Origin of the sequence: Streptomyces sp. NPDC051909 (assembly GCF_040681095.1) — a bacterium.
Classification (GTDB): Bacteria; Actinomycetota; Actinomycetes; order Streptomycetales; family Streptomycetaceae; genus Streptomyces.
On sequence record NZ_JBFAYA010000001.1, the window covers coordinates 108,667 to 164,218 of the forward strand.

Sequence of the window (55,552 nt, forward strand, 5' to 3'; positions counted from 1 at the left end):
GGCAACGCCTCCGGCTTCTACGGCGACCGCTTCGACGCGGTGAAGGAGATGCTCACCGGGGGAGGGGACGGCCCGGACGGCTCGCTCGACGTCCTCACCGGGGACTACCTCGCCGAGCTGACCATGCTCATCCTCGGCCGCGACCTCCTGAAGGACCCCTCCGCCGGTTACGCCAAGACCTTTCTGCGCCAGATGGAGGAGGGCCTCGGGCTCGCCCACGAGCGCGGCACCCGGATCGTCGCCAACGCGGGCGGCCTCAACCCGGCCGGACTCGCCGACGCCCTGCGCGCCCTGGCCGGCCGGCTCGGTCTGCCGGTCCGGATCGCGCACGTCGAGGGCGACCGGCTGCCCGCCGGAAAGGACGGGATCCTGGCCGCCAACGCCTACCTCGGCGGCGCCGGGATCGCGGAATGTCTGGCCGCCGGCGCGGACGTCGTCGTCACCGGCCGGGTCACGGACGCGGCGCTCGTCACCGGGCCCGCCCAGTGGTTCTTCGGCTGGGGCCCGGAGGACGCCGACTGGTACGACAGGCTCGCGGGCGCGGTCGTCGCCGGGCACGTCCTGGAGTGCGGCACCCAGGCCACCGGCGGCAACTACGCGTTCTTCACCGGACACGACATACGCCGCCCGGGCTTCCCCCTCGCCGAACTCCACGCCGACGGCAGCGCCGTCATCACCAAGCACCCCGGCACCGGCGGCCTCGTCGACACCGGCACGGTCACCGCCCAGCTCCTCTACGAGACGGGCGGCGCCCGCTACGCCGGCCCCGACGTGACCGCCCGTCTCGACACCGTCCGGCTCACCCAGGAGGGCCCCGACCGCGTCCGTGTCGAGGGTGTACGGGGCGAGGCCCCGCCCCCGACGCTCAAGGCCGGGCTCTGCAGGCTCGGCGGCTTCCGCAACGAGGTCGTCTTCGTCCTCACCGGCCTCGACATCGAGGCGAAGGCGGAGCTGGTGCGGGAGCAGCTCGGCGACGCCCTGGCGAAGAACCCGCCCGCCGAGGTCCGCTGGGACCTCGTCCGCACCGACCGCGCCGACGCGCCCACCGAGGAGACCGCGAGCGCCCTGCTCCGGCTCGTCGTCCGCGACCCCGACCCCGAGAAGGTCGGCCGCACCCTGACAGGGGCCGCGATCGAACTGGCCCTCGCCTCCTACCCCGGCTTCCATGTGACCGCCCCGCCGGGCGGGGGTGCCCCCTACGGGGTCTTCGAGAGCGCGTACGTCCCCGTCGGGGAGGTCCCGCACACGGCGGTGCTGCCCGACGGGACCCGCGTCCCCGTACCCGTACCGGCGCGGACCCGCGCCCTGGAACCCGTACCGGATCCGCAGCTTCCGCCGCCGCTCCCCGAGACGACGCCGACCCGGCGCGCCCCCCTCGGCCTCGTCGCCGGCGCCCGCAGCGGCGACAAGGGCGGGGACGCCAACGTCGGCGTCTGGGTCGGGACGGAGGCGGAATGGCGCTGGCTCGCGCACGCCCTCACCGTGGACAGGTTCAGGGAACTCGTCCCGGAGGCCGCCGACTTGACGGTCACCCGGCACGTGCTGCCGAACCTCCGCGCCCTCAACTTCACCGTCGCCGGAATCCTCGGCGAGGGCGTCGCCTCCCAGGCCCGCTTCGACCCCCAGGCCAAGGCCCTCGGCGAGTGGCTGCGCTCGCGCCACCTCGACATCCCGGAGGAACTGTTGTGACCGTGCTCGCCTCCGCCCTCGACACCGGCGGACCCGACCACGCGGCCCACCGCGCCGCCATGCTGGAGAAACTGGCCGCGCTCGACGCCGAGCACGCCAAGGCGCTCGCGGGCGGCGGCGAGAAGTACACGGCCCGGCACCACACGCGCGGCAAGCTGCTCGCCCGCGAACGGATCGAGCTCCTTGTCGACCCCGACTCGCCCTTCCTGGAGCTGTCGCCGCTCGCCGCCTGGGGCAGCGACTACCCCGTAGGGGCGTCCCTGGTGACCGGCATCGGGGTCGTCGAGGGCGTCGAGTGCCTGATCACCGCCAACGACCCCACCGTGCGCGGCGGCGCCTCCAACCCGTGGACCCTGAAGAAGGCACTGCGGGCGAACGAGATCGCCTTCGCCAACCGCCTCCCCGTCATCTCCCTCGTCGAGTCCGGCGGCGCCGACCTGCCCTCCCAGAAGGAGATCTTCATCCCCGGCGGGGCGCTCTTCCGCGACCTCACCCGGCTCTCCGCCGCCGGCATCCCCACCGTCGCCGTCGTCTTCGGCAACTCGACGGCCGGCGGCGCGTACGTCCCCGGCATGTCCGACCACACCGTGATGATCAAGGAGCGGTCGAAGGTCTTCCTCGGCGGCCCGCCGCTGGTGAAGATGGCGACCGGCGAGGAGAGCGACGACGAGTCGCTCGGCGGCGCCGAGATGCACGCCCGCACCAGCGGCCTCGCCGACCACTACGCCGTCGACGAGCCCGACGCGCTGCGCCAGGCCCGCCGGATCGTCGCCCGCCTCAACCACCGCAAGGCGCACCCCGATCCGGACCGCTGGTCGGTCGAGCCGCCGAAGTACGACCAGGAGGAGCTTCTGGGGATCGTCCCCGGTGATCTCAAGACCCCGTTCGACCCGCGCGAGGTGATCGCCCGGATCGTGGACGGCTCCGACTTCGACGAGTTCAAGCCGCTGTACGGGACGAGCCTGGTGACCGGCTGGGCACGGCTGCACGGCTACCCGGTCGGCATCCTCGCCAACGCACAGGGCGTGCTCTTCTCCGCCGAGTCCCAGAAAGCCGCGCAGTTCATCCAGTTGGCGAACCAGCGCGACATCCCGCTGCTCTTCCTGCACAACACCACCGGCTACATGGTCGGCAAGGAGTACGAGCAGGGCGGCATCATCAAGCACGGCGCGATGATGATCAACGCGGTGTCGAACTCGAAGGTCCCCCACCTGTCCGTGCTGATGGGCGCGTCGTACGGCGCCGGGCACTACGGGATGTGCGGCCGGGCGTACGACCCGCGCTTCCTCTTCGCCTGGCCGAGCGCCAAGTCGGCCGTCATGGGGCCGCAGCAGCTCGCGGGCGTGCTGTCGATCGTGGCGCGCGCGAGTGCGGAGGCGAAGGGGCAGCCGTACGACGAGGAGCAGGACGCCGGGATGCGGGCGTTCGTCGAGGCGCAGATCGAGAGCGAGTCGCTGCCGATGTTCCTGTCCGGGCGGCTGTACGACGACGGGGTCATCGACCCGCGCGACACGCGCACGGTCCTCGGGCTCTGCCTGTCCGCCATCTACACGGCACCGGTCGAGGGCGCGCGCGGCGGCTTCGGCGTCTTCCGAATGTGAGGCCACTCGTGATCAGCACCGTGATCAGCACCGTTCTCGTGGCGAACCGGGGCGAGATCGCCTGCCGGGTCTTCCGCACCTGCCGTGACCTGGGCATCGCCACCGTCGCCGTGTACTCCGACGCGGACGCCGGCGCCCTGCACGTACGGGAGGCCGACGCGGCCGTACGGCTGCCGGGTGCGACGCCCGCGGAGACGTATCTGCGCGGCGACCTGATCGTGGCCGCCGCGCTCGCGGCGGGCGCGGACGCCGTGCACCCCGGCTACGGCTTCCTCTCCGAGAACGCCGACTTCGCGCGGGCCGTCACCGAGGCGGGCCTGGTGTGGATCGGGCCGCCGCCGACCGCGATCGAGGCGATGGCGTCCAAGACCCGGGCCAAGGAACTCCTCGGCGTCGCGCCGCTCACCGAGGTGACGGAGGCCGACCTGCCGGTCCTGGTGAAGGCGGCGGCCGGCGGCGGCGGCCGCGGCATGCGCGTCGTCCGCGAACTGGGCGACCTGGACGCCGAGTCGAAGGCGGCGTCGGCGGAGGCGCTGAGCGCCTTCGGGGACGGCGAGGTGTTCGTCGAGCCGTACGTGGAGGACGGCCGGCACGTCGAGGTGCAGGTCCTCGCCGACACCCACGGCACCGTCTGGACCCTCGGCACCCGCGACTGCTCCCTCCAGCGCCGCCACCAGAAGGTCATCGAGGAGGCCCCGGCGCCCGGACTGCCGGACGCGCTCGTCGAGGACCTGTACGCGCGGTCGGCGGTCGCCGCGAAGGCCGTCGGGTACGTCGGCGCGGGCACCGTCGAGTTCCTGGTCGCCGACGGGCGGGCGCACTTCCTGGAGATGAACACCCGTCTCCAGGTGGAGCACCCGGTGACCGAGGAGGTCCACGGCCTGGACCTGGTCGCCCTCCAGTTGTCGGTAGCCGAGGGCCGGCCCCTTCCCCCCGAGCCCCCGGCCCCGCTCGGCCACGCCGTCGAGGCCCGGCTCTACGCCGAGGACCCGGCGGGCGGCTGGACCCCGCAGACGGGACCGCTGCACGCGGTCGAGTTCCCCGCCGGGCCGGGCGTGCGCGTCGACACGGGCTATGTCTCCGGCGACACCGTCGGCGTCCACTACGACGCCATGCTCGCCAAGGTCGTCGCCCACGCGCCGACCCGCGCCGAGGCCCTCCGCAAGCTCGCCCACGCCCTGGAGCGGGCCCGGATCCACGGCCCCGCCACCAACCGGGACCTGCTCGTCGCGTCCCTCCGGCACGCCGACTTCACCGACCCGGAGCGCCTCGGCACCGGCTTCTACGACCGGCACCTGGACGCTCTGACCGCACCGCGCGCCGGGGCGGCGCAGGCCGCGGTGGCGGCGGCGCTCGCGGAGGCGGCCGGCAACGCGGGCCGGTTCGGGGGCGGTTGGCGCAATGTGCGCTCGCAGGACGAGGTGCGGGCGTACGGGGAGTACGAGGTGCGGTACCGGCCGCTGCGTACCGGCGGCTACGAGGTCACCGCCCCCGAGGGCGTCACCGTCGTCTCCGCCGCGCCCGACCTCGTGCGCCTCGAAGTCGGCGGTGTCGTGCGGGACTTCGACGTCACCCGCTATCCCGGCGGAGTCGTCCACGTCGGCCCGCACCGGCTCACCGCCCGCCCCCGCTTCACCGATCCCACCGAGAGCCGGGCGCCGGGCTCCCTGCTCGCGCCCATGCCCGGCACCGTCGTCCGGATCGCCGAGGGCCTGGCCGCCGGCGCCCGGGTCGAGGCCGGGCAGCCCCTGCTCTGGCTGGAGGCCATGAAGATGGAACACCGGGTCGTCGCACCCGCCTCCGGCACGCTCACCGCGCTCCACGCCGCCCCCGGCCGCCAGGTCGAGGTCGGCGCCCTGCTCGCCGTCGTACAGCCCGCAGACGTACCGACCGAAGCACAGGAGGACCAGTCCGCATGAGCACCCTGATCGAGTCCCCGGAACACACCGCCCTCCGCGCCGCCGTCTCCGCCCTCGGCCACCGCCACGGCCCCGGCTTCGACCGGGCCACGCTCTGGGCCGAGGCCGGCAAGCTCGGCTATCTGGGCGTGAACCTGCCCGAGGAGTACGGCGGCGGGGGCGGCGGCATGACCGAGCTGTCCATCGTCCTGGAGGAGGCGGGTGCGGCCGGCGCGCCGCTGCTGATGATGGTGGTCTCCCCGGCGATCTGCGGCACGGTCATCGCGCGCTTCGGCACGCAGGAGCAGAAGGCGGCGTGGCTGCCGGGCCTCGCGGACGGCTCGCGGACGATGGCCTTCGGCATCACCGAGCCCGACGCGGGCTCCAACTCGCACCGCATCACCACCACGGCCACGCGCACCGATGAGGGCTGGGTCCTCAACGGCCGGAAGGTCTTCGTGTCGGGTGTCGACATCGCCGACGCGACCCTGATCGTCGGCCGCACCTCCGACGCCCGCACCGGCAACCTCAAGGCGTGTCTCTTCATCGTGCCGCGCGACACGCCCGGCTTCGGGCGCCGCCACATCGAGATGGAACTCGACGCGGCCGAGAAGCAGTTCGAGCTGACCCTCGACGACGTCCACCTCCCGGCGGACGCTCTCGTGGGCGACGAGGACGCGGGCCTGCTCCAGCTCTTCGCGGGCCTCAACCCGGAGCGGATCATGACGGCCGCCTTCGCGATCGGCATGGGCCGCTACGCGCTCGCGCAGGCCGTGAAGTACGCGAAGGAGCGCCAGGTCTGGAAGGCTCCGATCGGCGCCCATCAGGCCGTCGCCCACCCGCTCGCCCAGGCCCACATCGAACTCGAACTCGCCCGCCTGATGATGCGCAAGGCCGCCGCCCTGTACGACGCGGGCGACGACCTGGGCGCGGGCGAGGCGGCGAACATGGCGAAGTACGCGGCCGCCGAGGCCTGCGTGAAGGCCGTCGACACCTCCGTCCACACCCTCGGCGGCAACGGCCTGACCCGCGAGTTCGGCCTCGCCCGCCTGATCACGGCGGCCCGGGTGGCCCGGATCGCCCCGGTCAGCCGCGAGATGATCCTCAACTTCGTCTCGCACCAGACGCTGGGCCTGCCGAAGTCGTACTGAGCGGTGCCGGGGCTCCGCCGGGTCGGGGCGGTGCGGGTCAGTTGATGCGGACCGTGCGGGCCCAGTCCGGTGGGGTGTCCGGGACGTAGCCGTCGTCGCCCGGGCGGAGGCGGTAGTACGGGCGGGGGAAGAGGCCCACGATCGTGCGGCAGGGCGGGGGTGCGGCGGGCCAGGGGGTCTGGCCGTCGGTGAGGACGACCACGACGTCCGGGCGGGGGCGTTGGCGCAGGGCGGTGGTGAAGCTGGAGCGGAGGTCGGTGCCGCCACCGCCGACCAGGGGGATGCCCTCCGCCGCGCACAGCGGGTGGGCGACGCGGGCGGCGGCGTCGCAGGAGACCACGCGCACCAGGTCGCGGCGGCCGCCGACCGCGCGGGTGATGGCGGCCACCTCCAGGAGCGCGCTGCCCAGCTCCGCGTCACTGACCGAGCCCGAGGTGTCGATGACCACCGACACCCGGGGCGGCTGCCGCCGCAGGCTCGGCAGGATCGTGCCGGGCAGGGCGACCGAGCGGCGGGAGGGGCGCCCGTAACTGTGGTCGTCGCCCGACCCGCTCCCGCCCACCGCCGCGCGGATCGCCGAACCCAGCAACTCACGCCACGGCTGCGGGGGTTGGAACGCCTCCTCCGCCCACCGCCGCCAGCCCGCCGGTTCGCTCCCCGGCCGCCCGGTGAGCCCCTGCGCCACCCGGAAGCGCACCGCGTCCTGCTCCTGCTCGCTCAGCCCGTCCGCGCCGTCCGGGCCGAGGTCCCACTCCCGCTCCAGGCCGTCGGCGCCGCTGCCGCAGTCCAGCCACAGGTGCAGCCCGCCCGGCAGGGACTCCAGGCGGATCCGCCGTACGTAGTCCTCCATCAGCTCGCCCGTGGGCGCGTTCAGCAGCGCCGGGGTGACGATCCCCTCCGGCGCTTCGAGCCCGTCCCCGTAGACGTCGTCGTTGATCTCGCAGTCGGCGGCGATGTTGAGCCGCAGTCGGCCGGCCGGCCCGTCGTAGCCCTCCCGGCGGGCGATCCGGTCGCCGCGCCCGTGGTGGTCGCGGATCAGGTGTGCCACCTCGTGCACCCACACCCCGGCGAGTTCCCCGACCGGAGTGCGCGCGACGAAGTCCGGCGAGGCGTAGCAGCGCCAGTACCGGTCGACCGCCATCGTCGGCACCCGCCGCGACTCGACCACACGCAGCGCGAACAGGGCCGTCGCCAGGTACGGGCGCGCCCGCACCGCCCGCAGCCGCGCCGCGTACAGCTTCTCGCGGTCCAGCGGGACGGCCCCGGGGGACGTGGGCGCGCTCATCGGCCCGCACCCGCCGTCAGGCGGTCGGCACCCGCCGTCACGCGGCCCGCATCCGCCGTCACGCGGTCCGCGCGCCGGGACACGTCGACCACGCCCGCCAGCCGCTCGATCGCCACCGGCACCTCCCACTCCTCCCGCCGCAGCGCGGCGAGCGTCGTGGCCGGCACCACCACCAGGTCCGGCGCGCCCGTCTCCGCCGCCCGTACGAGCAGTTCCCAGGCAGCGTCCCAACGCGCCTGCTCCGGGCGGGCGTTGACCGCCGCCACCACGCCCTCCAGGGCCGCCTGCCGCCGGTCCCCGCGCTCCGGCAGCTCCGCGCCCGCCGGGTCGGCGAGCAGCACCTCGGGGTCCGGCAGGTCCATCCGGTCGATCCAGGCGAGGAGTTCGAGCCCGGGACCGTCGCCGACGGTGCCGCGCACGAGCTGGGCGAGCACGTCCCGGGTCGCCCCGGCGGCGGTCGCGAAGGCGATCAGGGACAGGGTCATGTCCCAGCTGCGCGGCGACGGCCAGGCGCCGCCCTTGCGGGCCTCGGTGCTCGGCAGCCGGTGTACGAGCGTGGGCCGGGTGGTGAGCAGCCCGGTGACCGCGCGTCGCGCGAAGTCCACGGCCTCCGGCAGCAGTTCGGGGTCGAGCCGGGGCAGCGTCGCGCGCGGCCAGACGCCGCCGAGGCCGCGTACCACCACCTCGTGGTCATGGGTCCACTGAAGGTGCACGAAACGGTTGGCGAGCGGTGCGCTCAGCTCCCACCCGTCGGCCGCCGAGGCCCGCGGATTGGCTGCGGCCACGATCCTCACGCCGGGCGGCAGCCGGAGCGAGCCGATGCGCCGCTCCAGGACCAGGCGAAGGAGCGCCGCCTGCACGGCGGGCGTGGCCGTGGACAGCTCGTCCAGGAACAGCAGCCCCCGCCCGGCCCGTACGAGCCGCACCGCCCAGTCCGGCGGTGCGAGCGGCACGCCCTGCTCGGCCGGGTCGTCGCCGACGACCGGGAGGCCGGAGAAGTCGGACGGCTCGTGGACGCTGGCGATCACGGTGGTGAGCGGCAGGTCGAGGGAGTCGGCGAGCTGGTGGAGCGCGGCGGTCTTGCCGATGCCGGGCTCGCCCCACAGCAGGACGGGCAGGTCGGCGGCGACGGCCAGGGTCAGCGCCTCCAGCTGGGGGTTGGGGCGGGGCTCGGTGCGGGTGTCGCGGAGGAGGGTGAGGAGGTCGGCGGCGACGTCCATCTCGGAAGGGACGGCGGGCAGGACAGATATGGTCATAAGGGTCACCGTGGTGTGCGAGGAGGAATGGAGGGAAGGAGGGAAGGAGGGGGGAGCGTGGGTCCGGGTCAGGCCTTGAACGCGTGGCGCGGGCGGTGACGCGAAGGCGGTTCGACGCTCTTCCGGTGCTCGTGGAGCAATCGGGGCGGTGGTGGTTCGGTCAGCCCCGCCCGGTAGAGGCCGTAGGCGAGCCGCTGGGCCTTGGCGCCGTGCAGCGCGCCGCGCAGCGGCCCGTGCCGCAGCACCGCCGCGGGACCGAGCAGCCCCTCGACGACGGCCAGGGCCCCGGCCACGTCGCCGTGGACGATCCGGTCCCGGACCCCGTCGAGGCAGTCCGGGCGCCGGTGCGCCTCGTCGATCGCCCGCAGGCAGGGCAGTGGCGGGCCGGACAGCGCGAAGAGCAGTTCCTCCCGCCGCAGTTGCGCCGGATCGTGGTCGAGCGGTGCGAGGACGCCGTCCACCAGGGCGATGCGGTGCCGGGCGCCCCGGCATTCCACGATGCGCGGCGCGCGCGGGTCGTCCGGGGCCCGTACGGCGGGGGCGGTTCCGGGCGCGAGGGCGGCGGCGACCAGCGGGTGCAGCCGCCCGGGCTCGACCGCCCCGGTCCGGAGCAGTTCCAGGTCGGGCGGCGGCCAGGTCGCCGCGTCGGGCAGCAGCGGAAGGCGCGTACCCGCACCGGCGTCGGAGGCGCAGCCGGGATCGCCGACCTCGACGACCAGACGCCGCTCCCCGGCCCGTACGGCCACGGCACCGGCCGCCCGCCCCTCGGCGGCCAGCAGGATCCGGGCCTCCGCCGCCCACCGCTCGGTCTCCGGCAGTGGCGGAAGGTCCGGGCCGAGCTCGGCCCCGGAGCGTTCCCGCAGCTCACCGGCCCGGCGCGCGTCCCACAGATGCCGGTGCAGGTCGAGCCGGAAGCGCCGGCTGGGCCGGGGATGCGGATGGACGGCGGGGTGGACGGCCGGGTCGTCCCAGGTCGGATCCACCCCGTCCCACAGGGCGAGCCCGACCCGCTGCCCGCCCCCGGCCCAGGCCGGTGGCGTGCGCACCACGAGGTGCAGGGGCGGTTGGTCTGTGGAGTCCTCGTAGCGCGCGAGCGCGATCGTGAGGCCGGGCCGCACCAGCCCGTCCGGCGCGATCCGGGGCAGATGCCAGCGCAGCAGATCCGGTGCCAGGTGCCGCAGGTCCGCCCGTACGCGGGCGGCCAGTTCACGGCCTCGGGCCCGTACGAGCCGCTTGAGGTCCAGGTCGACGTCGAAGCCCGCGGCGGCGCACGCTCCGGCCCAGTCGCCGCGCAGGCGCCGGGCGGTCGCGGTCTCGATCATGGCGGCCGGAACGGCGAACGCGCGCACGCGCGACCAGAAGTCGGGAAGGGGAGAAGCGGGGAAACGGGTGTCACCGTTCGCGATGTGAGTGGTCATCAGCACTCACCTTGCGCGGACGGGACCCCCAATCTGAGAGCAGAATGAGTCGTCATCGCGCCGATCGTAACCACAGGCCGTTCGGACCCGCCAGGGTAAATCCACCCGCCAGGGTAGATCCCGAATCATGCATGCACGCTTGCTTGTTTCCTCGACTGCTGCCAAGGTCTGCCCAGGTCTCCCCAAAACGCACGCGCACCGGCCATCCTGTCGCCACGCCACCACCCACCCAGAGTCAGGGGGCATGCACGCATGGTGTTCCGCAGTGAATACGCCGACGTCCCGGTCGTCTCCCGTCCCATCCACGACGCCGTCCTCGGCCGCGCCGCAGAGTTCGGCGAGCTGCCGGCGCTCATCGACGGCACCGGCGGGGAGGGAGCACTCACCCTCACGTACGCGCAGGTGGACGCCTTCCACCGGCGGGTGGCCGCGGGCCTGGCCGAGGCCGGGGTGCGCAAGGGCGACGTCCTCGCCCTGCACAGCCCCAACACCGTGCTGTTCCCGGTCGCGTTCTACGCGGCGACCCGGGCCGGCGCGTCCGTCACCACCGTGCACCCGCTCGCCACGCCCGAGGAGTTCGCCAAGCAGCTCCGCGACTCCGCCGCGCGCTGGATCGTGACCGTCTCGCCGCTGCTCGCGACGGCCCGCGCCGCCGCCGAACTCGCGGGCGGCGTCGAGGAGATCCTCCTCTGCGACGCGACGCCGGAGGGGGACGGAACCCGCTCGCTCCAGTCCTTCCTCGCCTCCACCGCCCCCGAGCCGGACCTCGCGATCGACCCGGACTCGGACGTCGCCGCCCTGCCGTACTCCTCCGGCACCACCGGCGTCCCCAAGGGCGTCATGCTCACCCACACGTCCATCGCCACCAACCTCGCCCAGCTCGAACCGCTGCTGCCGATGGGCCCCGGCGAACGCATCCTCGCCGTGCTGCCGTTCTTCCACGTGTACGGCCTGACGGCGCTGATGAACGCCCCGCTGCGGCTCGGCGCCACCGTCGTCGTACTGCCCCGCTTCGAGCTCGACGGCTTCCTCGCCGCCATCGAGAAGCACCGCATCGACGCCCTGTTCGTGGCGCCGCCGATCGTCCTCGCGCTCGCCAAGCACCCGGCGGTCGCCGACTACGACCTGTCGTCCCTGAAGTACATCGTCTGCTCCGCCGCCCCGCTCGACGCGGCGCTCGCCCAGGCCTGTTCGGAGCGGCTGGGGCTGCCGCCGATCCTCCAGGCGTACGGCATGACCGAGCTGTCCCCGGGCACCCATCTGGTCCCGGTCGCCGCCGAGAACCCGCCGCCGGGCACGGTCGGCAAGCTGCTGCCGTCGAGCGAGATGCGGCTCGTCGCGCTCGACGACCCGGCGAAGGACGTGGCGGCGGGCGAGGAGGGCGAGATCGCCATCCGCGGCCCGCAGGTCATGAAGGGCTATCTGGGCCGGCCGGAGGCCACCGCCGCCATGATCGACGCCGACGGCTGGCTGCGCACCGGCGACATCGGGCGGGTCGACGAGGACGGCTGGCTGTACGTCGTCGACCGGGTGAAGGAACTCATCAAGTACAAGGGCTTCCAGGTGGCCCCGGCCGAGCTGGAGGCGCTGCTGCTCACCCACGAGGGCATCGCCGACGCGGCCGTCGTCGGGGTCGTGGACGGCGACGGCACGGAGGTCCCGAAGGCCTTCGTGGTGCGGCAGCCGACGGCGTCCGCCGCGCCCGGCCTCACCCCTGAGGACGTCATGGCGTACGTCGCCGAGCGGGTCGCCCCGTACAAGAAGATCCGGCTGGTGGAGTTCATCGACACCGTGCCCCGAGCGGTGTCGGGCAAGATCCTGCGCCGGGAACTGAGGAATCGCGCATGAGCCAGAGCCAGAGCCAGAGCCAGAGCCTGATCCGGACCGCGTCCGACCGGGGGATCACCACACTCACCCTGGACTCCCCGGCCAACCGCAACGCGCTCTCGGCGCCCCTGGTGACCGAGCTCGCGGACGCGCTGGCCGCCTGCGGCAAGGACCCCGGCGTACGGGCGGTGGTCCTCACCCACACCGGCGGTACGTTCAGCGCGGGCGCGGACCTGAAGGCGCCGCCCGGGCCGTACGCCTTCGTCGACCTGCTCCGGCAGATCGTGGAGCTGCCGAAGCCGGTGGTCGGCGTCGTCGACGGGCACACCCGGGCGGGCGGGCTCGGGCTCCTCGGCGCGTGCGACGTCGTCCTGGCGTCGGAGGGCTCGGACTTCGCGCTCACGGAGGTACGGATCGGGGTCGCGCCCGCGGTCATCTCCCTCACCCTCCTCCCGAAGCTGGAGCCGCGGGCGGCGGCCCGCTACTACCTGACGGGGGAGCGCTTCGGTACGGCCGAGGCGCGGGCGATGGGCCTGGTGACGGCCGGCACGGACGCTCTGGACGCGGTCCTGGACGGGCTGCGGCGCGGCTCCGCGCAGGGCCTGCGGGAGGCGAAGCGCCTGGTCACGGCTAGAGTCCTGGAGACCTTCGAACGCGACGCGGAGGAGCTGGTCCAGCTGTCCGCGTCGCTGTTCGCCTCCGCCGAGGCGCGCGAAGGGATGACGGCCTTCCTCGAACGACGGGATCCGATGTGGCGGCTCTGACCGGCCCGAAGCCCGGCCCCAAGCAGGACAGGAGCCGCGCCACCCGGCAGCGGCTCCTGGAGGCGGCGGTGGCCTGCCTGGCCGAGCACGGCTGGGCGGGCTCCACCGTCGCGGTGGTCGCCGAGCGGGCCGGCGTCTCCCGGGGCGCCGCCCAGCACCACTTCCCCACCCGCGAGGACCTTTTCACGGCGGCCGTCGAGTACGTGGCCGAGGAACGCTCCCAGGCCCTGCGCACCATCCCCACCCAGGACCGCCGCGCCGTCGTCTCCGCCCTCGTCGACCTCTACACCGGCCCCCTCTTCCGTGCCGCCCTCCACCTCTGGGTCGCCGCCTCCGACGAGGAACAGCTCCGCCCCCGCGTCACCGAACTCGAGGCCCGCGTCGGCCGCGAGTCCCACCGCATCGCCGTCGACCTCCTCGCCGCCGACGAGTCCCGCCCCGGCGTCCGCGAATCCGTCCAGGGCCTCCTCGACATGGCCCGCGGCCTCGGCCTCGCCACCCTCCTCACCGACGACCGCGCCCGCCGCGAACGCGTGGTCGCCCAGTGGGCGCAGCTCCTGGACGAGGCCTTGGGCTGAGCCCGAGCCCCGTCCCCGTGACCGCCGTCACATCGCTCCGCGCGCCCCCGCAGTACGCTGGTGCCATGCTTTCGCTCGTACGTCGCCGCCACGTGGACTTCCTCCGCGTCGCGAGCATGGGCTGTCCCGGTCACCGCTGACCCAGATCCAGGACATCGCCCACCCCTTCGCCCGGAACCGCCGCACACCCCCGCGACGCACCGGGCGCCGTACACCCCACGCGGACGCACACCATGAGTGACCCCTCGAACGCCTCGATCGCCTCGAACGTCTCGATCTCCTCGTATCCCTCGCAGCTCCCGATCGTCGATCTCTCCGCCGCCGACCGCGGCCCGGAGGCCCGGCGGCTGCTGCATGCGCAGCTGCATTCCGCCGCGCATGACGTGGGCTTCTTCCAGCTCGTCGGGCACGGCGTGACGGAGACGGAGACCCGGGCGCTGACCGAGGCGATGCACGCGTTCTTCGCGCTGCCCGAGGTCGACCGGCTGGCCCTCGACACCACGAACTCGCCGCACTTCCGCGGTTACACCCGGGTCGGCGACGAGCGGACCGGCGGGGCCCGGGACTGGCGGGACCAGCTGGACATCGGGGCCGAGCGGGCGGCGCACGCGCCGGGGCCGGGGGAGCCCGCGTACTGGTGGCTGCAGGGGCCGAACCAGTGGCCCGAGGCACTCCCGGAGCTGCGGCTCGCCGCGCTGAACTGGATCGAGCGCCTCTCCGGCGTCGCCGAGCGGCTGCTGCACGAGCTGCTGCTCTCGATCGGCGCGCGGCCCGACTTCTACGACGAGGCGTTCGGCCGCCATGCCCACCCGCACCTGAAGCTGGTCCGCTACCCGGGCAGCAGCGGCGACGCGGGCGACGAGCAGGGCGTCGGGGCGCACAAGGACTACGGGTTCCTGACCCTGCTCCTGCAGGACCAGGTGGGCGGGCTGCAGGTGCAGCGGGAGGACGGTCTCTTCCACGACGTGCCGCCGCTGCCGGGCGCGTTCGTCGTGAACCTCGGCGAGCTCCTGGAGGTGGCGACGAACGGCTATCTCGTCGCCACCAACCACCGCGTGGTGTCGCCGCCCGGCGCGACGGAACGATTTTCCGTCCCGTTCTTCTACAACCCGCGGCTCGACGCCCGGATCACCCCGCTGGAGTTCCCGCACGCCTCCGCCGCGCCCGGCGTGACGGCCGACCCGGCGAACCCGCTGTTCGCCGAGTACGGCCGCAATGAGCTGAAGGGCAAGCTCCGCGCCCACCCCCTCGCCGCGGCCCGCCACCACGCGGACCTGCTGACCTCCTCCGGTCAGCCGGCGGCGATGTCGGCGATGTCGGAGTAGCCCTCGATCTCGCGCGGGTCCCGCTGGCCGGGGCCCGTGTAACGGGCCGACGGGCGCACGAGGCGGCCGGTGCGCTTCTGCTCCAGGATGTGCGCCGACCAGCCCGCCGTACGGGCACAGGTGAACATCGACGTGAACATGTGCGCCGGAACCTCGGCGAAGTCGAGGACGATGGCCGCCCAGAACTCGACGTTGGTGGCCAGGACGCGGTCGGGGCGGCGGTTGTGCAGCTCCTCCAGGGCGGCCTTCTCCAGCGCCTCCGCCACCTCGAAGCGCGGCGCGGCCAGCTCGCGCGCCGTACGGCGCAGCACGCGGGCGCGCGGGTCCTCGGCGCGGTAGACGCGGTGGCCGAAGCCCATCAGGCGCTCGCCGCTGTCGAGGACGCGCTTCACGTACGCCGTCGCGTCACCCGTACGCTCGATCTCCTCGATCATGCCGAGGACGCGGGACGGCGCTCCGCCGTGCAGCGGCCCGGACATCGCGCCGACGGCACCCGACAGGGCGGCCGCGACGTCGGCGCCCGTCGACGCGATGACGCGGGCGGTGAAGGTGGAGGCGTTCATGCCGTGCTCGGCGGCCGAGGTCCAGTAGGCGTCGACGGCCTTGACGTGCTTCGGGTCCGGCTCGCCGCGCCAGCGGATCATGAAGCGCTCGACGATGGACTGCGCCTTGTCGATCTCGCTCTGCGGCACCATCGGCAGGCCCTGGCCGCGCGCGGACTGCGCGACGTACGAGAGGGCCATGACAGCGGCGCGCGCGAGGTCGTCGCGCGCCTGCTCGGCGGAGATGTCGAGGAGCGGTTTCAGGCCCCAGACCGGCGCGAGCATGGCGAGCGCGGACTGCACGTCGACCCGGATGTCACCGGAGTGCACGGGGATCGGGAACGGCTCGGCGGCCGGCAGACCGGGGTTGAAGGCACCGTCGACCAGCAGGCCCCAGACGTTGCCGAAAGAGACGTGACCGACCAGGTCCTCGATGTCGACCCCGCGGTAGCGCAGCGCGCCGCCTTCCTTGTCGGGTTCGGCGATCTCCGTCTCGAACGCGACGACTCCTTCGAGCCCGGGTACGAAGTCGGACATGAGGCGGCTCCTCAATCGTAGGGATCGGTCGTTCAGAGGGAACGACTGATCGATGATCAATCATTCGGCCGTTGGTTGGCAGGACGCAACAGGGATCCAGCGCATGAGTCTGTACGGTTCCGATGATGCGGGGAAGCGTGACATCCGGCACACTGCGCCGTTCCGGCGAGGAAGGATTAACGGCACGCGGTGCCGGGCAAACTCCGGCACTGCGGCAGGATGGAGCCCGTGACCGACGCCCGCGACTCAGACGCTCTCGATCCCGACAGTTTCGATCCTGACGCTCTCGATCCTGACGCTCTCGATCCCGCCGACATGCGCGAGGTGTACCGGACCATGGAGCTCACCGTGGCCGACCTCGCCCCAGAACCGGTCGAACAGTTCGCGCACTGGTTCAAGGAGACCGCCGCCAACCCGGCGATCCACGAGCCGAACGCGATGGTCGTCTCCACCGCCACCCCCGACGGACGCCCGTCCTCCCGCACGGTGCTGCTCAAGCACTACGACCACGCCGGCTTCGTCTTCTTCACCAACTACGGCTCGCGCAAGGGCCGGGAGCTGGCGGCCAATCCGTACGTCTCGCTGCTCTTCCCGTGGCACCCGCTGGCCCGCCAGGTGATCGTCACCGGCCGCGCCGCCCGGGTCGGCCGGGACGAGACGGTGGCCTACTTCCGCACCCGCCCGCACGGCTCCCAGCTGGGCGCCTGGGCCAGCCACCAGTCCACGGTGATCGAGTCGCGGGCCGAACTGCTCGCCCGCTACGAGGAACTGCACACCCGCTACCCGGAGGGCGAGCAGGTCCCGGTGCCGCCGGAGTGGGGCGGCTTCCGGGTGGTCCCGGACGCGGTGGAGTTCTGGCAGGGCCACGAGAACCGCCTCCACGACCGCCTCCGCTACGTCCGGGACACGCCGGACGGGCCGTGGCGGGTCGAGCGCCTCTCGCCCTGACGGTCGCGGGACTCACGGTCCCGGGAAACGCGCGGCCAGACGGAAACGCAGACGACCCGTGGGCCTTGGTCCCGTCCGCCCAGGCGCCTGGGTCGGGACGGGAGCCGGCCGGACTGACCGGCGGCCCACGGGTCGGGTGACTGCGATGGTGTCGGCAGAAGGCCTGCCGAGGTGCACAAGAGTGCGACGGCAGGCCTTAGCCCGCAGTCACCTCACGAGTCCGAAAAGAAACCATTTTTTCGGATCACCTCCTTTCGCGTGTGACCACACACTAAGAAGCCTCTCCCGCTCACTCAACCCATTTTCGGGAACCGATTTTTTCGGGAACGGGCTGTGTCCTGGGTCACGTTTCCAGTTGAATGAAGCGGGGGTGTCGATGACTGCTTCGACGGCGAGTGTTCCCGGTGCGGAGGTGCCCGGCGCGGACCTGCTGGCCGCCCTGCTCGACGGGATGGACGCGGCGCTGTGCGCGCTCGACGCCACGGGGAAGGTGACCCACTGGAACCGGGAGGCCGAGCGGATCCTCGGCTGGAGCGCCGGTGAGGCGGTGGGACGGCAGGGGTTCGACGGCTGGGCGGCGCGCAGCGCGGACGCCGAGGACATCGCGGCGCGGCTGCGGCGCGCGATGACCGCGCCGGGCCGCCAGGTGCACGAGTTCGCGCTGCTGCGGAAGGACGGCGGGCGGGTCCTGGTCCGTACGCAGACGGCGGGGGTACGGGGCGCGGACGGCGGCCCGGCGGGGGTGTACTGCGCGTTCAGCGAGGTGCACGTGCAGATCGACCTGGAGCGCTCGCTCGGTCTGAGCGAGGCGCTGTTCGCGGACGCCGCCTGGGGCGTGGTCCTGGTCGACGTGGACCTGCGGCCCGCCGTCGTGAACGGTCACGCGGCCCGGGCGCTCGGCGCGGCGCGCGGCTCGCTGCTCGGGCGGCCGCTCGGCGAGCTGGTCACCCAGGGCGTGGAGGAGCTGGAGGGCGCCCTCCAGCACGTCCTGGCCGAGGGCTCCCCGGCCGCGCCCGCCGACGTGTGGGTCACCCTGCGCGGCGCGCGCGGCGAACGCCGCCGCTGCTGGCGCTGCGGTTTCGTCCGGCTCGCCTCCCCGCTGGCCGAGGGGCCGGAGCCGGTGCCGCTGGGGGTGGCCTGGCTGTTCCAGGACGTCACGGAGGACCGGCTCGCCGCGCAGGACGCCGACCGGCTGCGCTTCCGCTGGAGCCAGCTGCACCGGGCGGGCGTGGCCGCCGCCGAGGTCGAGGACCCGGTGCGGGCCGCCGCCGTGCTCCTCGACTTCGCGCTCGCGGGCTTCGCCGACCACGTCCTGGTGGACCGCGCGACCCCGGACGGACGCCTGGTCCGCGCCCTCGCCACCCCCTCCGGCGCGCCGGGCCCGGTCGCCCCGCTCGCCACCGCGGGCGTCCCGCTGCGCTACGGCCCGGCCCACCCCGCCGTCCAGGCCCTGGCCCGCCCCGGGACCACCCGTACGAGCACGACTCCCGGCTCCGACCGCCTCTGGCCGCCCGACGCGGCGCACGCCCTGTGCGTCCCGCTCCGCTCCCGTGCCCGCACCCTCGGCGTCGCGACCTTCCTCCGCTCTCCGTCCCGTCCCGCCTTCGGGCGCGAGGACACGGTGTACGCGGAGACGGTCGCGGCGCGGGTGGCGGCGGCGCTCGACGCGGCGGCGCTCGACGGGGCGGACCCGAGCTGGCGGACCTGACGGAGACCCGCCCTAGTGGCGGTAGAAGATCCGGTCGCCGTACTCCGTCATCACGCGGCCGTTCCACTCGTGCCCGCCGTCCACGTTGCCGGAGCGCAGCAGCGGGGGCTCGATGCCGAGGCGGACCATCTCCTCGGCCGCCGCGGCCATGGTGGCCTGCATCAGGGCGCTGGTGACGACGGTCGAGGCGGGGGCGAAGGGGGCCGCGACGGCCTCGTGGGTGAGTTCGGCGTCGCCGACCGCGATCCTGGAGTCGAGGACGATGTCGCAGTGGTCCTTGAGGTACGTGCCGGAGACATGCCGGGACTTCGTCTCCGTGGCGTACGCGACCGAGGTCACGCCGATCACGGTGAGGCCGAGGGCGCGCGCGTTCATCGCCATCTCGACCGGCAGGGCGTTGCGGCCGGACAGGGAGATGATGATCAGGACGTCGCCGGCCCGGGCCGGGGAGGAGTCCAGGACCGCGCCGGCCAGGCCGTCGACCCGCTCCAGGGCGGAGCCGAGGGTCGCGGGCATCACGTCGACGCCGACGACGCCGGGGACGGCGAGCAGGTTCATCAGGGCCAGGCCGCCGGCCCGGTAGACCACGTCCTGGGCGGCGAGCGAGGAGTGACCGGCGCCGAACGCGAACAGCCGGCCGCCCGCCGCGACGGCCTCGGCGATCGCCGTGCCGGCGGCCGCGATGTCGTCGGCGTCCTCGTCCCGCACCTGCTGGAGCAGGCCGATCGCGGCGTCGAAGAACTGTCCGGCCAGCTTGCTCTCGCCCATGGTGGAGGCTCCTTCTCGTCGTGGTCGCGGATCACCGTGCGGTCTGGACCATTGCTCTGTCAATAGCACCTCGTCCGGGCGAGCCCCGGTTGTCGGTGCGATGCGTCAGAATTGGTGCAGGGCCAGCGCACGACCTATCGAGGGGCACGTATGTCCGGACTGATCGACACCACGGAGATGTATCTCCGCACCATCCTTGAGCTCGAGGAGGAAGGTGTGGTCCCCATGCGCGCCCGGATCGCCGAACGGCTGGACCAGAGCGGTCCGACCGTGAGCCAGACCGTGGCCCGCATGGAGCGCGACGGCCTGGTGGCCGTGGCGAGCGACCGCCACCTGGAGCTCACGGAGGAGGGCCGCCGCCTGGCCACCCGGGTGATGCGCAAGCACCGCCTCGCGGAGTGCCTGCTCGTCGACGTGATCGGTCTGGAGTGGGAGCAGGTCCACGCCGAGGCCTGCCGCTGGGAGCACGTGATGAGCGAGGCCGTGGAGCGCCGCGTCCTCGAACTGCTCCGCCACCCGACGGAGTCGCCGTACGGCAACCCGATCCCGGGCCTGGAGGAGCTGGGCGAGAAGGCCGAGACGGAGTCCTTCCTCGACGACTCGATGGTCTCGCTCGCCGACCTGGAGGCCGCGGGCGAGAGCAAGACGGTGATCGTCCGCCGCATCGGCGAGCCGATCCAGACGGACGCCCAGCTGATGTACACGCTGCGCCGCGCGGGCGTGCAGCCCGGCTCCGTGGTGTCGGTGACGGAGTCGCCCGGCGGCGTCCTGGTGGGCAGCAGCGGTGAGGCCGCCGAGCTGGACGCCGAGGTCGCGGCGCACGTCTTCGTCGCCAAGCGCTGACGGCGGGTCGCGCGGCAGGTCGTCGTCGGCGGGCCCGACGGCGGTCGCTGCCGCCCGCCGCGCCGCGTACGGCGCTGACGCCCGGCGTACGACGCCCGGCGTGCGGCGCCGGTCCGCGCCCCGGGCGGGTTGACGCGCTCCGTTGACGCGCCCGGTTCACGCCGGGCCCGTTTTACGGCGGAATCGCCACGCCCGCGGGCCTTCCCGTGCCACGCTGGTGCGATGAGGGTCGTCGCCCATGAGACGAGGGACGAGACGAAGAACCCCGGCGCCCGTAGGTGCCGGGGTCCGTCCTCCCCTGTGCTGACCCGGAGCCCCGAGCTCCCAGGGTCAATCCCCTCGGACCGATTTCCCCGAGCGGTCCGCCTCCCGCAAAAGATCTCCCCTCGGCCGCAGCCGTCAATCCTTGAGCGCTGTCACTCGAACGTGGGGTGTTGAGCGGCATCAGCGCATTTTCGAATACAGGTTCGATAGTCTGGCGCAGTTCCACGGGAAAGAGGGGGTGCCGAGCAGCATGGTGCGACGACTCGACGTCACGGGAGCCGACGGCGTACGCCTGGCGGCCTGGGACTTCACGGAACGGACGGCACCGCAGACCGGGCCGGGCGTGTTACTGCTCCACGGGCTGATGGGCCGCGCCTCCCACTGGGCCCCGGCGGCCGCCCGGCTCGCGGCGCGCCACCGCACGATCGCCCTCGACCAGCGCGGCCACGGCGCGAGCGAGAAGCCCGCGTCCGGCCCCTTCACGCGCGAGGCGTACGTCGCGGACGCGCTCGCCGCCGTCGAGCGGCTCGGGCTCGGCCCGGTCACCCTCGTCGGGCACTCCATGGGCGCGCTCACCGCCTGGCAACTGGCCGCCGAGCGCCCCGACCTGGTGCACGCGCTGGTCATCTGCGACATGCGGGCCTCCGCGCTCGGCGCGGCCTCGCAGCGCGAGTGGCAGGACTGGTTCCGCCGCTGGCCGGCGCCGTTCGACTCCCTGGACGCCGTCCGCCGGTGGTTCGGCGAGGACGACCCGTGGGTGGAGCGCCCGAACCCGGCCCGCGGCGCCTTCTTCGCCGAGGTGATGACCGAGCGGCCGGACGGAGGCTGGGGCCCGGTCTTCGACCCCGCCCAGATGCTCACCTCCCGCGAGACCTGGGTCCACGACGCCCACTGGGACTCCCTCGCCCAGGTCCGCTGCCCCACCCTCGTCGTCCGCGGCCTGGACGGCGAACTGGGCCGCGCCGAGGCCCAGGAGATGGTCCGCGTCCTCCCGCACGGCGCCTACGCGGAGATCCCGGACGCCGGTCACCTCCTCCACTACGAGCACGCCGACGCGTGGTGGGAGGCCGTGGCGCCGTTCCTGAACGGCGTGCTCACCTCGTGACGACCATGATCGACACCGCCGTGACCTCCATACGATGATCGCCCCATGACAAGCAGACTCCTGGCGGGTCCGACCCGCCGTACGGTCCTGATCGCGGCGGGTGCGGCGGGCGCCGCGATGGCGTCGGCAACGGGTGCGGCCGCCGCCGGGGACCCCGCACACCTGCCGCCCCGCACCGGCGACAACCCCGTCGTCCGGGAGAACCGGAACCCCGGCTCCGGCCGCTGGATCATCGGCGCCAAGGAGACCCGCGGCGTGGACCTCCGCCGCCCCCAGATCCAGGGCTGCCCCGCCACCGCCTCCGTCGCGCCCGGCGAGACCCTCACCCTCCACCTGTCGGCGGCCACCACCCGTACCGCCCGCACCTGTGAGATCGAGATCCACCGCTTCGGCTTCTACGGCGGCGAGCGCTCCCGCCTCCTCCACACGGCCGCCGAGGTCCCGGTCGGCCGGCTCTGGCGGCTGCCCGTCCCCGGCGCCTGGGTGTCCGGCGTATTCCTCGCGGTCCTCACCGCCGACGGCTACCGCGCCTACGCCCCCTTCGTCGTCCGCGAACCCGCCCGCTCCTCCGACGTCCTCGCCGTCGTCCCCCTCGCCTACCCGGGCCTGCGCCCGTACCCCGGCCTGGGCACGCCCGCGACATTCGGCGCCGACGTCAGCGCGTACCGCTGGCTGGAGGAGGCCGGTTACGACGTCACGTACGCGACCGAGGAGGACGTACGGGCCCGCCGGGTCGACCCGCGCCGCCACCGCGCCGTCGTCCACTCCTCGGCCGCCGCCCGCCCGGCCGCCGTCCCCGGTTCCGTGGCGCTGCGCCGCCCGCTGGCCCTGGCAGAGCCCGGCCACATCGACCCGGAGGCCCGCCGGCAGGCGGCCGCGCTCCTCGACGGGCTGGTACGCCGGCCGTAGACGACGATCTCCGCGAGGCCTGCGATGTGACCACCGTCACGCCGACGGAGTGTCAGATCCGGTGCCGCTGCGCTGTCTTCATCACGGCAGCCGAGAGAAGGGATCGTCAGGATGAAGACCGTCATCGTGTGCGCCTCCGTGTCGCACGGCAATACGCGTCGCGTCGCGGAGAGCATGGCCGAGGTGCTGGACGCCGAGGTCGTCTCCCCCGAGCAGGCCGACCCGGCGGAGCTGGCCGAGGCCGACCTCGTCGGGTTCGGCTCGGGCGTGTTCTATCAGCGGCTCCACCCCCGCCTGACCGACGTCGTCAAGGCACTGCCGGCCGGGCGGCGGGGCCGGGCGTTCGTGTTCGCCACCAGCGGGCTCCCCGAGATTCCACTGGCGCCCTTCACCCGCCCCTTGGCCAAACTCCTGGAAGGCAAGGGCTTCGAGGTGCACGAGAGCTTCACGTGCCGGGCGCTGGACACCATGCTGCCCTTCAAGCTCGTCGGAGGCATCGGCAAGGAGCGGCCGAACGCCGCGGACCTGGCCGCCGCGCGGGCGTTCGCCGAACGGCTCCGGGACATGCCCTAGCGTTCACGGTGCTACCAGACGTCGTCCCGATCGGGGTCTGTTCCACCAGTGCTTGGGCCCGTCGGCGCCGCACGCACCGCCGCCCGGAACGGGAACGGGCGATTGGTGAACTCCTTCAGTTCTCCCTGAAGCTGTTCGTCATAGCGTTCGGGGTCGGCCGCCCTCCGCTGGAGAGTGCCAGCGGCGCCGAGGCCGGCACCGCCAAGGCCGCTGACCGTCGCGAGGATCGTCTCCAACATCGCCATCTCGTGATCGTCCGCTCTGTCCCCCGCGAGCCACAACGTTCGTGCCGGGTATCTGGCCGAGAGCATGCGGCGTGGCGGATTCCGGCCGGGGGCGTCGGTGGCCGCTGGGGATACTCGGCGGACTGACGTTCCCGCTGCAGATCACCCCTACGGGACACCTGTGCGCGGTAGCGTCGACTTCAGTACAGCCCACCCACCCCTGGACGGGACGTAGGACGGACGATGAGCACAGCCCCCGACTACCACGGCATCGACGACCCCGAACGAGCGCTCAAGTACGCCGTCCAGCACATTCGAGGCGACCGCGCCCAGATCATCGAGGGAATCATCGAGCCCGTGTCGCCGACCTGGGACCACGAAACCGCCGCCGAAGCCATCCGTGACCAGATCCGGCCGCGGGCCCGGGAACTTGGCTGCGTGACCGGCTCTGGGAACCTCGATCTGCCCGGCTCGTCGAACTGGTACGTCCCCGACATCGCTGTCGTCCCGGCCGCTCAGGCGAAGGGTGCCGCTGCGCTCCTACCCGAGGACACCCTCCTCATCGTCGAGGTCACCTCCGAGTCGAACCGGGACACCGACCGAGTTGTGAAGCGGAAGCGGTACGCCGAGTACCACGCCCCGCTCTACCTGGTCGTCGACCGGCAGGAGCAGAGCGTCACCCTGTACTCCGAGCCCAGCCGGCTCGGCTACACCCGCGTCGATGGACCTCACCCCTTCGGCGCCCGGATCCGGCTGCCGGAGCCGTTCGACCTCGAGCTCGACACCACCGACCTGGCTTGACGGCGCAGTCGTGCGGACGTGGCGCCTGAACGGCGTCATCGAGGCCGCCCGCACGAAGGCGAAGAACCTCGGCCCGCTGCCCGGCGCCGTTCACCGGAGGAACGTCCCGCTCAGCTCCACCAGACGGCCCTGGGACCGACTGACGAGACAGGCGCTCGGCGCCCCCGGAACTACGAGCGCTTGGTGTCGGGTGCCGTCTGCAGGAGCCGGCTGGCCTGCTTCGTGCACTTCTCCCGCCCAGTCGGCCCGTGCGGACTCGGCCCCGGACGGACTCGCCCGGGTACGGACTAGGCCGGGACCGGCTGGTCGGCCCGTACGGACGCCCAGACGCGGTCCGACAGGACCCGGGCCGCCTGGCCGAGGTCGATGTCCTCTGGAGCGGCCAGCCAGCGGTGCGCGGCCACCGCGACCGGGCCGACGATCAGCACCTCCAGGAGCGGACCGGGGAGCGGCGCGATCTCGCCCGCGTCGACCCAGCGCCTCAGATGGTCGGCGACCCGGGGGAAGTGGTCCGACGGGACGCCGCGCGCCCGGTCGGCGTCGACGGCCAGATAGCTGGAGTACGCGGAGCCGTGCAGATAGCGGGCCACGGCCGGGTGTTCCTCGATGAAGCGCAGGTACGTCGTCACGAACGCCCGGATCCCGGTCCGGGCGGTCCGTGCCCGGTCGTGGGCGCCGAGCGCCTCCGCGTACGTCCGTTGCAGGCAGTGGCCGTACAGGGCCGCCGCCAGGCCGTCGAAGCTGCCGAAGTGGTGGTACAGGCTGCCGAGGCTGACCCCGCTCGCCCGCGTCACCGCGTTGACGGTGAACCCGGCCTGCCCGGACGTGGCGAACACCTCCAGTGCCGCGGCCAGGAGACGTTCGACGGTGGCCTCGCCACGGGACTGCTTTGCCATGCAGGGAGTATAGGCAGGGGTGAAGAACTCGAATATTTTTCTAGAAACAATCTCCAAAACCATGGCTCGCCGGTCCATACTGCGGCCATGGATGATCTGTTGATGAAGCTTGTCTCCGCGGCCATCACGGGTGGGCTGATCGCCCTCGTCGGCTACGCGAGCGTCGCGCGCCGCCGTCGGCAGGTCGCCCGCGCGGAGGCGACCGGGACCTCGATCGAGGACCCCACCCAGGCACTGCTCGGGCACGCCGAGCAGGCCGACCGCGCGCGGGACGAACTGACCACCCAGGGCCGCCTCGCCGAAGCGCTCGGTCCGGCCCAGGAGGCGGTCGACCACTGGACCGCCCTCACCCAGGCCCGCGTCGGCCGGTTCCAGGGCGAACGGCAGGCCGCGCTGCTGCGCCTCCAGGAACTGCGCACCCGCGCCGGTTCGGCCTGAGCGCGGAGGGATCTCCGATGGCCATCGCCAACTGGACCGGCCGCCGCCGGGACCCCCTGCTCCAGTACGCGGTGCCGCTCACCGCCCTCACCCTCGCCGCCAGAATCGAGGCCGCCCTGGCCTAGGGGACCCCGGGGGCTAGGAGGCCCGGGGGCCCAGGAGACGCGGGACCCGGGGGTCTCTTCTCAGCAGAGCCAGAAGGAGAAGTCGCCGCCGACCCAGCCGACCAGGTTCCGCTCGTCGTAAAGGGTCACCCCGCCGTCCGTCGTCACCTCGAACCGCACGGTCTGCGTGTCCCCGTCCACCGCGCCCCCGCTCACCACGCCGACGAGCCGCTGGGTCCGGTGCGGCCGGGCCTGCGGCGGCAGCACGAACAGCGTCTCCGTCTGCCCCCACGCGGGAACGGTCGTGGACGGCGGCACGGGCTTCTTCGACAGCGAGAAGTGCACATGCACCTGGTCGCCCGATATCCGGTACTGCGGGTCGTAGTTGGCACTGTTCGGCTGGTAGAGCGCGGTGTCGTACGGGAACTTCACCCACGGGTTCGTCCCCGCGTGCGGGAAGCGCGCGATGTTGATCTGCCGCCCGCCGGCCGGCTTGGCGGCGATGGCGAAGGCCACGGTGCCGGGGGAGCCGACCGGGTCGCCCGGAGTCCCCACGTACGTGCAAAGACCTTCCGGCTCCCGGTTGTTGAGTCCGGGGAAGTCCTTGAGCAGGACGGACTGGAGCTGTGCCCCGGTCGCCCAGTCCGTGCAGGTCACGGTCGCGTTGTCGACCTCCTGGTCGCCGTAGTACTGGTACAGGTAGCCGTCCAGGCTGGTGTAGCCCTGAAGGGTCCTCCCGGAGGGGCCGAAGGCCATCGTCTGCAGCGGAGTGAACGTTCCGGCAGCGGCGGCCGCCAGGTCGTAGCGGTCGTAGCCGCCGCTGGCCGTGGAGGACGACCTGTCGTTCGACTGCCAGCGGTAGATCAGCTCGTTCCGGGTCGGGTCGATCTTCGCCGAGATCCGGTAGACGCCGGTGCGCGGCCGGAACGTCGTGACCGACGGAGAGGTGGTGTTCACCTCGGTGCCGGGCGTGCCGTCGCCGGGCACGTACGGTATGCGGGCCAGCGCCGTCGCCCAGCCGCCGTCCTGCAGGGCATCGGTCCAGACATGGACGCCGGCCGGGGTGTGCTCGACCCCGAGGCTCACCCCGTGCCCCGCCTCGACGACGTACATCGCGTCCTTCGGCGTCCCGTCCACGGTGTACCGCGAAATGATGACGCGGGTCTCGTTCCCCACGGTGCCGTCGTGCTGTGACACGTACCAGAGCTGATCGACCGGATCCCAGTAGATCGCCTGCGCGACGGCCGCCTCGTTGGCGAGCGGGGCACCGGCGACGAGGACCGGTCTGACGGGGGAAGCGAGCTTGATCACGCGACGACTCCTCGGAAAACGATCAGGAACCGCCGAGCCTATGGCCTGGCGGTTCCCGGTCGCTGGGGAGTCGGCCCCCCGTCAGTTCGTGGCGTCCGCCCCGCACTTCAGCTCGCGCTGGGCGAACGCCACGAACTGCTTCATCAGCGGGGACAGGACGCCCGGCACCTTGCTCTCGTCAGCGGCGAAGTGCACGGAGAGGCTCAGCTCGACGTACTTTCCGGGCGAGTTGGGGTTCTTGGCGGGTTCGCAGGTGAAGTAGGCGGCGGCGCCGTTGTGCCAGACGATTGCTCTGTCCCCTGCGTCGAGCGGCTTTGGCTTGGCTTTGTACCACGTCGTCCAATCGATGGATTCTTCGAACTCCTGGAGATCAGCGGTGGCCAGGAAGCCCGTGTTTCCATCGATATAGAGGTTGCAGGACGCCGAGTCGTGGTCCCCGGTCAAGAAGAAGGAGGCCCCGTCGACGTCGAACTCGGCTTTGTCGCCGGGCGGCAGGATGGAGGCTACGTCGCTGCCGGCGAAAGCACCCCAGCAGACGCGCTCGGGCAGCTTCGGGACGGCCTTCTCGTCACCCTTCGAGCAGCCCGTCAGAAGGCCGGTCGCGATCACAAAGACTGATGCCCGTACAGCGGCATGGGCGAAGCGGCGCATGATCAACTCACCTTGGTCGTTCGAAGTACGGCGAAATCACGCCCCGTCGAGTGTGCCGATGACACCGCGGTCGAGGCAGTGCCCTGGTACTCCCGAATCTGTGCTGCTGTGAGATCGGTTCCTCGCGCGGCTCTCTCCACCGCGGACGTAGCGGCCCCCCTGGCGGCATTCTCGGCCTCCGCGTAGCCATTCGCGGCGTCGCGGCGGTACTCCTCCGACTTGTCGTGCTCCGCGTTCTTCACAGCGGCCTCGGAGGTGTCTTCCTTGATCCACTCCACGAGATCGCCGCCCGCGGGCAACATCTCGATGTACTTGGCCCCCACCGCGTCGATGATGCGGTTTGTCCACTTCGCGTTCTCCGCGACGCCCTTGTTGTATTCGCTGTCCTCGTGGGCCCCGGCGTCGACAACGGCCTGCGCCCTCGCCTCACTCATCATGCCCGCGATCTCACCCCCCGGGTGGACGGCATTCCGTACGGCCTCGCCCGTGTCGCCGTGCCTCTCGGGGTGCTGGAAGACATCCGACACCAGAGCTGTGGTGTACGCCTGCTGCGCGTTGGTGATGGCGCCGTAGGCATCGGGGTCCTGGCCGACGGCACCGAGGAACTGGGCCATCTGACCCTTGTCGAATTTCGCCCACTCGCCGAACGGTTTGATCTGATGCGCCCCGTTTTCGGCGGTGGCCTGCAGGTCGGGCATGTACTCGGCGGCCATGTTGCCGAAGTTTCCGGTGAGCCCACTGAGCGGCCCCGGCGGGTCGCCCGGCTTCGCCACCACGAGTTCGGGTGACTCGCCGATCTTCGCGACGACCTTCTCCATCACGCTGCTCATGGTCTTGCTGTGTGACACCGGTGCCGCCTCCCCGTCGCCGGGCACCCGTCCGGTGACGGCCGCCTCCAGGGCGTTGCCCATGGCCGTCTGGCCGGGACTCGACTCTCCGAGAGAGCTCGTGTCGTACCAGTCGTACGAGGGCTTCCTGTCCAGGAAGTAGTCGACGACGTCCTGCGCGCCCGTGCCCTTGATCGGATCGTCCGCCAGGGTCACGATGCCGTCGTAGTTGGTGTCCTCACGCAGCGGTTCGTCGAAGAAGGTGGCGGACGACTCGGGGTTGTTGGCCATCGCCTCCATGAGGCCGGTCAGGGGATTGAAGCCCTTGCCGCCCTTCTCGTCGAGGTTGATGCGCATGTTCTGGTCGACCGGCAGGCTCTGGGACCAGATGTTCGGGTCCTTCTTGTCCATGGCGACCATGTCCCGGCCCACGGACACCAGGAAGTCCTTGTCGTACGTTCCGTCCCTGAGGAGCGCGCCCAGGGCCTGGTACCCGTAGAGCTTGGCGAAACCCGCGCCCGGTACGTCGATCTGCTTGCGGCCCGCCTTCATGAGCTGCGTGGTCCAGGCGCCGTCGAGGTGGTCCGGGGTCGTCGGCTGGGTGGCGAGACCCAGCATGGCGCCCATGTCGCTCTGGATGTTGCGGACCATGTTCGCCCGGTCCTGGCCGGCCGGGCCGAGAGATGTCGCGTCCAGCGACATCTTCGTGTACGCCTCAAGGGTGCCTTCGGCCCCCAGCCCCCGGTAGAAGGCCGAGGAGAACTCGGGATCCTTGCGGTTGTCGTCCAGGAGGTCTTCGAGTTCCCGCAGCGCCGCCACATTGCGTGCCGTGCCACCCTCCCCGGTGACCGTCTTCAGCAGCTTCGTCGCCCGGTCCACCTGCTCGGCGTCCAGGCTCTTGTACGTGGCGGCGGTGAAGTCGTGGTCGTCCTTCACGTTCGCAGCGAGGGCGCGCTTCAGCGAGTCGTCGGCATCGGCGCAGTCCTCGACGAGGCGGTCGATCCTCCTCTGCCAGGCGGCCACGGCCTCCTTCTGCTTTCGAACCTCTCCCGCGTAGTTCGAATCCGGGTCGTGGCGCGCCGTCGTGTCCTTCTCCAGGTCGTGCCGCGGCGTGACCTTGCCCTGGGCGTCCACATGGACCCCGGCGGCCGGCCCCTCCTCGTCCCTGATCCTGACGAGCGCGTCCCTGGCGGTCTTGAACGACGTGTGCGCGTCCGCCAGCAGCAGCTTGATGCCCTTCGCCTCCGCCTCGGCGTCCTCGAACTCCTTGGCCGTCTTGGCGATGAACGCCTTGGTGACGTCGGAATTCACGCCCTGCCATTGGGCCTTGTCGGCTTTCGCCTTCATGCCCTGTCGGGCGTCTTCGGCGAGCTTCTCCAACTTCGTCGCCATCTCCGACCAGTCGTCCACAGCCTCCTTCAGCTTGTCGACGGGCGCATTGACGACGTCATCGAATGTCAGCACGGTGCTTCTCCCCCCCCCGCTGTCGTCCTACTTGAGGTATTCGCCGAGCTTGGACACGGAGAGCAGGTCGCCGCTGATCTCCACGTCGTCCTTCGCGTGAGCGGCCTTGCTGTAGTCGAGGTGGTTGGAGATCTGGGCGCAGGCGTCCAGGAGCGTCCGCAACTGGCTGTTCTACCGGTCGTGCACCTTCAGCAGCTCCGATCCGCTGGTGAAGTTCCCGTTCGTCAGGGCGAGCGACGCGTTGAAGGTGGCAGGGCGGGCGTGATCGCCGTCGCGAGAGAGCCGCCCGTACAGCAGATACGCCTCGTGCCCGACCGCTCCGAGGTCATCGCTGTGCACCACCAGATCAGCCGCACCGACGGAGGCCCCCGGTCCGCCGTCGACTTGATTCAGCCGCATCTGCGTCGGCTGGTGCTGCGTTCCTTCGGCCTTGATCTTTTCCCACTCGTCCCACGCCATCAGGCGCCCCCATTCGAATGTTTCACGACCGGCCGGTCATTTTAGCTGACCGATGATTGCTCATTAACGGAAGCAATGTCGTGCCATTCGGCCAACTTGTGCCGATCAAGGCCGAAACAGTCGCGCTTGGGGGTCGCCTGGTGGCGGAGGCGGGTCAGCGGGCGGCGGAGTCGACGAAGGCCGCCCAGGCGGTGGGGGAGAGGGTGAGGGAGGGGAGGGCGGTGTCCTTGGAGTCGCGGACGTGAACGGCGTGGGGGCAGGTGGCGACCTCGACGCAGTTGCCGCCCTGGTCGCCGCTGTACGAGGACTTCGTCCAGGCGAAGGCGACCTCGATGCAGTTGCCGCCCTGCTCGCTGCTGTAGCTGCTCTTGAACCAGTTGAGGTCGGTGCTCATAGCTCTCGTGCCACCTGTTCGATCAGTCGTACGGAGTCTTCCGGAGTGAAGGCCTGCGCTCGCAGCATGCTGTAGCGAGCGAAGACGACTCCCACGTCCGGCTGTTCGCTGAGAAAGTACCTTCCGCCCTGCCCCTCGACATAGACGATTTGGCCTTCGCGGTCCTTGGTCTCAAGGAGGATGAAGGGACCGCTGAGCCCGGCGTGGGTTTCCCTGTCCTCCGGCATGACCTGGACGGTCACGTTTCGCAGCTCTGCGCACTCGCGCACGTACGCCAGGCACTTGCGGAGGACGTCCTTGCCGCCGAGCGGCTTGGTGAGCGCGGCCCGTTCGAGGACGAACGTGACCAACGGCGAGGGCGCACGGAAGAACATCTCCTGCCGCTTCAGCCGGGCGACGACGCCCGCCTCGATCTCGTCGTCGTCCAAGGCCGGTACGGCGCTGCGGAAGACGGCGTACGCGTAGTCCTCGGTCTGGAGCGGACCGGGCACGAGGTGGTTCTCATACATGTGGATGCCCGCCGCCTTCTTCTCCTCCTCCAAGTAGTCCTCGAACCACGCGGCCACACCGCTCGCCGTCACCTCCTCCGCAACCTCCAACAGTGCACCTTGTGCACCCAGGAACTTGTCCGAGATCGCGACGAAGTCGCCCTTCGCCTTCCTCTCGCCCCGCTCGATCATCGCCACCTGGGACTTGGAATAGCCGGTCTCCAACCCCAGCCGCTCCATCGACACCTTCGCCCGCTCCCGGTAGAAGCGGAGCAGCCTCCCGAACGCCTTCGCGGCTCCTGGGCCCTTGCTCTTCCCTGTGTTCACACCCGGCCTCCCACGTGCACAGTCCGCCACATCAACGCTGTGGCGCTGGTCACAAGTACAGCCGCCCCACCAAGCTGACCGCATGAATTCGCGCAAGTCACTTGACACGCTGCCCCATTGGGTACCCCCGACCGGGCACGCTCTCCGTCACGTCGGCGTCCACTTCGACGCCGTCCGCATCGCCGGGTTTCTCGGGGAGGACGTGGCGTACCGGCTCATGGAGTTCACGGACTTCCGTGCCGGGCCCATCGTGCGCGCCGAGACCGGGCCGCAGTACCACTACTTCCTGCTCGCGCCCGGCGCGGCCGCCGGCCACGCGTGGCCCGCCCCGGCCCGGGCGTTGGGGCGGAGCGGGGGCGTCGGGGGCGGGGAGGCGTTCGTCGGGATTCCGGCGCTGTACGGGGTCACCTGGCCGCTCGACTGGCGCTCGCGGCCGACCGACGACGACCCCTTCGTGGAAGCGGCCCTGCTCCACCAGATGGTGGTCAGGGCCGTCGGTTGAGACCGCTCAGCCCAGCTTCTTGACCTGGGCGTCGATGAGTTCCTTCGGCGGCTCGACCGGCTTCTTGTCGTACGGGGCCGTGAGGAACAGGGCCGCCGTGGAGCCGCGGCGCACGACGGTGACGTAGCTGCTCGGCGCGTTCGCGCTGGACAGATGGAAGGCGACCGCCTCGTCGCCGGCGTCCGGGGCCTTGAGGGGCTTGACCGTCGTACGGGCGGGGGCGCCGCCCTCGTACGCCGTGCACTTCTCCAGGGCGGTACGCAGGTTGCCGAGGAGCTTCTCGGCGTCGGACTGCTCGTACGAGAGCAGGACGACGGTGAAACCGGAACCGTTGGTCGGGCCCATCATGCTGAGCGCCATCTGGCCCTTGGCGGCCTTCGGCGCCGGGGTCTTGCTCGGGATGGTGATCTCGAAGATCGGCTGGCATTCGGCCGGGGACGTCTTCAGGGTGTCCCTCGGGCTGATCGGCCACTCCTGGAACATGTAGCCGCTGATGTCGGCGAGGTTCAGGAGCGCGGTGGACAACTGGGCGTCCGTGAGCGGGGGAGCCGCGGGCTTGCCGGGGTCCGTCTTCGGCTTGCCGTCGCCCGTCGCGCTCGGCTTGCCCTGTCCGCCTTGTTCGCCCTGCCCCGCGCCGGTCGTCGCCGAGGCGTTCGGCTTGGCCGATCCGCCCGTGTCACCGCCACCACACCCCGCCAGCAGAACCGCCGCCAGGACCGCCCCCGCGGCTACCGATCTTCGCATGTCAACTCCCCCTGCTCGTCGCTTATTTCAGGATTCGGAGGGTGATCCTCGCATGACCGGTCGCACCCGGCAAAGGTGAGACGGGTCATGTCCGTGCTCGCTCAGGGGGCGAGATTCAGGACACGCACCTGCTCGCCCGCCCAGCGCTCCGGGGCGGTGGTGGCGATGATCGCCCCGTCGGGCCGGTCGGGGGCGGGTTGCGCCGCGTACTGGCTGTGCGCGGCGGCCCACGTGCCCTGTCGTGCGACGGCCAGTGAGGCGGGGAGGTCGAGATCGAGGACGGTGATGGCGGGCAGTGAGGCCAGGTGCTCCGCCGTGCCGGGGCGGGTGCGATCGGCTTCGACGAGGGCGCAGGTCGGGGCGTACAGGAACCACCCCGACTCTGCGTGGGCCCGATGGATCAGCCGGGACGCGAGGATGTTGCCCTGGCCGGCCGCTGTCATCGCGGTGTCGTCCAAGACGATGTGTACGGCGTCGCTCACCGGGCGACCGCCTCGGCAAGGCGTCGGTCCAGCTCGTCGTCCAGGTCTCGCTGCTCGGCCGGTGACGGGTCGTAGCCGTTCCATTCCTTGAGTGCCGCGAGGGCTCGCTCGGCTCGCTCCGCCCGTTCAGCGGGGGTGAGCAGGGTCTCGGCGAGGCGGGCCAGGTAGGCGCGCAGCGACAGTCCTTCGGCGGCCGCTATGGCGGCGAGCCGGTCCTTGGCTTCCTCGGGGATACGGACGTTGGCGTCGGGCATGGGCGTTCTCCTTCCTGAACGGAAGGGTACGGGTACGTACCCGTACCCACAAGTCCGAGCAGGCGCCCGGCCGGGCCAGGCCGGACGTGGTCGGTCAGGAGTCGAGACGCGTCAGAACGCGAAGACCGTGCCCTCGCCCGTCGCCGCCCGCAGCTCGCACTCATTCCCGTACGTCGCCGTCCAGCGCACCCGCTTGCCGTGCCAGACGCCGTCGCCGGTGACCGTGACCGGTTCCCACTCGCGCGTGCAGGGGCGGTGGCGCGACCCCGCGCCCAGGTGGGAGAAGTCGCCCTTCGCCTCGGTGAGTTCGCGGCAGGCCTCGACGGGGGCCGGGTGGGTGCCGGAGGGGGTCGGGGAGCAGGCGAGGGTGACCGCGCGGATCACCGTGGCCGTGCGGGGGTGTTCGCCCTGGCCGACGGTGAGGACCAGGGCCGTCGGCGCGTACAGGCCGGGCGTCGTGGCGGCGTCCGCGCGCGCGGGTTCGGCGGTGGCCGAGCCGGTGAACGCGGTGCTGAGCAGGGCGAGGCCGGTCGCGGTGGCGAACGCGGTCGCGCCGAGGGTACGGAAGTAACGCACGGGGCTGTCCCTTCACGGGGTATCGGGGGATGCGCGTCGGCTCGGCCGCGATGGTCGGGCGCGGCGCCCGCCGACTGCGTTCCGGAGTCTTGTCGACGCGGAGTGTGATCGCACATCCGGTCGCAAGGATCCGGCCGCACGCGTGTACGAGTCGCCCCGCCCTGCGACCGACTGGTCGTTCGGGCAGTTGGGAGGCGGTGCTCCGGTCTTCGGGCGGGCCGCGCGCCAGGGCCGTACAAGCTGAAACGATCCTCTGACCTGCGAGGATTCCGAAACCGTCGCGACCATGATCGTCCGGAACCGCCGCCTTGGAATGCCTGGGACGCGAGGGACCCCGGTCCGGGCCAGGCGATCGGTGGCTGGAGGCGGTGATCACCGATCGCCTACCCTGCTGGTCATTCGAGCGGCCGGACCAGGGGTGGGGGCTTCGTATGGCAACGCGATCGAACGGCAGTGGTGACGGCGGCGGGGCACGGCCCGGAGTTCTGGGCTGCGTGACGGCACTGGTCGTCGTGCTGGGCCTTCTCGCCGGCATCGCCTGGCTGCTCCTGAAGGACTCGGGCTACTGGCCTGGCTCGTCGATGACGACCGCCTGGGAGGCCCCGTACGACCGCAACGCCACCGAACAGGGCAACCGTGCCTGGCTCGTCGGCGACACCGTCGTCCGCAGCCGCGTCGACGCGGTGACCGGATTCGACGTCAGGTCGGGTGCGAAGCGCTGGGAGTACGTGCCCGGCCGGGCCGACATCTGCTCCACCAGCGCGACCGCCGACGGCGGGGTGGCCCTGATCTTCTACGGCGAGCCGCGCAAGGGCTGCGACACCCTCGCCGCGCTCGACCTCACCCGCGGCCGCGAGCTGTGGCGCACACCCCGCACCCTGATGGGCGACACCTCGACCGGCGACGTCATGACCGTCGGCGCCGGGCTCGCCGTGTTCCGCGACGAACGCGCGCACACCGTGCGCGCCGTCGACCTGCGCTCCGGCGCGCCCCGCTGGACGGCCGCCGTCCCGAAGGGCTGCGGGCCGGGCCGGGTCGCCGCCGCCGCGCGCCACGTCCTCGCCGTCGTCGCCTGCGGCGGCGAACTGAAGCTCGCCGCGTTCGACCCGGCCGACGGCAGGGAACGGTGGACGGTGCCGCTGGACGCCCGTCGCGGCGTGTCCACCGGCGCCGACGCCACCTTCACGTCGGCCGATCCCGCGGTGGTGCGGGTCGGGGAGCCGGATGGCAGCGCGCCGTACTCCTACCGTGTGTTCGGCCCGGACGGCCGGCCTCAGGGTGTGATCGACGAGGTCGGCGGCTACGGCCAGCTCACGGGGGCGACCGTCGACCACGGGCGGCTGGTCGCGCTCGCCACCGGCGACATCAGCCGGGGCGACACCTTCGACCGGCTCGTCGCCTTCGACCTGGCGAGCGGGAACGAGCTGTGGCGCGAGACCGTGACCGGCAACTTCATGGACACCGCGGGCTGGTCCGCCCAGGACGGCCGGGTCACGGTTCTCACCACGTCGTACAAGTACGGCGACCAGTTCCACGTCCACGACGCCGCCACCGGCCACGAGGAGGAGACCCGCGCCTTCCGTGACCGCCTCGACCGCGGCGGCGAGATCCTCACGTACGAGGACCTCGTCATCGCCTTCCGCCACGGACCGGGCGTACGGCCCTTCACCGTGTACGCGCGCTCCTGACTACCCCTTGCTCACCGCCGCCAGGATCTCCGGCAGCCGGCTCGCCACCCGCGGTGCCGCCAGCTTCAGGCCGCCCCAGATGAGGAGCGCGCCGTAGAGCGCGCCGCCCGGGAGGAGCAGCCACAGCATCGACTCCTGGTCCGTGAGGTGCAGGACGAGGTTGGTGACGAGGACCGGGGCGCAGAGGATCGCGCCGGCGAGCATGCCGCCGAAGATGGAGATCCAGGCGAGGCCGCCCTGGCCGGGGGCCACGTTCTTGTAGGCACTGTCCTGGGGGATCGAGTACGGGAAGTTCGCCGAGGTGACCGCGCCCGTCGCCATCATCGCGCCGAGCAGCGCCAGTGCTGTGCCGAGGGCCTCGGGGAAGGCGCCCCAGTCGCCGAGGACGGCGGCCGTGGCGACGACCACGAGCAGCGTGTACGGCAGGGTGATCAGCAGGACGGCCAGGGCACGGGCACGGAGCTCGGCGTAGGCGTCGGCCGTCGTCGAGATGGTCTGCGCCACCATCCAGAAGGCGGAGGTGTCCTGGCCGAACTGGTTGTACATCTGCACGCCGAGCATGCCCGTGGCGAAGCAGGCGAAGTACAGCGAGCCGGTGCCCTGCATCGCGTTGAAGAGCGGGACGATCGCGCCGATCGCCAGCGAGGTCACCCACGCGCCCTTCGTCTTCGGGTCGCGCCAGATGTAGCGCAGGCTGCGTTCCATGACCGTTCCCGTGCGTCCGCCGGGCAGGATGCGGCCGAGCAGGCCGGAGGAGGCCGACTTGTCCTTGGCGGCGGAGTCGGAGGAGGCGCCGATGGTGGAGCCGTCCGGCTCGACCATCAGCCGCACCAGCGAGCGCTGCCACCAGTACACGAGCCCCGCGAGGGCCGCGGCCGTGATCAGCAGCTTGGCGGCGGCGACCGCGTGGTCGCCGGTGCTCGCCGCGTCGATCGCGGAGACCGCGGACGCGGGCGGCAGCCAGCCGACGAGGTCGGCGGCCGGTTCGAGGCTGGACAGGCCGCCCGCCCGGCTGAGCCGCTGGGCGCCGAAGTTGACCAGCTGCATGCCGACCGCGATGACCAGGCCGGAGAGCACGGCCAGGTCGCGGCCCTTGCGTGACGTCAGGAGCCGTACGTTCGCGGCGGCCACGGACCGGGAGAGCGCCACGCAGCCCACGACGAGCAGCGGTACGGCGAGCACGGCGGCGCCCACGCCGGCCGGGCCGTGCGCGAGCGCGAGGGCCGAGCCGATCGCCAGGCACAGGGTGAGGACAGGGCCGACGCCGACCAGCGAGGCCACCAGCAGGGCGCGGACCAGAGGCCGGGGCCGCAGCGGCAGCATCGTCAGGCGCGAGGGGTCGAGGGTCTCGTCGCCGCTCGGCACGAACAGCGGCATGACCGTCCAGGACAGCGCGAGCACGCCCGCGATCAGCACCGTCACGAGGGCGGCGTCGGCGCTGCCGCGCAGCAGCAGGAAGGCGAGCATCATGCCGGCGGCGAAGAGCGCCGAGACGACGATCGACGCGACGTAGGCGGCGGTCCGGCCGCCGGACTGCTTCAGGCCGTTCTTCAGGAGCGACAGCTTGAGCCGTACGAAGACCGAGGTCAGCGAGGCCGACGAGGCCGACGAGGTCAGCGAGGGAGCCGCCGCGGCGGGAGCTGTGGTCATCGGGCCGAACCGCCGCCCAGCCAGTCCAGCGACTCGCCGGCGTCCCGCCCGTTCGCGCCCACCAGCTCCAGGAACGCGGCCTGCAGCGACGGCGCCTCGCCCCGTACCTGTGCCAGCGGGCCCTGCGCGCGGATCTGGCCGGCGGCCATCACGGCCACCCAGTCGCACAGCGACTCCACCAGCTCCATGACATGGCTGGAGAAGACGACGGTGGCGCCGGAGGAGGTGTAGCGCTCCAGGACCCCGCGGATGGTCTGCGCGGACACCGGGTCGACGCCCTCGAACGGCTCGTCCAGGAACAGCACTTCGGGGTTGTGCAGGAGCGCCGCGGCGAGACCGATCTTCTTGCGCATGCCGGTCGAGTAGTCCACGACCAGCTTGTGCTGCGCGCCCGCCAGGTCGAGCACGTCGAGCAGCTGCGTCGCCCGCTTGTCGACCTCGGCGCCCGGCAGCCCGCGCAACCGGCCGCTGTACGCGAGGAGTTCACGGCCGGAGAGGCGCTCGAAGAGCCGCAGGCCCTCCGGCAGGATGCCGATCCGGGACTTCACCTGGGCGACGGACTCGGGGTCGGCCCACACGTCGTGCCCGCCGACCCGGATCCGGCCGGCGTCCGGCCGCAGCAGACCGGTGATCATCGAGAGGGTCGTGGTCTTGCCGGCGCCGTTCGGGCCGACGAGACCGATGAACCTGCCCGCGGGCAGTATCAGATCGATGCCGTTGACCGCGATCTGCTGTCCGAAACGCTTCCAGAGCCCCTCGACATGTACAGCGGGCGGCGCACCGTGGTCCGGTGCACCGCCCGCCGCCGCGAACTCTCCCTCGAATGCCTGGTCAGGCACCATGCTGCGTCAACCCTTCGGTTGTCCCCGTGTAGTCGGGAACCACCTTACGGCTGAGCTTGATCGCGCCACATGGCAAGGTCCCGGCCAGATCCGGGCCGGAAAACTGCCGGAGCCAGGCATTCGGCCCCGGTCCCAGGACCGACTCTAGGACCGGCGTGCCCGGGTGTCCGCGGCCTCCCGGCCGCACGCGTACGCGAGCGGACTGATCAGCTCCTCCGCGTCCGGCAGCCAGCGGTTGGCGGGCGTGGGCTTGCGGGCCCACTGCACCGCGCCCGACCCGCCGACACGGGTGGGCGGGGCCGCCACGTAGAAACCCTCGCCACGGGTGGTGAGATCGATCGAGGACGGCACCCAGCCCAGCTTCCGCACCAGGTCCGGCACCTTCACGGCGGCGCCCGGCAGCACGAAGAAGTACATCCGGCGGTCCGGCGTGCAGGTCACCGGGCCGAGCGTCAGCTCCATCCGCTCCATACGGGCCAGGGCGAGGAAGCCGGCCGACTCGGGCACCTCGATCGCGTCGAAGGTACGGCCCGTGGGCAGCAGGATCGACGCCTTCGGCTGCTTCGACCACATCCGCCGCGCCCCCACGGCGCTGCCCGTCGCCTGGGTCGACCAGTCGGGACGGGCCGCGTGCGCGCCGGGCGCCGGGCACTCCTCCGCGCCGCACGAGCAGCGCTCCCTGCCCTCGACCGCCTCCAGCCAGGTCCCGGGGAACACGTCCCAGTGCCGCTCTTCCGCGTACCGCACCGCGTTGTCCAGCAGCAGCTCGCCCCGCTGCTTGGGGATCTGTGCGGCTTCCGTGACTCCCATGGTCTCTTCCACGTCGAAGACAACTCCCGCAGTCACCTGGGGTTACGGGCGTCGTGAACAGCGGTGTGGCGCATCGATCCTGCATGTGGGGCGCACAGGTGCACGGGCGGGGGCGCGCGTGGGACCGGGGAGCGGCGGGCGGGTACGGAAGGGGACGGGGGGCGTCGGCGCCCGGCTGCTCCGCGGCCGTGTCGACCGTCGTGTCCGGTTTCGCGTGTTCACATCGGCATTGACCGGATATCCGCCGGGCAGTGATCAGCCGTTCCGTCACCGCACTCCAGCGCCGGAGCCGATCACCGCACCGGCCTCAGGGGGTTCACCATGGCAGCCAGGCCACTCGTCGCCCGCCAGCCCAACGAACGGCTGCAGGCGCTCATCCAGGAGGCCGGGTGCTCCAACGCCGGCCTCGCCCGCAGGGTCAACATGGTCGGCGCGGAGCGCGGCCTCGACCTGCGCTACGACAAGACGTCGGTGGCGCGCTGGCTGCGCGGGCAGCAGCCGCGCGGCCGGGCGCCGGGCATCATCGCCGAGGCCCTCGGCCGCAAGCTCGGGCGCACGGTCACCATCGACGAGGTCGGCATGGCCAACGGGCGCAACCTCGCGTCCGGTGTGGGCCTGCAGTTCGCGCCGACCGTGCTCGGGGCCATCGAGCAGGTCTGCGAGCTGTGGCGGAGCGACGTGGGGCGGCGGGACTTCCTGTCCGGATCCACCGTCGCCGCGTCCGCGCTCGTCGAGCCCAGCCGCGACTGGCTGATCACCGGCGCCGACCCGCAGGTCGCGCGGCACGCCGGGGCGCGGGTCGGCGCCTCGGACGTCGCGGCGGTCCGGGCGATGACGAGCGCCCTGGTCGACCTGGACCGGCAGTTCGGCAGCGGGCACGTGCGGCCGGTGCTCGTCCACTACCTCAACAGCGTGGTGTCCGGGATGCTGTCCGGCTCCTACCGGGAGGCCGTGGGGCGCGAGTTGTTCGCGGCGGCCGCGCGACTGACCGAGCTGGCCGGCTACATGGCCGTGGACACCGGGCAGGCGGGGCTCGCCCAGCGCTACTACATCCAGGCCCTGCGGCTCGCGCAGGCCGCCGGGGACCGGGCGTACGGCGGCTACGTCCTCGCCGCGTCGATGAGCCACCTCGCCGCGCAGCTCGGCAACCCGCGCGAGATCGCGCAGCTGGCCCGGGCCGCGCAGGAGGGCGCCCGCGGGCAGGTGCCGCCGCGCGCGGAGGCGATGTTCCTGGCGGCGGAGGCGCGCGGGCACGCGCTGCTCGGCGACGCCCGCTCCTTCGCGTTCGTCGCGGCGTGCGCCGAGGAGGCCCTGGACCGGGCCGATCCGGAGTCGGGCGACGACCCGGCCTGGATCGCCCACTTCGACGAGGCCTATCTGGCGGACGAGCTGGCGCACTGCCACCGCGACCTCGGGCAGGCCCACGAGGCGGCCCGCGCGGCCGAGCGCTCGCTCGCCGGGCACCCCGAGTCGCGGGCCCGCCGCCGCGCGATCGGCCTCGCCCTGCTCGCCGCGGCGCAGGTCCAGCAGCGGGAGGTCGAGGAGGCCTGCCACACCGGCGTCCGCGCGCTCGAACTCCTCGGCACCCTGCGCTCCAGCCGCGGCGTCGAGTACCTGGGCGACCTCCGCGAGCGTCTGGAGCCGTACGCGGCGGAGGCGGCGGTCCGCGAGTTCGGGGCGCGGCTCGATCTGTATGCGGCTTGATCTGTATGTGCTTGATCTGTATGCGGCTGATCTGTACGCGGCGTGACCACGAGGCGTGACAGGGGAAGCGGCGAACGTCACACCTCTGTCACACGTGTGTGCGGACGCCTTGGCGCAGCCGGTAGCGTGGGCCGACGATGTCGTAGGTCCATCAGTAGGAGTCCCGGTGACGCACAGCGGACAGGGGCCGGAGCAGCACTATCCGGCCGCTCAGCCCCTCCCCCCTGAGGTGACCCCTGGTGGCCCCTCGGACGCCCAGGCCACGCAGTACCTGCCGCCGGTCCCGCCGCAGCAGCCGCCGGCGTACGGGTATCCCCAGCCTCAGGCCCCGCAGCCGGGGTACGGGTACCCGGGCCCGGACGCGCAGGCGACGCAGTACCTGCCGCCGGTGCCGCACCAGGCCCCGCAGGCCCCGCAGGAGGCCGCGACCCAGTACATGGCGCCCGTACCGCCCGCGGCGCCCGTGCCGGGTGAGCGGCCGCCGCTGGCCGACTTCGACAACCTCTTCCGCAGCGAGACCCCGAACCCGGCGCCCGCCCCGGCGCCCGGGTACGGCTACCCGCAACAGCCGCCGGCGCCGCCGCAGCAGCCGTACGGCTACCAGCAGCAGGGCCCGCCGCAGCAGTACCAACAGCCTCAGCAGCCCCCGCAGCAGTACCAGCAGCAGGCCTACCAGGACGCGTACTACGACGACGAGCCCGAGCCGCCGCGCCGCAAGTCCCCGCTCGCGCTGATCGCCGCCGTCGTCGTCGGGTGCGCCGTGGTCGGCCTCGGTGCGGGCATGCTGCTCAGTGGGGGCGACGACGACAAGAAGGACGACGCGACCGGGAAGGGCGGCCAGAACGTCGCCGCGAGCTCGGCCGCGCCCTCCGGCCGGCCCTCGGGCGAGCCGGCGGCCGACCCGGCCAAGGGCCAGGCCGAGGAGCTCGACAAGCTCCTCGCGGACAGCAACAACAGCCGTGACGCGGTGATCAGCGCCGTCGCGTCGATCGGGAAGTGCCAGAACCTCGACCAGGCGGCGAGCGATCTGCGCGGCGCGGCCAAGCAGCGGCGTGAACTGGTCACCCGCCTCCAGGGGTTGACCGTGGACAAGGTGCCGGACCACGCGGCCCTGTCCGCCGCCCTCGTCAAGGCCTGGAAGGCCTCGGCCGCCGCGGACGACTACTACGCGGCCTGGGCGGACCAGGCGAGGACCAACAAGAAGGTCTGCAAGGACGACCGCGCCCGGCCCACCAGCCAGAAGAACGAGGGCGACAAGAAGAGCGTCGAGGCGACCGCCGCCAAGAAGCAGGCGGCCGGGCTCTGGAACCCGACCGCCGACAAGTACGGACTGACGAGGCGCACCTACACCCAGCTGTAGACCGCCGGCCGTGTGGCACGGGTCCCGGCCGTCACGGCGCGGCCAGGACCGTCTCGCCCACGTCGACGAAGCCCGGCTTCTGGGCCACCAGCTGCCCTTCCCGTACCACCTGGAAGGTCACGTCGTGGTTGACGATCCGGGGGAAGTCGCGGGCGCCGAGCAGGTCGTCGTAGCGCCAGCGCAGCGGCGGGGTGAGACCGCCGGTGTCGATCTTCGCGCCCTGGTCGAGGGCGTGGCTGATCTGCAGCGAGGTGATCTTGTCGCTGTCGAGCGACTCGATGACCTGCTTGAGCGCGGTGTAGCCGATCCAGGTGGTCTGCACGCCCGCGTCCGTCGGGTCGACCCGGTTGTCGACGAAGGCGTGCTCCTTGATCACCTTCCGCATCGGGTCCCAGGCACTGCTGTCGGCGGAGGGGTACCAGCCGGTGACGTAGGCGCCCTCGAAGGGGCTGTGCGCGCCGCCGGAGCGGTCGATGAGCGGCTGTCCGACGCTGCCGAGGACCGAGGAGATCCGGACGGCGGAGTCCTCGCCCTTGCCGTCTCCGCCCTTGCCGTCTCCCCCCTTGCCGTCTCCGGCCGTGCCGCCTCCGCCCTCGGTCTTCTCCGGCACCTCCTGTCCGGGCAGCCGGCGGAAGGAGTCGAAGAAGGTCTGGGTGCGCTCGCCGAGGACCGCGGTGACGCAGCCCTCGTCGGTGCCCGCCTTGGTACGGGCGCGGGCGGCGGGCTGGGTGTACTCGGCGGAGTCCTCGCGCGCCGGGATGTCCACCGCGCTGCGGTGACTCGCCTTGCGCAGGCCGGAGTTCAGCAGGTCGAGCAGCCGGTCGCCGGCGATGGTGTCGGGGCGGACGAGGGAGACCTTGCGGCAGCTCTCGGCGAGCTGCATGCCGTGCCCGGCGAGCAGCGAGGCCTGGCCGCCGTTCACGGGGTAGGAGAGGGGGCTGGTGAACTCGTCCTCGGAGATCCCGTAGCCGCCGATGTAGGGAATGCCCGCCGACTCCAGCGGGGCCATGAAGGACCGCCCGAACTGGCTGTACGAGCCGACGACGGCGACCGCGCCCTCGTGGACGGCGCGGCGGGCGCAGGCGGAGGCGCCCGCGTTGGTGTTCTGTTCGTTGCAGGTCAGGACGCGCAGCTCGTGCCCGTCGATGCCGCCGTTGGCGTTGACCCAGCGGGCGTAGGCCTGGGCCATGGCGGGCATTCCGGGCATATTGGTGGCGCGGGTCTGGTCGGGAGCCCAGGTCATGACGGTGACGGGCTCCCTGGAGCCCCCCGTGGCCCCAGGGAGTACGCCGCAGCCGGCGAGCAGCGACGCACTGGCCGCCGCTGTCGTGACGTACGCGAGAAGGGAAGTGAGTCGCCTACCGGTCATGGGCATGCACAATTCCGCCCCACGGGTAACGCGGCAGTGAGCGAGAATCAACGCTGGGTGACGTGAAGGTGAATTACGGGGGTCGATCGGTTCCGGATCCGCGGGAACGTACGATCGAACGGTGTCCGGTAGCACCTCCCCTTCCATGAACTCTTCCCGTCGCGGCCGTCGCTCCTCCACCATGGGCGGCATGCCGCTCAACGACATGCCCTGGTGGCGCTGGCGCGCCAACGTGCGCTCCGCGCTGCACATGCTCTCGGACCCGGGCTTCCACGAGACGACCTGGCTCGCCGGCCAGGACGGGTACGGCGACGTCACCGACGCCGTCTACCGCCTCGTGGAGGACACCTGGCTGGACAGCTGGTCAGCGGAGAAGTACGTCGGAACGATCTTCCGCGACTCCAACGAGGCCGCCCTCGTCGACGTGGCCGTGCTGCGGGTGCTGCGCATCATGCACCAGGTGGGCGCGGACGCCCATGTGTCCGCGTTCATGGAGCACCACGCCTGGCCGGAGGCCGTCCGCGCGGCGCGCGAGGCGCACGTACGGATGGCGACGGCGGACGAGGAGGACCCGGACGAGCCGCCGCGCTCGCTGGAAGTGCTGCGGATCATCACGCGGTCCGTCTGACCGGTCCGGCCGACCGGTCCGTCCGGCCGACCGGTCCGTCTGACGGACGGCGGCCGTTCCGGCCCCGTCCCGTGTGGCAGGCTAGGCGGATGACCGACCAGTACGTCCTCACCCTCTCCTGCCCCGACAAGCAGGGCATCGTGCACGCCGTGTCGAGCTACCTCTTCATCACCGGCTGCAACATCGAGGACAGCCGGCAGTTCGGAGACCGTGACACCGGTCTCTTCTTCATGCGCGTCCACTTCTCCGCCGAGGCACCGGTCACGGTGGACAAGCTGCGGGCGAGCTTCGCGGCCGTCGGTGACTCCTTCGCCATGGACTGGCACATCGACCGGGCCGACGACCGGATGCGCGTCGTCCTGATGGTGTCGAAGTTCGGCCACTGCCTGAACGACCTGCTCTTCCGCTCCTCGATCGGCGCGCTGCCGGTCGAGATCGTCGCCGTGGTGTCCAACCACACCGACTTCGCCGAGCTGGTCGGCTCGTACGACATCCCGTTCCGCCACATCCCGGTCACCAAGGACACCAAGGCGGAGGCGGAGGCGGAGCTCCTGGAGCTGGTCCGCGAGGAGAACGTGGAGCTGGTCGTCCTGGCCCGCTACATGCAGGTGCTCTCCGACGACCTGTGCAAGCAGCTCTCCGGCCGGATCATCAACATCCACCACTCCTTCCTCCCGAGCTTCAAGGGCGCCAAGCCCTACCACCAGGCGCACGCGCGCGGCGTGAAGCTCATCGGCGCCACCGCGCACTACGTGACGGCCGACCTCGACGAGGGCCCGATCATCGAGCAGGAGGTCGAGCGCGTCGGCCACGAGGTGACCCCCGACCAGCTCGTCGCGATCGGCCGCGACGTGGAGTGCCAGGCGCTCGCACGGGCCGTGAAGTGGCACGCGGAGCGGCGGATCCTGCTGAACGGGCGCCGTACGGTCGTCTTCGCGTAGCGAACCCGGCCCGCCCGCCCCGCCCTACATCCGGCTCAGCGAGGCCGCCGCGAACAGGACGTCCCGGATCGCCTCGCGGTCGCCGTCCTGGCCCGCCGCCGCGTCCTGCGGGGGCACCTGGCCCGCGATGAGCTGGCAGAACTCGACGCCGTCCATGGCGACCTGGGCCACCGTGTGGTCCGGGGAGCCGAGGGCGGCGGGGGAGTCCAGGGCGATGTACCAGTGGCCGCCGCCCGCGCCCTCGATCTCCAGATGCACCGAGCGGCCGGGAGCGCCGGCCGCGACGAGTTCCCGGGGCGGGCCCGCGAGACCGGTGCGGCGGCGGTCGGCGAGGGCCGCCGGGAGGAGCCGGGCGGCCAGGTCGATCATGCCGTGCAGATGGCTGCCGCTCGGCGGGTCGTACGGATAGGCCACCGCGTTCGCGATGTCCTCCGCGTGCCGCCAGCACTCGAAGGCCCGCTCCAGGAGCGAGTCCCGCAGCGGCAGCGCGAAGTCCCCGTAGGTGACCGTGAGGTCCGCGACCCCGCGCCCGGCGAAGGACACCGTGCGGATCAGGGTGTGGCTCTGGTCCCGCCAGGGCTCGCGGATCGCGCGGGTCGGCGGCCGGTGCGCGGTCTTCCAGTACGTCTCCGTCCGCTCGGCCGGCGCCAGCTCGCCGACCTTCCCCAGCGGGTCGTCCAGGCCGAGCGAGGCAGCCACCAGGCCGTCCACGGCCAGCAGATGCCCGATCACCCCGGCCACCGTGGTCTTCCGGTTCACCGCCCGCTCGCCCTCGAACCAGCGCAGCCGCACCGGCGCGTGCCACTCCGCCTCGCCGATGTCGCGGAGCAGCGCGTCGAGCCGGGCGGTCTCGGCGTCGTACGGAGTCGCCCACGCCGGTACGGGGATACGGGCCGGGCGGCGGCCCAGACAGTTCTCCAGGACCCGCGAGCGCAGCAGCGGGTCGAGGTCCAGATCGCGCTCGGCGTGCAGCAGCCCGACCGCGTCGCGCAGCCGCAGCGCCTCGTCCGCGCAGGGGGCGCACTCGGTGAGGTGGTCCTCGACGGCCCGGGTCTCGGCGGCCGAACAGGCGGAGAGCGCCCAGGCGCCGAGCAGCGACTTCAGCACCCGGTGCGGCAGTTCGAGCACGGGCTCGGGGTCGGGGTCGGGCTCGGGGGCGCGTTCGGGTTCGAGGTCGGGCTCCGGTGCGGGCTCGGGCTCCGCCTCGTACTGCGGCTCCGGCTCCTCGTACGGGCCGCCGAACGGCGACGTCAGGTCCGCGTGGTCGTCCGCCGAGCGGCGCGGGCCCGGTATCCACGGGGTGCGTGCGACCTCCTCGGGGTCGTCGTCCGCGCCGCTCACAGCGTCCGTCCGTATCCGCCGCCGCCGGGCGGCGAGCCCTCCAGCGGGCGGGTGTTGGCGGTGGAGAGCAGCTGAAGGCCGAGCCGCAGCCGGCGCCGTGCCTCGTCCTCGGTCACCCCGAGGTCGGCCGCCGTCTGCCGGTAGTCGCGGCGCTGGAAATACGCCAGTTCCAGCGCCTGCCGCAAGGGCGTCGGCATCGAGGTCACGATGTAGTCGGCGCGGGCCGCGACCGAGGCCCGGCGCACCTTCTGCTCCAGCTCCTCCGCCGTGCCCTCGCCGCTCTCCGCGAAGGCCAGCGCCTCGGCCTGGCGCAGCCGGTGCACGGCCTGCCGCTGGGCGAGCCGGGCGACCCAGGCGCGCATGTTGCCCTGCTTGGGGTCGTAGGCGTCGGGGTTCTCCCAGATGTAGCCGAAGACCTCGCGGGTGACATGGTCGGCGGCCTCGTCGTCGTCGAGGACCCGGTGGGCCAGGCTGTGCACGAGCGAGGCGAAGCGGTCGTAGAACTCGCCGAGCGCCGCGGCCTCGCCGCGCGCCAGCCGCTGCTGCATCCTGCGGTCCCAGCGCGGCGGTGTGTCCTTCGTCGCCATCCGACACCTTCCCGACCCGACTTCCGAACTCCAAAGTAATGCGCGGAGCTGCGGAGCACGATGCTTTGCCGCAAGTGCCCTCTTGACGGGCCCGCCGGATGGTAAGGAAAGCGACAGTCTTGGATCCGGGGGTTTCGGCGCGGGCTGTCGGGGCAGCGGGAGGGGACAGGAAGGCACCCCTCCGCTTGATCGTTCCAGTGATCGCCCCCGGTGATCGCTCCGGTGATTCCCCCCACGTCTGAAAGGCGCCGCCCGTGACGATCCAGGTCGACGAGGACCGGCAGGAACCATGGACCGTGCTGCGGATCAGCGGGGAGCTCGACCTCGTGACCTCCCCGCTGATCCGCAGACGCCTCCACGAGGCCGTGGCGGGCGGCCGCCACGACGTGGTCCTCGACCTCTCCGCGGTCCGCTTCTGCGACTCCAGCGGCGTCGGCGTGCTCGTCGCCGCCCGCCGTCTGATGCGCTCCTGCGGCGGCCGGCTCCGGCTGATCCTGCCCGCCCGCGGCGCGGAGGACGGCGCCCACGTCAACCGCGTGCTCGCCGCCCTCGGCGTCCGCCGCCTCTTCGAGGTGTACGCGGACGTCCCCGCCGCCCTCGACGACACGGCCGCGCCCCTGTCGGCCTGAGCGGCGGCGGGACGGGCTACGCGTATCGCTCGCGCAGCTTGTACTTGAGGACCTTCCGCAGCGTCTCGTTCCGCGGCAGCGCGTCCACCACCTCCAGCTGCTCCGGCAGTTTGAAGACGGACAGGCCGGCCGCGCGGAGGAAGGCGGTGACCTCCTCCAGGGTGAGCGGTGCGGCGTCCGCCGGCTGCTCGATCACCGCGCAGACCCGCTCGCCGCGTTCGGCGTCCGGCAGGCCGACGACGGCCGCGTCGCCGACGCCGGGGTGTTCGTGCAGCAGGTCCTCGATCTCTTTGGCGGAGATGTTCTCCCCCTTGCGGATGATGATGTCCTTCAGGCGGCCGGTCAGGACGAGGTGCCCGTCGGGCGTGAGGTGTCCGAGGTCGCCGGTGATGAGGAAGCCGTCCGCGTCGAAGGCGGCGGCGGTCTGGGCAGGGTCGAGGTAGCCGCGGCACACCGCCTCGCCGCGCAGCCGTATCTCGCCGCCCTCGGCGATCCGTATCCGCATCCCGGCGGGCGGCCGGCCCTCGGTGGTGGCCAGGTTCTCGGCGGTGTCGCCCGGGTCGCCCATGGTGATCATCGGGACCTCGGTCATGCCGTAGCCGTGGGTCAGTTGGCAGCCCAGCTCGCGGACCACCGCGTGGTAGACCTCCGGCGGCTTGGGGGCGCCGCCGCCCGCGAGCAGTCGCAGGGTGGGGATGATCGGCTCGCCCGGCCGCTTGCGCTGCTCGGCGAGGAACATCGAGTAGAAGGCGGTGGAGCCGCCGGCCACCGTGACGCCGTGCTTGCGGTACTCCTCCAGCGCGTCCGGCAGCGCGAACTGTTCGAACATGACCGCCGGGAACCCGTACAGCAGCAGCATGACCGTGTAGTCGGGGCCGGCGATGTGCGCGTACGGGAAGGCCATCGAGCCGACGTCGGTCTCGCTCAGGTGCAGCGCGTGGGCGAGGCAGGAGCCGCCCGCGATCAGCGAGCGGTCGGTGTGCAGCACGCCCTTGGGGTCCGAGGTGGTGCCCGAGGTCCAGTAGATCCACCGCACGTCGGTGCCGGAGGCGGGCGCGGGCGGCAGCACGGCCGGATCCCCCTCCGGCAGGCTCTCGTACGCCTCGAAGACCCCGCGCGCGCCGAGCCGGCGGGCCATCTCCGTGTGGTCGAAGCCCCGCCACACCCCGGGTACGGCGAAGAACTCGGCGCCGGACTCGCGCAGCGCGAAGCCGACCTCCTTGTCCCGGTAGAACGGGATGACCGGTGACTGCACGGCCCCGAGCCGGGCCAGCGCGAAGGACAACACCGCGGTCTCGATCCGGGTCGGCAGCTGCCAGGCCACCACGCTCCCGGCCCGCACCCCCATCCCGTACAGCCCGGCGGCACAGCGCTCGGCCCGCTCGCGCAGCTGCCCGAAGGTGAGCACCCGGTCCCCCTGGAGCAGGACGGGCCGGTCGGGGGTGAGCGCGGCGCGGCGGTCGACGAGCTCCCAGAGCGTGCGGGAGGCGCCCAGGGCGTGTGCGGTCTCGTTCATCCCGTACTCCTCATGACTGACGATCCGTCAGATAGTGCGGAGAGCGTAGAGGGCCGGTCCTTGTCGGTCCAGGGGTGCGGGGCTAGCCTGATGCCTGAGTCCGTATCTGACGGGTCATCAGAAACGCTTCGGGAATCTGGAGGGGTCATGACGGAACTGCCCCGCATCATCAGCGTCGACGACCACGTGATCGAACCCGCCCACCTCTTCGAGACCTGGCTCCCCGCGAAGTACCGGGACCGGGGGCCCAAGCCCCTCACCGCGGGCATCGGGGAGCTCGCGTACGTCGGCGGGAAGTACCAGATCACCATGGACCCCGACGGGCCGCCCACCGACTGGTGGATCTACGAGGACCTGAAGTTCCCGTACAAGCGCAACATCGCCGCCGTCGGCTTCGACCGGGACGACATGACCCTGGAGGGCATCACGAGGGAGGAGATGCGGCGCGGCTGCTGGGACCCGGCCGCGCGCCTGAAGGACATGGACCTCAACCACGTCGAGGCCTCGCTCTGCTTCCCCACCTTCCCGCGCTTCTGCGGGCAGACCTTCGCCGAGGCGAAGGACAAGGAGGTCGCGCTCGCCTGCGTCCGCGCCTACAACGACTGGATGGTCGAGGAGTGGTGCGGCGACAGCGGCGGCCGGCTCATCCCGCTGTGCATCATCCCGCTCTGGGACATCGACCTGGCCGTCGCCGAGATCCGGCGCAACGCCGAGCGCGGGGTCCGGGCCGTGACCTTCTCCGAGATCCCCACCCACCTCGGCCTGCCGTCGATCCACTCCGGCTACTGGGACCCCTTCTTCGCCGTGTGCCAGGAGACCGGGACCGTGGTCAACATGCACATCGGCTCCAGCAGCCAGATGCCCGCGGCCTCCCCCGACGCCCCGCCCGCCGTCCAGGCCTCGCTCAGCTTCAACAACGCGATGGCCTCGATGATGGACTTCCTGTTCAGCGGCGTGCTCGTGAAGTTCCCGACGCTCAAGCTCGCCTACAGCGAGGGCCAGATGGGCTGGATCCCGTACGCCCTGGAGCGCGCCGACGACGTGTGGGAGGAGCACCGGGCCTGGGGCGGGGTGCGCGGTCTGATCCCCGAGCCGCCGTCCACGTACTACTACCGGCAGATCTTCTGCTGCTTCTTCCGCGACAAGCACGGCATCGCGTCCCTGGACGTGGTCGGGCGCGACAACGCCACCTTCGAGACCGACTACCCGCACGTCGACTCCACCTTCCCGCACACCAAGGAGATCGCCCTCGACCACGTCAAGGGACTGGACGACGAGACCGTCTACAAACTGATGCGCGGAAACGCCATCCGCATGCTGGGTCTGGGCATCGTCTGATGGACCTCGCGTACACGGACGAGGAGGAGGAGTTCCGGGCGCGGCTGCGGGAGTGGCTGGCCCGCGAGCTGCCCAGGCTGCCCGCCAGGCCCGACCCGCTCGACTGGCCCGGCCGCCGCTCCTACGACTGCGGCTGGCAGCGCCGGCTCTACGACGCCGGGTACGGGCACGTCCACTGGGACGCCTCCCCGACCCAGCGGCTGATCTTCCTGGAGGAGACCGAACGGGCCGGGGCCCCGTACGTCGGCGCCAACTTCGTCGGCCTCCTCCACGCCGGACCGACCATCGCCGCCGAGGGCACGGCGGAGCAGAAGGCCCGCTGGCTGGAGCCGGTGCTGCGCGGCGACGAGGTGTGGTGCCAGGGCTTCAGCGAGCCCGAGGCCGGCTCCGACCTGGCCGCGCTGCGGACCAGGGCCGTACGGGACGGGGACGCGTACGTCGTCACCGGGCAGAAGATCTGGACCTCGCACGCCGAGGCGGCCGACTGGTGCGAACTCCTCGTACGGACCGACCCGGAGGCCCCGAAGCACCGTGGGATCAGCTGGCTCGCCATGCCCATGGACGCCCCCGGCGTCACCGTACGGCCGCTGCGCACCCTCGCCGGGTCCACCGAGTTCGCCGAGGTGTTCCTCGACGAGGTACGGGTGCCGGTGGCGAACCGGGTGGGGGAGGAGAACGACGGCTGGCGGGTCACCATGGTGACCCTGTCCTTCGAGCGCGGCACCGCCTTCGTCGGCGAGGTCGTCGCCTGCCGCCGCGTGCTCGGCGAACTCGCCCGCGAGGCACGCGGGAACGGGCGCTGGGACGACCCCGTCCTGCGCCGCCGGCTCGGCAGGCTGGGCGCCGAGTTCCAGGCCCTGTGGCGGCTCACCCAGTGGAACGTCAGCGAGGCCCAGGCCACCGGAGGCGTCCCCGGAGTCGGCGGATCCGTCTTCAAGCTGCGCTACTCGCACGCCCGTCAGGAGCTGTACGACACGGCCGCCGCCGTCCTCGGACCCGACGCGCTCGACCTCGGGCGCGACTGGAACCCGGACCGGCTGTCCTCGCTGTCGTACACGATCGCCGCGGGCACCTCCCAGATCCAGCGGAACATCGTCGCCGAGCGCATCCTCGGCCTGCCGAAGGGCCGGTGACCGGCACCGTGGACTTCCGACTCACCGAGGACCAGCGGGCGCTCAAGCGGGGTGTACGGGTGCTCCTCGACCGCCGTTTCGGGCGGGAGGCGCTCCGGGCGGCCGTCGACGGGGGCGGGGTGCTCGACCGCGCGTTGTGGCGGGAGCTCGGCGCGGCCGGGTTCTTCGCGCTGCGGCTGCCGGAGGCGGCGGGCGGGGTCGGGCTCGGACTGCCCGAGGCCGTGCTCCTCTTCGAGGAGGCCGGGCGGGCGCTGCTGCCCGGGCCGCTGATCGCCACGCACCTGGCGGCCGGCGAGGTGCCGGGGGCGGCGGAGGGGCAGGCCGTGGTCGCCGCGGCCGACGGAGAGCTCGTCGAGTGGCTGGACGCGGCCGACGTGGTGCTCGGTCCGGCCGAAGGGGCCTCTCCGATCCGGTCGGTCGATCCGCTGACGCCGCTGCACCGGCTGCCCGGAGGCGTCCCGCGGCCGGGGACGGCCGACCTGGTCTCCCTCCTCAGCGCCGCCGAACAGCTCGGCAGCGCGGGCCGTACGACCGAGCTGGCCGTCTCGTACGCCCGTACCCGGGAGCAGTTCGGGCGGCCCGTGGGCGGCTTCCAGGCGGTCAAGCACCTGTGCGCCGGGATGCTCGTACGGACGGAGCTCGCCCGCGCCGCCGTCTACGCGGCCGCCGTCACCGCCGACCCCGTCGAGATCGCCGGGGCCCGGCTGCTCGCCGACGAGGCCGCCGTGGCCGGCGCCCGTGACTGTCTCCAGGTGCACGGCGGGATGGGCTTCACCTGGGAGGCCGATGTGCATCTGCATCTGAAAAGGGCCTGGGTACGGGCCGAGCGCGGCCTCGGCGGGGCGGCGGCCGAGGAGCTGGTGGCGGCCCGGCTGTAGCGGCCGGCGTGTAGTGGCCGGGTCACTCAGCGTCGATACCGTGTTGTGTCCTTCGCGGGGCTCGTCACGCGCCGGAGTCGGCCGTCGGCTCCGGTACGCTCCGTGGGATGCGAGTGCTTGTGTGCCCGGATCGTGCCGGTGCCGCCGATGCGGTGGCTCCGGGCCGGGGAATGCCCGCCGTTCGCACAGGCCGGCGTGCCCCGCGTTCGACTCCTCGCGGAGTGCGTCGCACAGTATGGACCCTGCGTACTCCTTCGCGCTGGAATATGCCCGAAGCGCTTGTTGCCGTGACTGTACGTCAACCATGCTGTCCCACAAGGGAATCACGTTCCGTAAAGGTGTGTCCGCCGGTTCGGATGGTGTGAACGGTGCAGGTGCTTCAGGTGCAGTTGGAGGTCGGGCCCGACCCGGCCGAGGTGGGGCGCGCCAGGCGATGGGCGCGTTCGCGAATGGCCGGGTCGGGCATAGGGGAGGACGAGCCGCTGGCGGAGACGCTGGTGCTGCTCATCTCCGAGCTCGTGACCAACGCCGTGGTCCACACGGGGTGTCCGGCGGTGCTGCGGATGCTGTTCGGCGGGGGCGGGGTGCGGGTCGAGGTCGCCGACACGAGCGACCGGCCGCCGCGGCCCCGGCACGCGGAGGGCGAGGACACCAACGGGCGCGGCCTGGAGTTGGTGGACGGGCTCGCCGACCGGTGGGGCTGGCAGCGCGAGGGTGCCGGCAAGAGCATCTGGTGCGAGGTCGACCGCGCGCCGGCGGAGGACTCCGTCTCGCCGGTGTCACCCTCACGGGTGCGCTGTTGACGGTTCGTGGTGAATTGATCACCCTTGGGTGAGCGATTCGTTCTGTGAGGGGAGTCGAGGGGCCGCGCCGTGCCCCTCGACGGGCGCGGGTCGTGACGGGTGGCGGCTCTCGTGCCGTGCTCGGGGCGCGCGCGAGCGTGCCGCCACCCGCGGTCTTCCCGCTCTCGGCTTCTAGAACACCGCCACCGGTGCCACCGGTGTGCCCGTGCCGCCGACGAAGGGCTCGGGCATCGCGGAGAGCAGGAACGCGTGACGCCGCTCCTGTGCACAGGCTGTGGACAACTCTTCCAGGTTCCAGTTCTGGCCCTGCAGCATGCCCATCTCGACCAGGTCGAGCGCGTGCACCGGCAGCCACAGGTTCTCGATCTCCGGCGGGAAGATCTCGAAGGTGAGCGTGTCGTTGGCGACCGCCGCCACGTCCCGGGCGTGGAACCACTCGGGGGTGCGGACGGAGAGTCCGGGTGACGGGAAGGCGTAGCCGTGCCTGTCCCCGGCCAGATAGGCCTGGATCTGCCCGGTGCGTACGAGCACGACGTCCCCGGACCGTACGGTGACCCCGCCGAACTCCGCCGCCTCGTTGAGGTCCTCGGGCGTGACCGCGTGGTCCCCGGGCAGGCGGTCCACCCCCTTGGCCGCCGCCACGTCGAGCAGCACCCCGCGGCTCACGACGTGCCGGGCGGTGTGGATGCCGCTGAACTCCGCGCGCCCGTGCGCGGTGACGGTGGCGGCGGGGCGCCCGTTGTAGATCCGGCCCGAGTGCGAGGCGTGCGTGAGCGCGTCCCAGTGGGTGCCGGCCTGCAGGCCCATGGTCACCGCGTCGTCGCTGGTGGCGACGGTGCCGGGGCCGAAGAGCTCCTGGTTGACCTGCACCATGACGTGCAGCGGGTTGACCCGGCCCGGGATCATGCCGGTCTGCACGCCGTCCTGCTTCAGGTCGACGGCGAGCGGGACGCGCCGGCCGGTCCGGACGGTCGCGGCCGCGTTCCGCACCACCTCGTCGGTGATCAGGTTGAGCGTGCCGATCTCGTCGTCGCGACCCCAACGCCCCCAGTTGTTCACGCGCTTGGCGATGTCGTGGAACTCGACGGGAAGTGACATCAGGCGCCTCCGAGGTCTTGTTCTCCGGTATCCGACGGGTCGTAGAATCCCGCTGACGCACGAATCTAACGGACCGTCAGAAATTGCGGGAAGGGGCCGGGCGTGGGGAACTTCTTGGCAGGGAAGGTCGTCGCCGTCACGGGCGCCGGGCGGGGGATCGGCCGCGCGGTCGCCCTCGCCTGCGCCGCCGAGGGCGCGAAGGTCGTCGTCAACGACTACGGGGTCTCCATCGAGGGCGGCGAGCCGACGAGCGAGGTCGCCGAGGCCGTCGTCAAGGAGATCGAGACGGCGGGCGGCGCGGCGGTCGCCGTCGCCGACGACATCTCGACGATGGCGGGCGGCCAGCGCCTGGTCGACGTGGCGCTCGCCGAGTACGGGCGCATCGACGGCGTCGTGTGCGTGGCCGGCATCCTGCGCGAGCGGATGCTCTTCAACATGTCCGAGGAGGAGTGGGACCCCGTCGTCGCCACCCACCTCAAGGGCACCTTCACCGTCTTCCGGGCCGCCGCCGCCGTGATGCGCCGCCAGGGCTCGGGCACCCTCGTCGGCTTCACCAGCGGCAACCACGCGGGTTCGGTGGCCCAGGCCAACTACTCGGCCGCCAAGGGCGGCATCATCTCGCTCGTCCGCAGCGCCGCCCTCGGCCTGCACAAGTACGGCGTCACGGCCAACGCCGTCGCCCCGGTGGCCCGCACTCGCATGTCCGCCAACGTCCCCATGGAGCTGAAGGAGATCGGCGAGCCCGAGGACGTCGCCGCGCTCGTCGTCTACCTGCTCTCCGACCGCGCCAAGGCCGAGCGGATCACCGGACAGGTCTACACGATCGCCGGCCCCAAGATCGCCGTCTGGGCCCAGCCGCGAGAGCTGCGGGCCGGATACGCGGAGGGCGGGGCGTGGACCCCGGACCGCATCGCCGACTTCCTGCCGGGCACGGTCGGCATCGACCCGATGCCGATGCTCCGGCAGCTGGAGGAGATGGCCCGCGCGGCGGCGCGGGGCTCGCGCCCGAACGCGTAGGGGGCGCGGTGGCGCATGGCCCCCGGCCGCGGCCGGGCCGTCCGCGGCGATCCGGACCGGGGCGCATGCCCCAGGTCCCGCCAGTCTCGTCAGAGTGTCAGGAAGGGGCGGGGTGGGGGAGTTCCCCGAACCCCGCCCACGACGGAGGTGCATGCTCATGAGAGGCGTCGTCTTCGACGGCAAGGAGGTCCGGGTCGTCGACGACCTGGAGGTCCGCGAGCCCGGTCCGGGCGAGGTCCTTGTCGGGGTCCGGGCCGCCGGGCTGTGTCACAGCGATCTGGCCGTCGTG

The 55,552-nt window shown here is 72.3% G+C and carries 53 protein-coding genes and 1 pseudogene (2 of these 54 running past the window's edge); 29 read left to right on the forward strand and 25 right to left on the reverse strand.

The window, feature by feature from the left end; genetic code table 11:
* The 4 genes in view from AB0M18_RS00590 to AB0M18_RS00605 are tightly spaced (at most 20 nt apart) and all read left to right on the forward strand, a layout consistent with a single transcriptional unit that may run on beyond the window.
* Positions 1-1,689: the 3' portion of an acyclic terpene utilization AtuA family protein gene (locus AB0M18_RS00590; RefSeq protein ID WP_365754309.1), read on the forward strand. The gene continues 21 nt to the left of window position 1, outside the view; 1,689 of the gene's 1,710 nt are visible here — the last part of the coding sequence; its start codon lies off the left edge, out of view; it ends in the stop codon at positions 1,687-1,689.
* Positions 1,686-3,290 carry a carboxyl transferase domain-containing protein gene (locus AB0M18_RS00595; RefSeq protein WP_365754310.1) on the forward strand — a complete coding sequence of 535 codons (1,605 nt, stop codon included), beginning with the start codon at positions 1,686-1,688 and terminating at the stop codon, positions 3,288-3,290. Before AB0M18_RS00590 ends, AB0M18_RS00595 begins: the two co-directional genes overlap by 4 nt.
* 20 nt (positions 3,291-3,310) lie before the next feature.
* On the forward strand, positions 3,311-5,209 hold the full coding sequence (locus AB0M18_RS00600; RefSeq protein WP_365755006.1) for a biotin carboxylase N-terminal domain-containing protein: 1,899 nt from the start codon (positions 3,311-3,313) through the stop codon (positions 5,207-5,209).
* Positions 5,206-6,339 carry an acyl-CoA dehydrogenase family protein gene (locus AB0M18_RS00605; protein ID WP_365754311.1) on the forward strand — a complete coding sequence of 378 codons (1,134 nt, stop codon included), beginning with the start codon at positions 5,206-5,208 and terminating at the stop codon, positions 6,337-6,339. The genes AB0M18_RS00600 and AB0M18_RS00605 overlap by 4 nt, the downstream gene beginning before the upstream one ends.
* Positions 6,340-6,376: 37 nt before the next feature.
* Here AB0M18_RS00605 and AB0M18_RS00610 read toward each other — a convergent pair whose 3' ends face one another.
* The 3 genes from AB0M18_RS00610 to AB0M18_RS00620 all read right to left on the reverse strand — a co-directional run bounded on the left by AB0M18_RS00610 (position 6,377) and on the right by AB0M18_RS00620 (position 10,298).
* The gene (locus AB0M18_RS00610) at positions 6,377-7,624 is read right to left on the reverse strand and encodes a VWA-like domain-containing protein (RefSeq protein ID WP_365754312.1); all 1,248 of its coding nucleotides are present in this window, start codon (positions 7,622-7,624) and stop codon (positions 6,377-6,379) included.
* Complete coding sequence (locus AB0M18_RS00615; protein ID WP_365754314.1) at positions 7,621-8,880, reverse strand: AAA family ATPase; 1,260 nt, start codon at positions 8,878-8,880, stop codon at positions 7,621-7,623. Before AB0M18_RS00615 ends, AB0M18_RS00610 begins: the two co-directional genes overlap by 4 nt.
* A gap of 68 nt (positions 8,881-8,948) precedes the next feature.
* Positions 8,949-10,298 (reverse strand): hypothetical protein, encoded by a 1,350-nt coding sequence (locus AB0M18_RS00620; RefSeq protein WP_365754315.1) that lies wholly within the window; start codon positions 10,296-10,298, stop codon positions 8,949-8,951.
* Positions 10,299-10,550: 252 nt separating this feature from the next.
* Between AB0M18_RS00620 and AB0M18_RS00625 the strand changes: the two genes are divergently transcribed.
* The 4 genes from AB0M18_RS00625 (at position 10,551) to AB0M18_RS00640 (ending at position 14,792) form a co-directional block, all read left to right on the forward strand.
* A complete protein-coding gene (locus AB0M18_RS00625) occupies positions 10,551-12,146 on the forward strand; it encodes a 4-coumarate--CoA ligase family protein (RefSeq protein WP_365754317.1) in 1,596 nt (531 codons plus the stop codon).
* Positions 12,143-12,889: an enoyl-CoA hydratase family protein gene (locus tag AB0M18_RS00630; protein ID WP_365754319.1), complete on the forward strand. Its 747-nt coding sequence runs from the start codon at positions 12,143-12,145 to the stop codon at positions 12,887-12,889. Before AB0M18_RS00625 ends, AB0M18_RS00630 begins: the two co-directional genes overlap by 4 nt.
* Positions 12,877-13,467, forward strand: coding sequence for a TetR/AcrR family transcriptional regulator (locus AB0M18_RS00635; RefSeq protein ID WP_365754321.1), 591 nt, complete (start codon positions 12,877-12,879; stop codon positions 13,465-13,467). Before AB0M18_RS00630 ends, AB0M18_RS00635 begins: the two co-directional genes overlap by 13 nt.
* Positions 13,468-13,700: 233 nt before the next feature.
* On the forward strand, positions 13,701-14,792 hold the full coding sequence (locus tag AB0M18_RS00640; protein ID WP_365754323.1) for a 2-oxoglutarate and iron-dependent oxygenase domain-containing protein: 1,092 nt from the start codon (positions 13,701-13,703) through the stop codon (positions 14,790-14,792).
* Here AB0M18_RS00640 and AB0M18_RS00645 read toward each other — a convergent pair.
* A complete protein-coding gene (locus AB0M18_RS00645; RefSeq protein WP_365754324.1) occupies positions 14,759-15,871 on the reverse strand; it encodes a citrate synthase 2 in 1,113 nt (370 codons plus the stop codon). The two genes, AB0M18_RS00640 and AB0M18_RS00645, sit on opposite strands and share 34 nt — an antisense overlap.
* Positions 15,872-16,090: 219 nt before the next feature.
* On the opposite strand from AB0M18_RS00645, the gene pdxH reads away from it, so the two are divergent.
* Together pdxH and AB0M18_RS00655 are read left to right on the forward strand one after the other, a co-directional pair.
* Positions 16,091-16,819 (forward strand): pyridoxamine 5'-phosphate oxidase, encoded by a 729-nt coding sequence (pdxH, locus tag AB0M18_RS00650; protein ID WP_365754325.1) that lies wholly within the window; start codon positions 16,091-16,093, stop codon positions 16,817-16,819.
* Between the two features lie 376 nt (positions 16,820-17,195).
* Complete coding sequence (locus tag AB0M18_RS00655; RefSeq protein WP_365754327.1) at positions 17,196-18,527, forward strand: PAS domain-containing protein; 1,332 nt, start codon at positions 17,196-17,198, stop codon at positions 18,525-18,527.
* Between the two features lie 12 nt (positions 18,528-18,539).
* Here AB0M18_RS00655 and AB0M18_RS00660 read toward each other — a convergent pair whose 3' ends face one another.
* Positions 18,540-19,295, reverse strand: coding sequence for an SIS domain-containing protein (locus AB0M18_RS00660; protein ID WP_365754329.1), 756 nt, complete (start codon positions 19,293-19,295; stop codon positions 18,540-18,542).
* Between the two features lie 150 nt (positions 19,296-19,445).
* Between AB0M18_RS00660 and AB0M18_RS00665 the strand changes: the two genes are divergently transcribed.
* The 4 genes from AB0M18_RS00665 (at position 19,446) to AB0M18_RS00680 (ending at position 22,989) form a co-directional block, all read left to right on the forward strand.
* The gene (locus tag AB0M18_RS00665) at positions 19,446-20,138 is read left to right on the forward strand and encodes a metal-dependent transcriptional regulator (RefSeq protein ID WP_365754331.1); all 693 of its coding nucleotides are present in this window, start codon (positions 19,446-19,448) and stop codon (positions 20,136-20,138) included.
* 514 nt (positions 20,139-20,652) lie between these two features.
* Positions 20,653-21,507, forward strand: a complete 855-nt coding sequence (locus AB0M18_RS00670) for an alpha/beta hydrolase (protein WP_365754332.1) — start codon at positions 20,653-20,655, stop codon at positions 21,505-21,507.
* A 45-nt stretch (positions 21,508-21,552) separates the two neighbouring features.
* Positions 21,553-22,416 carry a N,N-dimethylformamidase beta subunit family domain-containing protein gene (locus AB0M18_RS00675; RefSeq protein ID WP_365754333.1) on the forward strand — a complete coding sequence of 288 codons (864 nt, stop codon included), beginning with the start codon at positions 21,553-21,555 and terminating at the stop codon, positions 22,414-22,416.
* Between the two features lie 111 nt (positions 22,417-22,527).
* Positions 22,528-22,989: a flavodoxin family protein gene (locus AB0M18_RS00680; RefSeq protein WP_365754335.1), complete on the forward strand. Its 462-nt coding sequence runs from the start codon at positions 22,528-22,530 to the stop codon at positions 22,987-22,989.
* 11 nt (positions 22,990-23,000) lie between these two features.
* Here the strand turns inward: AB0M18_RS00680 and AB0M18_RS00685 are convergent, their stop codons facing one another.
* Positions 23,001-23,234, reverse strand: coding sequence for a hypothetical protein (locus tag AB0M18_RS00685; protein WP_365754336.1), 234 nt, complete (start codon positions 23,232-23,234; stop codon positions 23,001-23,003).
* Between the two features lie 222 nt (positions 23,235-23,456).
* Here AB0M18_RS00685 and AB0M18_RS00690 point away from each other — a divergent pair, with 222 nt between their 5' ends.
* A complete protein-coding gene (locus AB0M18_RS00690; protein WP_365754338.1) occupies positions 23,457-24,014 on the forward strand; it encodes a Uma2 family endonuclease in 558 nt (185 codons plus the stop codon).
* 287 nt (positions 24,015-24,301) lie between these two features.
* Here the strand turns inward: AB0M18_RS00690 and AB0M18_RS00695 are convergent, their stop codons facing one another.
* Positions 24,302-24,910 (reverse strand): TetR/AcrR family transcriptional regulator, encoded by a 609-nt coding sequence (locus AB0M18_RS00695; protein WP_365754339.1) that lies wholly within the window; start codon positions 24,908-24,910, stop codon positions 24,302-24,304.
* 87 nt (positions 24,911-24,997) lie between these two features.
* Here AB0M18_RS00695 and AB0M18_RS00700 point away from each other — a divergent pair, with 87 nt between their 5' ends.
* Positions 24,998-25,348, forward strand: a complete 351-nt coding sequence (locus AB0M18_RS00700; protein ID WP_365754341.1) for a hypothetical protein — start codon at positions 24,998-25,000, stop codon at positions 25,346-25,348.
* A gap of 185 nt (positions 25,349-25,533) precedes the next feature.
* Here the strand turns inward: AB0M18_RS00700 and AB0M18_RS00705 are convergent, their stop codons facing one another.
* From AB0M18_RS00705 to AB0M18_RS00730, 6 genes and pseudogenes are all read right to left on the reverse strand, one after another.
* The gene (locus tag AB0M18_RS00705; RefSeq protein WP_365754343.1) at positions 25,534-26,763 is read right to left on the reverse strand and encodes a hypothetical protein; all 1,230 of its coding nucleotides are present in this window, start codon (positions 26,761-26,763) and stop codon (positions 25,534-25,536) included.
* Positions 26,764-26,844: 81 nt separating this feature from the next.
* Positions 26,845-27,414 (reverse strand): hypothetical protein, encoded by a 570-nt coding sequence (locus AB0M18_RS00710; RefSeq protein WP_365754344.1) that lies wholly within the window; start codon positions 27,412-27,414, stop codon positions 26,845-26,847.
* Between the two features lie 2 nt (positions 27,415-27,416).
* On the reverse strand, positions 27,417-29,705 hold the full coding sequence (locus tag AB0M18_RS00715) for a hypothetical protein (protein WP_365754345.1): 2,289 nt from the start codon (positions 29,703-29,705) through the stop codon (positions 27,417-27,419).
* Positions 29,706-29,732: 27 nt separating this feature from the next.
* A pseudogene (locus AB0M18_RS00720) lies at positions 29,733-30,104 on the reverse strand (hypothetical protein).
* Between the two features lie 214 nt (positions 30,105-30,318).
* A complete protein-coding gene (locus AB0M18_RS00725; protein ID WP_365754346.1) occupies positions 30,319-30,558 on the reverse strand; it encodes a DUF397 domain-containing protein in 240 nt (79 codons plus the stop codon).
* Complete coding sequence (locus AB0M18_RS00730) at positions 30,555-31,373, reverse strand: helix-turn-helix transcriptional regulator (protein WP_365754348.1); 819 nt, start codon at positions 31,371-31,373, stop codon at positions 30,555-30,557. The genes AB0M18_RS00725 and AB0M18_RS00730 overlap by 4 nt, the downstream gene beginning before the upstream one ends.
* A gap of 82 nt (positions 31,374-31,455) precedes the next feature.
* Between AB0M18_RS00730 and AB0M18_RS00735 the strand changes: the two genes are divergently transcribed.
* Complete coding sequence (locus tag AB0M18_RS00735) at positions 31,456-31,875, forward strand: hypothetical protein (RefSeq protein WP_365754350.1); 420 nt, start codon at positions 31,456-31,458, stop codon at positions 31,873-31,875.
* A 6-nt stretch (positions 31,876-31,881) separates the two neighbouring features.
* On the opposite strand, the gene AB0M18_RS00740 is transcribed toward AB0M18_RS00735, so the two are convergent.
* The 4 genes from AB0M18_RS00740 to AB0M18_RS00755 all read right to left on the reverse strand — a co-directional run bounded on the left by AB0M18_RS00740 (position 31,882) and on the right by AB0M18_RS00755 (position 33,931).
* On the reverse strand, positions 31,882-32,619 hold the full coding sequence (locus AB0M18_RS00740; RefSeq protein WP_365754351.1) for a hypothetical protein: 738 nt from the start codon (positions 32,617-32,619) through the stop codon (positions 31,882-31,884).
* 101 nt (positions 32,620-32,720) lie between these two features.
* Positions 32,721-33,101: a hypothetical protein gene (locus AB0M18_RS00745; protein WP_365754352.1), complete on the reverse strand. Its 381-nt coding sequence runs from the start codon at positions 33,099-33,101 to the stop codon at positions 32,721-32,723.
* The gene (locus AB0M18_RS00750; RefSeq protein WP_365754354.1) at positions 33,098-33,355 is read right to left on the reverse strand and encodes a hypothetical protein; all 258 of its coding nucleotides are present in this window, start codon (positions 33,353-33,355) and stop codon (positions 33,098-33,100) included. The genes AB0M18_RS00745 and AB0M18_RS00750 overlap by 4 nt, the downstream gene beginning before the upstream one ends.
* Before the next feature lie 111 nt (positions 33,356-33,466).
* Positions 33,467-33,931 (reverse strand): subtilase-type protease inhibitor, encoded by a 465-nt coding sequence (locus AB0M18_RS00755; protein WP_365754355.1) that lies wholly within the window; start codon positions 33,929-33,931, stop codon positions 33,467-33,469.
* 431 nt (positions 33,932-34,362) lie between these two features.
* On the opposite strand from AB0M18_RS00755, the gene AB0M18_RS00760 reads away from it, so the two are divergent.
* Positions 34,363-35,619: a PQQ-binding-like beta-propeller repeat protein gene (locus AB0M18_RS00760; RefSeq protein ID WP_365754357.1), complete on the forward strand. Its 1,257-nt coding sequence runs from the start codon at positions 34,363-34,365 to the stop codon at positions 35,617-35,619.
* Here the strand turns inward: AB0M18_RS00760 and AB0M18_RS00765 are convergent, their stop codons facing one another.
* The 3 genes from AB0M18_RS00765 to AB0M18_RS00775 all read right to left on the reverse strand — a co-directional run bounded on the left by AB0M18_RS00765 (position 35,620) and on the right by AB0M18_RS00775 (position 38,933).
* Positions 35,620-37,269 (reverse strand): transporter, encoded by a 1,650-nt coding sequence (locus AB0M18_RS00765; RefSeq protein WP_365754359.1) that lies wholly within the window; start codon positions 37,267-37,269, stop codon positions 35,620-35,622.
* Positions 37,266-38,111 (reverse strand): ABC transporter ATP-binding protein, encoded by an 846-nt coding sequence (locus AB0M18_RS00770; RefSeq protein WP_365754360.1) that lies wholly within the window; start codon positions 38,109-38,111, stop codon positions 37,266-37,268. The genes AB0M18_RS00765 and AB0M18_RS00770 overlap by 4 nt, the downstream gene beginning before the upstream one ends.
* 144 nt (positions 38,112-38,255) lie before the next feature.
* Entirely contained in the window at positions 38,256-38,933 is a 678-nt protein-coding gene (locus tag AB0M18_RS00775) for a bifunctional DNA primase/polymerase (RefSeq protein ID WP_365754362.1), read from the reverse strand.
* 309 nt (positions 38,934-39,242) lie between these two features.
* On the opposite strand from AB0M18_RS00775, the gene AB0M18_RS00780 reads away from it, so the two are divergent.
* Together AB0M18_RS00780 and AB0M18_RS00785 are read left to right on the forward strand one after the other, a co-directional pair.
* The gene (locus tag AB0M18_RS00780; RefSeq protein WP_365754363.1) at positions 39,243-40,625 is read left to right on the forward strand and encodes a transcriptional regulator; all 1,383 of its coding nucleotides are present in this window, start codon (positions 39,243-39,245) and stop codon (positions 40,623-40,625) included.
* A 166-nt stretch (positions 40,626-40,791) separates the two neighbouring features.
* Positions 40,792-41,985 (forward strand): hypothetical protein, encoded by a 1,194-nt coding sequence (locus AB0M18_RS00785; RefSeq protein WP_365754365.1) that lies wholly within the window; start codon positions 40,792-40,794, stop codon positions 41,983-41,985.
* Positions 41,986-42,016: 31 nt separating this feature from the next.
* Here AB0M18_RS00785 and AB0M18_RS00790 read toward each other — a convergent pair whose 3' ends face one another.
* Positions 42,017-43,354 (reverse strand): ABC transporter substrate-binding protein, encoded by a 1,338-nt coding sequence (locus tag AB0M18_RS00790; RefSeq protein ID WP_365755008.1) that lies wholly within the window; start codon positions 43,352-43,354, stop codon positions 42,017-42,019.
* A gap of 145 nt (positions 43,355-43,499) precedes the next feature.
* Here AB0M18_RS00790 and AB0M18_RS00795 point away from each other — a divergent pair, with 145 nt between their 5' ends.
* Positions 43,500-43,982 (forward strand): hypothetical protein, encoded by a 483-nt coding sequence (locus tag AB0M18_RS00795; RefSeq protein ID WP_365754367.1) that lies wholly within the window; start codon positions 43,500-43,502, stop codon positions 43,980-43,982.
* A gap of 89 nt (positions 43,983-44,071) precedes the next feature.
* The gene (gene purU, locus AB0M18_RS00800) at positions 44,072-44,923 is read left to right on the forward strand and encodes a formyltetrahydrofolate deformylase (RefSeq protein ID WP_365754368.1); all 852 of its coding nucleotides are present in this window, start codon (positions 44,072-44,074) and stop codon (positions 44,921-44,923) included.
* Between the two features lie 24 nt (positions 44,924-44,947).
* Here purU and AB0M18_RS00805 read toward each other — a convergent pair whose 3' ends face one another.
* On the reverse strand, positions 44,948-46,264 hold the full coding sequence (locus AB0M18_RS00805; RefSeq protein ID WP_365754370.1) for a zf-HC2 domain-containing protein: 1,317 nt from the start codon (positions 46,262-46,264) through the stop codon (positions 44,948-44,950).
* The gene (locus AB0M18_RS00810) at positions 46,261-46,851 is read right to left on the reverse strand and encodes a sigma-70 family RNA polymerase sigma factor (protein WP_365754372.1); all 591 of its coding nucleotides are present in this window, start codon (positions 46,849-46,851) and stop codon (positions 46,261-46,263) included. The genes AB0M18_RS00805 and AB0M18_RS00810 overlap by 4 nt, the downstream gene beginning before the upstream one ends.
* A 254-nt stretch (positions 46,852-47,105) precedes the next feature.
* Between AB0M18_RS00810 and AB0M18_RS00815 the strand changes: the two genes are divergently transcribed.
* A complete protein-coding gene (locus AB0M18_RS00815) occupies positions 47,106-47,480 on the forward strand; it encodes an STAS domain-containing protein (protein WP_265863861.1) in 375 nt (124 codons plus the stop codon).
* A gap of 16 nt (positions 47,481-47,496) precedes the next feature.
* On the opposite strand, the gene AB0M18_RS00820 is transcribed toward AB0M18_RS00815, so the two are convergent.
* Positions 47,497-48,996: an AMP-binding protein gene (locus AB0M18_RS00820; RefSeq protein WP_365754374.1), complete on the reverse strand. Its 1,500-nt coding sequence runs from the start codon at positions 48,994-48,996 to the stop codon at positions 47,497-47,499.
* 147 nt (positions 48,997-49,143) lie between these two features.
* Here AB0M18_RS00820 and AB0M18_RS00825 point away from each other — a divergent pair, with 147 nt between their 5' ends.
* From AB0M18_RS00825 to AB0M18_RS00840, 4 genes are all read left to right on the forward strand, one after another.
* On the forward strand, positions 49,144-50,334 hold the full coding sequence (locus tag AB0M18_RS00825; RefSeq protein ID WP_365754375.1) for an amidohydrolase family protein: 1,191 nt from the start codon (positions 49,144-49,146) through the stop codon (positions 50,332-50,334).
* Positions 50,334-51,467, forward strand: coding sequence for an acyl-CoA dehydrogenase family protein (locus AB0M18_RS00830; protein WP_365754377.1), 1,134 nt, complete (start codon positions 50,334-50,336; stop codon positions 51,465-51,467). The genes AB0M18_RS00825 and AB0M18_RS00830 overlap by 1 nt, the downstream gene beginning before the upstream one ends.
* 8 nt (positions 51,468-51,475) lie before the next feature.
* Positions 51,476-52,345: an acyl-CoA dehydrogenase family protein gene (locus AB0M18_RS00835; protein ID WP_365755010.1), complete on the forward strand. Its 870-nt coding sequence runs from the start codon at positions 51,476-51,478 to the stop codon at positions 52,343-52,345.
* A 368-nt stretch (positions 52,346-52,713) separates the two neighbouring features.
* The gene (locus AB0M18_RS00840; protein ID WP_365754379.1) at positions 52,714-53,148 is read left to right on the forward strand and encodes an ATP-binding protein; all 435 of its coding nucleotides are present in this window, start codon (positions 52,714-52,716) and stop codon (positions 53,146-53,148) included.
* A 171-nt stretch (positions 53,149-53,319) separates the two neighbouring features.
* On the opposite strand, the gene AB0M18_RS00845 is transcribed toward AB0M18_RS00840, so the two are convergent.
* Positions 53,320-54,246, reverse strand: coding sequence for a cyclase family protein (locus AB0M18_RS00845; RefSeq protein WP_365754381.1), 927 nt, complete (start codon positions 54,244-54,246; stop codon positions 53,320-53,322).
* A 102-nt stretch (positions 54,247-54,348) separates the two neighbouring features.
* On the opposite strand from AB0M18_RS00845, the gene AB0M18_RS00850 reads away from it, so the two are divergent.
* Together AB0M18_RS00850 and AB0M18_RS00855 are read left to right on the forward strand one after the other, a co-directional pair.
* Complete coding sequence (locus tag AB0M18_RS00850) at positions 54,349-55,263, forward strand: SDR family oxidoreductase (RefSeq protein ID WP_365754382.1); 915 nt, start codon at positions 54,349-54,351, stop codon at positions 55,261-55,263.
* A 157-nt stretch (positions 55,264-55,420) separates the two neighbouring features.
* Positions 55,421-55,552, forward strand: partial view of a Zn-dependent alcohol dehydrogenase gene (locus tag AB0M18_RS00855; RefSeq protein WP_365754384.1) — the start only. It continues 918 nt past the right edge of the window; the window shows 132 of its 1,050 coding nt (coding positions 1-132); the start codon lies at positions 55,421-55,423; its stop codon lies off the right edge, out of view.

Bases quoted from the DNA above. Each gene is read 5' to 3' on its own strand.
- AB0M18_RS00680 (WP_365754335.1), top strand. From the start codon at position 22,528: ATGAAGACCGTCATCGTGTGCGCCTCCGTGTCGCACGGCAATACGCGT.
- AB0M18_RS00790 (WP_365755008.1), bottom strand. From the start codon at position 43,354: ATGACCGGTAGGCGACTCACTTCCCTTCTCGCGTACGTCACGACAGCG.
- AB0M18_RS00845 (WP_365754381.1), bottom strand. From the start codon at position 54,246: ATGTCACTTCCCGTCGAGTTCCACGACATCGCCAAGCGCGTGAACAAC.
- AB0M18_RS00660 (WP_365754329.1), bottom strand. From the start codon at position 19,295: ATGGGCGAGAGCAAGCTGGCCGGACAGTTCTTCGACGCCGCGATCGGC.
- AB0M18_RS00735 (WP_365754350.1), top strand. From the start codon at position 31,456: ATGAATTCGCGCAAGTCACTTGACACGCTGCCCCATTGGGTACCCCCG.
- AB0M18_RS00795 (WP_365754367.1), top strand. From the start codon at position 43,500: ATGAACTCTTCCCGTCGCGGCCGTCGCTCCTCCACCATGGGCGGCATG.
- AB0M18_RS00655 (WP_365754327.1), top strand. From the start codon at position 17,196: ATGACTGCTTCGACGGCGAGTGTTCCCGGTGCGGAGGTGCCCGGCGCG.
- AB0M18_RS00610 (WP_365754312.1), bottom strand. From the start codon at position 7,624: ATGAGCGCGCCCACGTCCCCCGGGGCCGTCCCGCTGGACCGCGAGAAG.
- AB0M18_RS00625 (WP_365754317.1), top strand. From the start codon at position 10,551: ATGGTGTTCCGCAGTGAATACGCCGACGTCCCGGTCGTCTCCCGTCCC.
- AB0M18_RS00645 (WP_365754324.1), bottom strand. From the start codon at position 15,871: ATGTCCGACTTCGTACCCGGGCTCGAAGGAGTCGTCGCGTTCGAGACG.
- AB0M18_RS00765 (WP_365754359.1), bottom strand. From the start codon at position 37,269: ATGACCACAGCTCCCGCCGCGGCGGCTCCCTCGCTGACCTCGTCGGCC.
- pdxH (WP_365754325.1), top strand. From the start codon at position 16,091: ATGGAGCCCGTGACCGACGCCCGCGACTCAGACGCTCTCGATCCCGAC.
- AB0M18_RS00770 (WP_365754360.1), bottom strand. From the start codon at position 38,111: ATGGTGCCTGACCAGGCATTCGAGGGAGAGTTCGCGGCGGCGGGCGGT.
- AB0M18_RS00780 (WP_365754363.1), top strand. From the start codon at position 39,243: ATGGCAGCCAGGCCACTCGTCGCCCGCCAGCCCAACGAACGGCTGCAG.
- AB0M18_RS00820 (WP_365754374.1), bottom strand. From the start codon at position 48,996: ATGAACGAGACCGCACACGCCCTGGGCGCCTCCCGCACGCTCTGGGAG.
- AB0M18_RS00725 (WP_365754346.1), bottom strand. From the start codon at position 30,558: ATGAGCACCGACCTCAACTGGTTCAAGAGCAGCTACAGCAGCGAGCAG.
- AB0M18_RS00750 (WP_365754354.1), bottom strand. From the start codon at position 33,355: ATGCCCGACGCCAACGTCCGTATCCCCGAGGAAGCCAAGGACCGGCTC.
- AB0M18_RS00685 (WP_365754336.1), bottom strand. From the start codon at position 23,234: ATGGCGATGTTGGAGACGATCCTCGCGACGGTCAGCGGCCTTGGCGGT.
- AB0M18_RS00615 (WP_365754314.1), bottom strand. From the start codon at position 8,880: ATGACCATATCTGTCCTGCCCGCCGTCCCTTCCGAGATGGACGTCGCC.
- AB0M18_RS00830 (WP_365754377.1), top strand. From the start codon at position 50,334: ATGGACCTCGCGTACACGGACGAGGAGGAGGAGTTCCGGGCGCGGCTG.
- AB0M18_RS00760 (WP_365754357.1), top strand. From the start codon at position 34,363: ATGGCAACGCGATCGAACGGCAGTGGTGACGGCGGCGGGGCACGGCCC.
- AB0M18_RS00740 (WP_365754351.1), bottom strand. From the start codon at position 32,619: ATGCGAAGATCGGTAGCCGCGGGGGCGGTCCTGGCGGCGGTTCTGCTG.
- AB0M18_RS00690 (WP_365754338.1), top strand. From the start codon at position 23,457: ATGAGCACAGCCCCCGACTACCACGGCATCGACGACCCCGAACGAGCG.
- AB0M18_RS00710 (WP_365754344.1), bottom strand. From the start codon at position 27,414: ATGCGCCGCTTCGCCCATGCCGCTGTACGGGCATCAGTCTTTGTGATC.
- AB0M18_RS00620 (WP_365754315.1), bottom strand. From the start codon at position 10,298: ATGACCACTCACATCGCGAACGGTGACACCCGTTTCCCCGCTTCTCCC.
- AB0M18_RS00825 (WP_365754375.1), top strand. From the start codon at position 49,144: ATGACGGAACTGCCCCGCATCATCAGCGTCGACGACCACGTGATCGAA.
- AB0M18_RS00810 (WP_365754372.1), bottom strand. From the start codon at position 46,851: ATGGCGACGAAGGACACACCGCCGCGCTGGGACCGCAGGATGCAGCAG.
- AB0M18_RS00675 (WP_365754333.1), top strand. From the start codon at position 21,553: ATGACAAGCAGACTCCTGGCGGGTCCGACCCGCCGTACGGTCCTGATC.
- AB0M18_RS00605 (WP_365754311.1), top strand. From the start codon at position 5,206: ATGAGCACCCTGATCGAGTCCCCGGAACACACCGCCCTCCGCGCCGCC.
- AB0M18_RS00695 (WP_365754339.1), bottom strand. From the start codon at position 24,910: ATGGCAAAGCAGTCCCGTGGCGAGGCCACCGTCGAACGTCTCCTGGCC.
- AB0M18_RS00630 (WP_365754319.1), top strand. From the start codon at position 12,143: ATGAGCCAGAGCCAGAGCCAGAGCCAGAGCCTGATCCGGACCGCGTCC.
- AB0M18_RS00640 (WP_365754323.1), top strand. From the start codon at position 13,701: ATGAGTGACCCCTCGAACGCCTCGATCGCCTCGAACGTCTCGATCTCC.
- purU (WP_365754368.1), top strand. From the start codon at position 44,072: ATGACCGACCAGTACGTCCTCACCCTCTCCTGCCCCGACAAGCAGGGC.
- AB0M18_RS00670 (WP_365754332.1), top strand. From the start codon at position 20,653: ATGGTGCGACGACTCGACGTCACGGGAGCCGACGGCGTACGCCTGGCG.
- AB0M18_RS00700 (WP_365754341.1), top strand. From the start codon at position 24,998: ATGGATGATCTGTTGATGAAGCTTGTCTCCGCGGCCATCACGGGTGGG.
- AB0M18_RS00665 (WP_365754331.1), top strand. From the start codon at position 19,446: ATGTCCGGACTGATCGACACCACGGAGATGTATCTCCGCACCATCCTT.